67 protein-coding genes (2 of these 67 cut by a window edge) are annotated in these 57002 nt (G+C 41.7%); 61 read left to right on the plus strand and 6 right to left on the minus strand.

What is annotated here, in order from left to right; translation table 11 throughout:
* From feoB to LU279_RS01395, 11 genes are all read left to right on the plus strand, one after another.
* On the plus strand, window positions 1-279 hold the 3' portion of the coding sequence (gene feoB, locus LU279_RS01345) for a ferrous iron transport protein B (protein WP_274420270.1). 1881 nt of this gene lie to the left of the window's left edge; only the last 279 of its 2160 coding nucleotides appear in the window; the start codon falls outside the window, past its left edge; its stop codon occupies window positions 277-279.
* 21 nt (window positions 280-300) lie between these two features.
* Window positions 301-468 (plus strand): FeoB-associated Cys-rich membrane protein, encoded by a 168-nt coding sequence (locus LU279_RS01350; RefSeq protein WP_274420272.1) that lies wholly within the window; start codon window positions 301-303, stop codon window positions 466-468.
* Between the two features lie 125 nt (window positions 469-593).
* Window positions 594-1028 (plus strand): DMT family transporter, encoded by a 435-nt coding sequence (locus tag LU279_RS01355; protein ID WP_274420273.1) that lies wholly within the window; start codon window positions 594-596, stop codon window positions 1026-1028.
* Between the two features lie 155 nt (window positions 1029-1183).
* On the plus strand, window positions 1184-1849 hold the full coding sequence (locus tag LU279_RS01360) for a ComEA family DNA-binding protein (protein WP_274420275.1): 666 nt from the start codon (window positions 1184-1186) through the stop codon (window positions 1847-1849).
* A gap of 11 nt (window positions 1850-1860) precedes the next feature.
* Window positions 1861-2550, plus strand: a complete 690-nt coding sequence (locus tag LU279_RS01365) for a response regulator transcription factor (protein WP_022067899.1) — start codon at window positions 1861-1863, stop codon at window positions 2548-2550.
* Between the two features lie 3 nt (window positions 2551-2553).
* Window positions 2554-3975 (plus strand): sensor histidine kinase, encoded by a 1422-nt coding sequence (locus tag LU279_RS01370; RefSeq protein ID WP_274420280.1) that lies wholly within the window; start codon window positions 2554-2556, stop codon window positions 3973-3975.
* A 10-nt stretch (window positions 3976-3985) separates the two neighbouring features.
* Window positions 3986-4918, plus strand: a complete 933-nt coding sequence (locus LU279_RS01375; RefSeq protein WP_274420282.1) for a GerMN domain-containing protein — start codon at window positions 3986-3988, stop codon at window positions 4916-4918.
* A 50-nt stretch (window positions 4919-4968) separates the two neighbouring features.
* A complete protein-coding gene (locus LU279_RS01380; protein ID WP_442870134.1) occupies window positions 4969-7260 on the plus strand; it encodes a DNA internalization-related competence protein ComEC/Rec2 in 2292 nt (763 codons plus the stop codon).
* A gap of 143 nt (window positions 7261-7403) precedes the next feature.
* Window positions 7404-7787, plus strand: coding sequence for an arsenate reductase family protein (locus LU279_RS01385; RefSeq protein WP_274420285.1), 384 nt, complete (start codon window positions 7404-7406; stop codon window positions 7785-7787).
* Between the two features lie 50 nt (window positions 7788-7837).
* On the plus strand, window positions 7838-9241 hold the full coding sequence (locus LU279_RS01390) for a citrate/2-methylcitrate synthase (protein WP_274420287.1): 1404 nt from the start codon (window positions 7838-7840) through the stop codon (window positions 9239-9241).
* A 128-nt stretch (window positions 9242-9369) separates the two neighbouring features.
* Entirely contained in the window at window positions 9370-9927 is a 558-nt protein-coding gene (locus tag LU279_RS01395; RefSeq protein WP_274420289.1) for a manganese efflux pump MntP, read from the plus strand.
* 188 nt (window positions 9928-10115) lie between these two features.
* Here LU279_RS01395 and LU279_RS01400 read toward each other — a convergent pair whose 3' ends face one another.
* A complete protein-coding gene (locus tag LU279_RS01400) occupies window positions 10116-11669 on the minus strand; it encodes a nitrite/sulfite reductase (RefSeq protein WP_274420292.1) in 1554 nt (517 codons plus the stop codon).
* A gap of 99 nt (window positions 11670-11768) precedes the next feature.
* On the opposite strand from LU279_RS01400, the gene LU279_RS01405 reads away from it, so the two are divergent.
* The 7 genes from LU279_RS01405 (at window position 11769) to LU279_RS01435 (ending at window position 17497) form a co-directional block, all read left to right on the plus strand.
* A complete protein-coding gene (locus LU279_RS01405) occupies window positions 11769-12308 on the plus strand; it encodes a substrate-binding domain-containing protein (protein WP_274420294.1) in 540 nt (179 codons plus the stop codon).
* A 95-nt stretch (window positions 12309-12403) separates the two neighbouring features.
* Window positions 12404-14287: an anaerobic carbon-monoxide dehydrogenase catalytic subunit gene (gene cooS / locus LU279_RS01410; RefSeq protein WP_274420295.1), complete on the plus strand. Its 1884-nt coding sequence runs from the start codon at window positions 12404-12406 to the stop codon at window positions 14285-14287.
* Window positions 14288-14303: 16 nt separating this feature from the next.
* Entirely contained in the window at window positions 14304-14750 is a 447-nt protein-coding gene (locus LU279_RS01415; RefSeq protein WP_274420297.1) for a 4Fe-4S dicluster domain-containing protein, read from the plus strand.
* A 3-nt stretch (window positions 14751-14753) separates the two neighbouring features.
* Window positions 14754-15986 (plus strand): NAD(P)/FAD-dependent oxidoreductase, encoded by a 1233-nt coding sequence (locus LU279_RS01420; RefSeq protein ID WP_274420299.1) that lies wholly within the window; start codon window positions 14754-14756, stop codon window positions 15984-15986.
* 154 nt (window positions 15987-16140) lie between these two features.
* Window positions 16141-16506, plus strand: coding sequence for a BMC domain-containing protein (locus LU279_RS01425; protein ID WP_274420300.1), 366 nt, complete (start codon window positions 16141-16143; stop codon window positions 16504-16506).
* Between the two features lie 11 nt (window positions 16507-16517).
* The gene (locus tag LU279_RS01430) at window positions 16518-16946 is read left to right on the plus strand and encodes a BMC domain-containing protein (protein ID WP_274420302.1); all 429 of its coding nucleotides are present in this window, start codon (window positions 16518-16520) and stop codon (window positions 16944-16946) included.
* A 20-nt stretch (window positions 16947-16966) separates the two neighbouring features.
* Window positions 16967-17497 carry a EutP/PduV family microcompartment system protein gene (locus tag LU279_RS01435; RefSeq protein WP_274420304.1) on the plus strand — a complete coding sequence of 177 codons (531 nt, stop codon included), beginning with the start codon at window positions 16967-16969 and terminating at the stop codon, window positions 17495-17497.
* A gap of 132 nt (window positions 17498-17629) precedes the next feature.
* Here the strand turns inward: LU279_RS01435 and LU279_RS01440 are convergent, their stop codons facing one another.
* Window positions 17630-19582 (minus strand): oleate hydratase, encoded by a 1953-nt coding sequence (locus tag LU279_RS01440; protein ID WP_274420306.1) that lies wholly within the window; start codon window positions 19580-19582, stop codon window positions 17630-17632.
* Between the two features lie 107 nt (window positions 19583-19689).
* The gene (locus LU279_RS01445) at window positions 19690-20253 is read right to left on the minus strand and encodes a TetR/AcrR family transcriptional regulator (RefSeq protein WP_274420307.1); all 564 of its coding nucleotides are present in this window, start codon (window positions 20251-20253) and stop codon (window positions 19690-19692) included.
* A gap of 370 nt (window positions 20254-20623) precedes the next feature.
* On the opposite strand from LU279_RS01445, the gene nagE reads away from it, so the two are divergent.
* The 16 genes from nagE (at window position 20624) to LU279_RS01525 (ending at window position 33085) form a co-directional block, all read left to right on the plus strand.
* The gene (gene nagE / locus LU279_RS01450; RefSeq protein ID WP_274420464.1) at window positions 20624-22090 is read left to right on the plus strand and encodes an N-acetylglucosamine-specific PTS transporter subunit IIBC; all 1467 of its coding nucleotides are present in this window, start codon (window positions 20624-20626) and stop codon (window positions 22088-22090) included.
* A 175-nt stretch (window positions 22091-22265) separates the two neighbouring features.
* Window positions 22266-22751, plus strand: a complete 486-nt coding sequence (locus tag LU279_RS01455; RefSeq protein ID WP_274420309.1) for a PTS sugar transporter subunit IIA — start codon at window positions 22266-22268, stop codon at window positions 22749-22751.
* A gap of 735 nt (window positions 22752-23486) precedes the next feature.
* Window positions 23487-23747: an AtpZ/AtpI family protein gene (locus LU279_RS01460; RefSeq protein WP_274420466.1), complete on the plus strand. Its 261-nt coding sequence runs from the start codon at window positions 23487-23489 to the stop codon at window positions 23745-23747.
* Window positions 23748-23836: 89 nt separating this feature from the next.
* The gene (locus LU279_RS01465) at window positions 23837-24244 is read left to right on the plus strand and encodes a hypothetical protein (protein ID WP_274420311.1); all 408 of its coding nucleotides are present in this window, start codon (window positions 23837-23839) and stop codon (window positions 24242-24244) included.
* Between the two features lie 80 nt (window positions 24245-24324).
* A complete protein-coding gene (locus tag LU279_RS01470) occupies window positions 24325-25083 on the plus strand; it encodes a F0F1 ATP synthase subunit A (RefSeq protein ID WP_274420312.1) in 759 nt (252 codons plus the stop codon).
* Window positions 25084-25121: 38 nt separating this feature from the next.
* Window positions 25122-25403, plus strand: a complete 282-nt coding sequence (atpE, locus tag LU279_RS01475) for an ATP synthase F0 subunit C (protein ID WP_274420467.1) — start codon at window positions 25122-25124, stop codon at window positions 25401-25403.
* Between the two features lie 30 nt (window positions 25404-25433).
* A complete protein-coding gene (atpF, locus tag LU279_RS01480; protein ID WP_022066868.1) occupies window positions 25434-25937 on the plus strand; it encodes a F0F1 ATP synthase subunit B in 504 nt (167 codons plus the stop codon).
* Complete coding sequence (gene atpH / locus LU279_RS01485) at window positions 25934-26473, plus strand: ATP synthase F1 subunit delta (protein WP_274420316.1); 540 nt, start codon at window positions 25934-25936, stop codon at window positions 26471-26473. Before atpF ends, atpH begins: the two co-directional genes overlap by 4 nt.
* A gap of 16 nt (window positions 26474-26489) precedes the next feature.
* Entirely contained in the window at window positions 26490-28022 is a 1533-nt protein-coding gene (atpA, locus tag LU279_RS01490; RefSeq protein ID WP_274420317.1) for a F0F1 ATP synthase subunit alpha, read from the plus strand.
* Window positions 28023-28034: 12 nt separating this feature from the next.
* Window positions 28035-28895 carry an ATP synthase F1 subunit gamma gene (gene atpG, locus LU279_RS01495; protein ID WP_274420319.1) on the plus strand — a complete coding sequence of 287 codons (861 nt, stop codon included), beginning with the start codon at window positions 28035-28037 and terminating at the stop codon, window positions 28893-28895.
* A gap of 92 nt (window positions 28896-28987) precedes the next feature.
* Window positions 28988-30382, plus strand: a complete 1395-nt coding sequence (gene atpD, locus LU279_RS01500) for a F0F1 ATP synthase subunit beta (RefSeq protein ID WP_274420321.1) — start codon at window positions 28988-28990, stop codon at window positions 30380-30382.
* A gap of 12 nt (window positions 30383-30394) precedes the next feature.
* Complete coding sequence (atpC, locus tag LU279_RS01505) at window positions 30395-30796, plus strand: ATP synthase F1 subunit epsilon (protein ID WP_274420323.1); 402 nt, start codon at window positions 30395-30397, stop codon at window positions 30794-30796.
* Window positions 30797-31207: 411 nt separating this feature from the next.
* The gene (rplM, locus tag LU279_RS01510; protein WP_022066862.1) at window positions 31208-31636 is read left to right on the plus strand and encodes a 50S ribosomal protein L13; all 429 of its coding nucleotides are present in this window, start codon (window positions 31208-31210) and stop codon (window positions 31634-31636) included.
* A gap of 17 nt (window positions 31637-31653) precedes the next feature.
* Entirely contained in the window at window positions 31654-32046 is a 393-nt protein-coding gene (gene rpsI, locus LU279_RS01515) for a 30S ribosomal protein S9 (RefSeq protein WP_022066861.1), read from the plus strand.
* A 209-nt stretch (window positions 32047-32255) separates the two neighbouring features.
* Window positions 32256-32678, plus strand: coding sequence for a hypothetical protein (locus LU279_RS01520; protein ID WP_274420327.1), 423 nt, complete (start codon window positions 32256-32258; stop codon window positions 32676-32678).
* 140 nt (window positions 32679-32818) lie between these two features.
* A complete protein-coding gene (locus LU279_RS01525; protein WP_274420329.1) occupies window positions 32819-33085 on the plus strand; it encodes a hypothetical protein in 267 nt (88 codons plus the stop codon).
* A 93-nt stretch (window positions 33086-33178) separates the two neighbouring features.
* On the opposite strand, the gene LU279_RS01530 is transcribed toward LU279_RS01525, so the two are convergent.
* Both LU279_RS01530 and LU279_RS01535 read right to left on the minus strand, forming a co-directional pair.
* Window positions 33179-34354, minus strand: coding sequence for a tyrosine-type recombinase/integrase (locus tag LU279_RS01530; RefSeq protein WP_274420331.1), 1176 nt, complete (start codon window positions 34352-34354; stop codon window positions 33179-33181).
* The gene (locus LU279_RS01535; protein ID WP_274420333.1) at window positions 34355-35059 is read right to left on the minus strand and encodes a helix-turn-helix domain-containing protein; all 705 of its coding nucleotides are present in this window, start codon (window positions 35057-35059) and stop codon (window positions 34355-34357) included.
* 203 nt (window positions 35060-35262) lie between these two features.
* Here LU279_RS01535 and LU279_RS01540 point away from each other — a divergent pair, with 203 nt between their 5' ends.
* From LU279_RS01540 to LU279_RS13585, 12 genes are all read left to right on the plus strand, one after another.
* Complete coding sequence (locus LU279_RS01540) at window positions 35263-35475, plus strand: hypothetical protein (protein WP_274420335.1); 213 nt, start codon at window positions 35263-35265, stop codon at window positions 35473-35475.
* The gene (locus LU279_RS01545) at window positions 35476-35688 is read left to right on the plus strand and encodes a hypothetical protein (RefSeq protein WP_274420337.1); all 213 of its coding nucleotides are present in this window, start codon (window positions 35476-35478) and stop codon (window positions 35686-35688) included.
* A complete protein-coding gene (locus tag LU279_RS01550) occupies window positions 35681-35875 on the plus strand; it encodes a hypothetical protein (protein WP_274420339.1) in 195 nt (64 codons plus the stop codon). Before LU279_RS01545 ends, LU279_RS01550 begins: the two co-directional genes overlap by 8 nt.
* Complete coding sequence (locus tag LU279_RS01555) at window positions 35875-38091, plus strand: VapE domain-containing protein (RefSeq protein ID WP_274420341.1); 2217 nt, start codon at window positions 35875-35877, stop codon at window positions 38089-38091. The genes LU279_RS01550 and LU279_RS01555 overlap by 1 nt, the downstream gene beginning before the upstream one ends.
* A gap of 321 nt (window positions 38092-38412) precedes the next feature.
* A complete protein-coding gene (locus LU279_RS13580; RefSeq protein WP_442870139.1) occupies window positions 38413-38574 on the plus strand; it encodes an HNH endonuclease in 162 nt (53 codons plus the stop codon).
* Window positions 38571-38807: a hypothetical protein gene (locus LU279_RS01560; RefSeq protein ID WP_274420342.1), complete on the plus strand. Its 237-nt coding sequence runs from the start codon at window positions 38571-38573 to the stop codon at window positions 38805-38807. Before LU279_RS13580 ends, LU279_RS01560 begins: the two co-directional genes overlap by 4 nt.
* Window positions 38794-39030 carry a hypothetical protein gene (locus LU279_RS01565; protein WP_274420343.1) on the plus strand — a complete coding sequence of 79 codons (237 nt, stop codon included), beginning with the start codon at window positions 38794-38796 and terminating at the stop codon, window positions 39028-39030. The genes LU279_RS01560 and LU279_RS01565 overlap by 14 nt, the downstream gene beginning before the upstream one ends.
* Before the next feature lie 18 nt (window positions 39031-39048).
* Window positions 39049-39645, plus strand: coding sequence for a hypothetical protein (locus LU279_RS01570; protein WP_274420346.1), 597 nt, complete (start codon window positions 39049-39051; stop codon window positions 39643-39645).
* Between the two features lie 25 nt (window positions 39646-39670).
* A complete protein-coding gene (locus LU279_RS01575) occupies window positions 39671-39943 on the plus strand; it encodes a hypothetical protein (RefSeq protein WP_274420348.1) in 273 nt (90 codons plus the stop codon).
* 160 nt (window positions 39944-40103) lie between these two features.
* Window positions 40104-40466 carry a hypothetical protein gene (locus tag LU279_RS01580; RefSeq protein WP_274420350.1) on the plus strand — a complete coding sequence of 121 codons (363 nt, stop codon included), beginning with the start codon at window positions 40104-40106 and terminating at the stop codon, window positions 40464-40466.
* Between the two features lie 131 nt (window positions 40467-40597).
* The gene (locus tag LU279_RS01585; protein ID WP_274420352.1) at window positions 40598-41242 is read left to right on the plus strand and encodes a recombinase family protein; all 645 of its coding nucleotides are present in this window, start codon (window positions 40598-40600) and stop codon (window positions 41240-41242) included.
* 295 nt (window positions 41243-41537) lie between these two features.
* Entirely contained in the window at window positions 41538-41630 is a 93-nt protein-coding gene (locus LU279_RS13585; protein ID WP_442870135.1) for a putative holin-like toxin, read from the plus strand.
* A gap of 181 nt (window positions 41631-41811) precedes the next feature.
* Here LU279_RS13585 and LU279_RS01590 read toward each other — a convergent pair whose 3' ends face one another.
* On the minus strand, window positions 41812-42012 hold the full coding sequence (locus LU279_RS01590; RefSeq protein WP_274420355.1) for a hypothetical protein: 201 nt from the start codon (window positions 42010-42012) through the stop codon (window positions 41812-41814).
* Window positions 42013-42362: 350 nt separating this feature from the next.
* Between LU279_RS01590 and LU279_RS01595 the strand changes: the two genes are divergently transcribed.
* The 15 genes from LU279_RS01595 to LU279_RS01665 form a co-directional block, all read left to right on the plus strand.
* A complete protein-coding gene (locus LU279_RS01595) occupies window positions 42363-42692 on the plus strand; it encodes a hypothetical protein (RefSeq protein ID WP_274420356.1) in 330 nt (109 codons plus the stop codon).
* Between the two features lie 187 nt (window positions 42693-42879).
* Complete coding sequence (locus tag LU279_RS01600; protein WP_274420358.1) at window positions 42880-43011, plus strand: hypothetical protein; 132 nt, start codon at window positions 42880-42882, stop codon at window positions 43009-43011.
* Window positions 43012-43089: 78 nt separating this feature from the next.
* On the plus strand, window positions 43090-43539 hold the full coding sequence (locus LU279_RS01605) for a hypothetical protein (protein ID WP_274420360.1): 450 nt from the start codon (window positions 43090-43092) through the stop codon (window positions 43537-43539).
* Window positions 43529-43672 carry a hypothetical protein gene (locus tag LU279_RS01610; RefSeq protein WP_274420362.1) on the plus strand — a complete coding sequence of 48 codons (144 nt, stop codon included), beginning with the start codon at window positions 43529-43531 and terminating at the stop codon, window positions 43670-43672. Before LU279_RS01605 ends, LU279_RS01610 begins: the two co-directional genes overlap by 11 nt.
* 430 nt (window positions 43673-44102) lie before the next feature.
* On the plus strand, window positions 44103-44993 hold the full coding sequence (locus tag LU279_RS01615) for a sigma-70 family RNA polymerase sigma factor (protein WP_274420364.1): 891 nt from the start codon (window positions 44103-44105) through the stop codon (window positions 44991-44993).
* Window positions 44994-45396: 403 nt separating this feature from the next.
* Window positions 45397-45975, plus strand: a complete 579-nt coding sequence (locus tag LU279_RS01620; RefSeq protein ID WP_274420366.1) for a type III toxin-antitoxin system ToxN/AbiQ family toxin — start codon at window positions 45397-45399, stop codon at window positions 45973-45975.
* A gap of 471 nt (window positions 45976-46446) precedes the next feature.
* Window positions 46447-47361 carry an ATP-binding cassette domain-containing protein gene (locus LU279_RS01625; RefSeq protein ID WP_274420368.1) on the plus strand — a complete coding sequence of 305 codons (915 nt, stop codon included), beginning with the start codon at window positions 46447-46449 and terminating at the stop codon, window positions 47359-47361.
* Window positions 47339-48058 (plus strand): hypothetical protein, encoded by a 720-nt coding sequence (locus LU279_RS01630; RefSeq protein ID WP_274420370.1) that lies wholly within the window; start codon window positions 47339-47341, stop codon window positions 48056-48058. Before LU279_RS01625 ends, LU279_RS01630 begins: the two co-directional genes overlap by 23 nt.
* Before the next feature lie 12 nt (window positions 48059-48070).
* Window positions 48071-48784 carry an ABC transporter permease gene (locus LU279_RS01635; RefSeq protein ID WP_274420372.1) on the plus strand — a complete coding sequence of 238 codons (714 nt, stop codon included), beginning with the start codon at window positions 48071-48073 and terminating at the stop codon, window positions 48782-48784.
* Window positions 48785-49157: 373 nt separating this feature from the next.
* A complete protein-coding gene (locus LU279_RS01640; RefSeq protein ID WP_274420373.1) occupies window positions 49158-50300 on the plus strand; it encodes a sensor histidine kinase in 1143 nt (380 codons plus the stop codon).
* A complete protein-coding gene (locus tag LU279_RS01645) occupies window positions 50278-50883 on the plus strand; it encodes a response regulator transcription factor (RefSeq protein ID WP_274420375.1) in 606 nt (201 codons plus the stop codon). Before LU279_RS01640 ends, LU279_RS01645 begins: the two co-directional genes overlap by 23 nt.
* Window positions 50884-51463: 580 nt before the next feature.
* A complete protein-coding gene (locus tag LU279_RS01650; RefSeq protein WP_274420377.1) occupies window positions 51464-52654 on the plus strand; it encodes an AraC family transcriptional regulator in 1191 nt (396 codons plus the stop codon).
* A gap of 106 nt (window positions 52655-52760) precedes the next feature.
* On the plus strand, window positions 52761-54680 hold the full coding sequence (baiCD, locus tag LU279_RS01655; RefSeq protein ID WP_274420379.1) for a bile acid Fe-S flavoenzyme BaiCD: 1920 nt from the start codon (window positions 52761-52763) through the stop codon (window positions 54678-54680).
* A gap of 14 nt (window positions 54681-54694) precedes the next feature.
* A complete protein-coding gene (locus tag LU279_RS01660) occupies window positions 54695-56620 on the plus strand; it encodes an FAD-dependent oxidoreductase (protein WP_274420381.1) in 1926 nt (641 codons plus the stop codon).
* A gap of 158 nt (window positions 56621-56778) precedes the next feature.
* On the plus strand, window positions 56779-57002 hold the 5' portion of the coding sequence (locus LU279_RS01665) for a lantibiotic protection ABC transporter ATP-binding protein (RefSeq protein WP_274420383.1). The gene runs 481 nt beyond the window's last position; only the first 224 of its 705 coding nucleotides appear in the window; its start codon is at window positions 56779-56781; the stop codon falls past the right edge of the window.

Here is a 57002-nt window from a genome sequence, read left to right on the forward strand (position 1 = left end):
CTCTGCGCTCCCTGCTTTGCGGCAATGGGCGCTATCAAACGGGAGATGAACAATGCCCGGTGGTTCTGGTTTGCCATTGGATATCAGTGTCTGCTTGCTTATGTGGTTTCTCTGTGTGTGTTCCAGATCGGTACCCTGATCACAGGTGGAAGTTTCGGAATCTTTACTGTAGCAGCGTTTGTGCTGATCCTGGGATTTATTTATCTCCTGTTCAGACCGTACAGAGAGAGCAGAACTTTAGATATGAATGTCAGCGCTGTCAGAGCTGATAAAAACTGACAAAAGTCAGGAGGGATGTTAATGGGAACATTGATTGTACTTGCGGTTCTTGTACTTGCAGTGGGGCTGGTGCTGAGAAGCATGATTCGGGCGAAAAAAGCCGGAAAATCTCTTCAGTGCGGCTGTGACTGCTCAAGCTGTGGAGGACATTGCTGCAGCTCGGCTTTAAAAGAAGATCACGCAAAATAAAAAGTACAGGAAAGTCTGTGAATAAAAAATAAATTTCTGTATATGATGATAGTAACAAAAGGCTGGTTAAAAATACCGGCCTTTTTTCATACCTTTACGTTGGAACATCATATGGAGGGATTGTTATGTGGGGATTTATTGTGGCACTTATTTCAGGCGCGCTTATGAGTATCCAGGGAGTTTTTAACACAGAAGTGACAAAGCAGACAAGTTTGTGGGTATCTACAGGCTGGGTACAGCTTTCTGCCTTTGCGGTCTGTGTGCTGGCATGGCTTTTTACAGGCAGAGAGAGTATATCCGCTTTGTGGCAGGTGGAAAATAAGTATACGCTTCTGGGCGGAGTGATCGGAGCCTTTATTACGGTTACCGTGATTCAGAGTATGGGTGCGCTGGGACCTGCAAAGGCTGCCATGCTGATTGTTGTTTCCCAGCTTCTTGTAGCTTATGTGATCGAGCTTCTGGGACTTTTCGGTGTGGAAAAGGCTGTATTTGAATGGCGGAAGGTTGTGGGAATGGCTGTGGCTATTGCAGGTATCATAATCTTTAAATGGCAAAAATAGTACTTACCTATTGTAAAAGCACCGGGAATTCGTTAAAATAGGGTATGGTCAGGTATGAGGATCGGGGAAAAGATAAGGAGTGACCCGATATCAGAGTACAGAAAACAAATCTAAAATCAGTAAATCTGAGGATCCTGTTTCTTTTTTTCCTTTTTGTGATCAGTCCGGGAATATGTGGATGCGCAGATAAGGAAGCAGAAATTCTTCTGGAAGAAGAGCAGGAGGAACTGTCATCTCAGACTGACGAAACTGTCGATCAGGAACAGGAGAATGACAGCGGTTCCCGGAAGGAAGCTGTCACAGAGAAGCCTGATCCCGAACCCACGCAGCCGCCGGAGGAAATCTATGTGGATGTGTGCGGAGCTGTTACACAGCCGGGAGTGTACGCAATGAAGTCTGACAGCAGAGTATTTCAGGCCATTGAAGCAGCCGGAGGGTTTCTTCCGGAAGCGGCGGGAACAGCGATCAATCAGGCCTGTGCGCTAAGTGACGGACAGCAGATTTATGTACCTACAAAAGAAGAGGCAGAGAAGGGAAAAGCAGGGCAGCCGTCAGGCGGCGCTGCAGATCCGGGTACCGGCGGAGCAGTGACGGAAGCTGCAGGAACAGGGGAAACGCAGGGGTCAGGAACAGTAAACCTGAACACGGCAGATTCTGCAGCGCTTCAGACATTGCCCGGTATCGGTGAGGCTAAGGCTCAGGCCATTCTGGCATATCGTGAGGAAAAGGGAGGCTTTTCCGGTACGGAGGAGCTGATGAATGTGCCTGGGATAAAGGAAAGTACCTTTTCACAGATAAAAGACAAGATTGCAGTAGAATAAGGAGATTGTAAATGAGCAGGAAAGTATTAGTGGTAGATGACGAAAAACTGATCGTAAAGGGCATCCGTTTCAATCTGGAACAGGACGGTATGGAAGTGGACTGCGCTTACGATGGCGAGGAAGCAGTAGAAAAGGCAAAGGAAAAGCATTATGATATCATCCTTCTTGATCTTATGCTTCCCAAGATGGACGGCCTTGAAGTCTGCCAGCAGATCAGGGAGTTTTCCAATGTCCCCATTGTAATGCTTACTGCCAAAGGTGAGGATATGGACAAGATCCTCGGACTGGAATACGGCGCAGACGATTACATTACCAAACCTTTTAATATTCTGGAGGTAAAGGCAAGGATCAAGGCCATCATGCGCCGCGCCCGCTCAGAAAGCGAAGAGAAGGAAAAGGCCAAGACCATTGAAACAGGTGATCTGAAGCTTGACTGCGAGAGCCGCCGTGTGTTTATTGCGGGAAAAGAGATCAATCTGACCGCTAAGGAATTTGATGTGCTTGAGCTTCTTGTGTTTAATCCCAATAAGGTTTACAGCCGAGAAAACCTTCTGAATATTGTCTGGGGTTATGAATATCCGGGCGATGTGAGAACTGTGGATGTACATATCCGCCGGCTTCGTGAAAAAATTGAGGCGAATCCCAGTGAGCCAAAGTACGTGCACACCAAATGGGGTGTAGGCTATTATTTTCAGGCATAAGCCATGAAAAAGAAAAACAGATTTTTTAAGAGTCTGCGTTTCCGGATCCTGATCATTCTGGTGATTCTGGGAATTGTACCCAGTGTGATCGTTACACGGATGATGATCAGCAATTATGAGAAAGAGGCTGTAGAAGTAAGAGCAGGAACGGTAAGTAATCAGTGCAGTATTCTGTGTAATCAGATCATTAAGGAAAACTATCTGAACGATCCAAGCTCCGAGGCTGTAAACGGCAAGCTTGAAATGCTGTCCAATGTGTATGGCGGACGTATCCTGATCGTGAACAGAGATTTTAAGATCGTAAAGGATACTTACCATGTGGACGAGGGCAAAACTCTGGTTTCGCCAAAGATCATCCGCAGTTTTAAGAAAGGGGAAGCTACGGATTATCAGAGAAAGGGGAAGGTCATTGAGTTTGCAGTTCCTGTGAGAAGTGCGGACGTTCCTCAGATTCAGGGAGCCATGCTGGTGACAATCTCCTGCAGCGAGATCACAGCTACCATGATGGAACTGAATTATCAGGGATTTCTTCTGATCGCAGTGATCGTGGTTCTGTCTGTTTTCCTTGGATATATTCTTGCTTCTGTCCTGGTGAAACCTCTTGCCCGTGTAACAAAGTCCATTGAAGATCTTACAGACGGATATCAGAATGATGAGATCTCAGTGCCTGATTATACGGAAACAGAGCTGATCACAGATGCTTTTAATAAGATGCTGGCAAGAATGAAGGTTCTGGATGAATCCAGATCCGAGTTTGTTTCCAATGTGTCCCATGAGCTGAAAACGCCAATGACTTCCATGAAGGTTCTGGCAGATTCCCTGGTTGGACAGCAGGGGGTTCCGGAGGAACTTTATCAGGAGTTCCTTCAGGATATTACTGCTGAGATCGACAGAGAGAACAGGATCATTACAGATCTTCTCAGTCTGGTAAAAATGGACAAAAAGACAGCAGATCTTTCCATACAGCACATGGATATCAACCAGCTTCTTGAGGATATCCTGAAGCGTCTAAGACCTATTGCAGATAAAAGGAGTATTGACCTGATCCTTGACAGCTTCCGTCCGGTGGAGGCAGATGTGGATGAGATCAAGTTTACTTCAGCCATCAGCAATCTGGTAGAAAATGCCATTAAATACAATGTGGATGACGGATGGGTCAGAGTATCCATAGACGCGGACCACAAATATTTTTATGTAACTGTGGCAGACTCCGGAATGGGAATTCCGGAAGAGTCCCTGGAGCGCATCTTTGAGAGATTTTACCGTGTGGATAAATCACATTCCAGAGAAATCGGAGGTACGGGACTGGGTCTTGCCATTACAAGAAGTACCATTGCCATGCATCATGGCGTGATCAAAGTATTCAGCAGAGAAGGCGAGGGAACAACGTTTTCCGTCCGCATTCCGCTGTCATATATTCCGTAGGAGGTGCCGGATGAAGAAATTTTTAAGTGTCCTTCTTCTGGCTGTTTCTGTGTGTATGCTGGCTGCCGGCTGCAGTATTGAAGTAGAAGAACAGACGCCGGATCAATATAGCTTTTATTATCTGAATACAGCAGAAACAACTCTGGAGAGGGAAGCATATGAACCAAAAGAAGAAACAACGGACTTTATGGTCCGTGAGCTGATGCAGAGCATTGGGAACGGAAAGGCTCCGGAGGACGGGATTCCGCTGCTTCCGGATGATGTGGTACTGAATTCCTATGATTTTCAGGATGATGTGCTGGTAATCGATTTCAGCGCACAGTACCATGAAATGAGCAGGGCCAGAGAGGTTCTTACCCGTTTAGGGATTGTAAAGACATTTTTGCAGGTGCCGGATATTGACCGGGTTCGCTTTACTGTAGAAGGACAGGAGCTGACAGATTCCCGGAATAACAGGATCGGGGATATGACAGAAGAAAGCTTTCTGGAGCTTTCCAGTAAAGACAACGATTACAGGTATGATACTTTTACCCTGTATTTTGCAGACGAAAGCGGAAAGAAGCTGGTAAAAGAGGCGAGAAATATTTATTACAGGTCTACCATTCCAAAAGAGAGAGTTGTGCTGGAGCAGCTTGCTCAAGGTCCCATGGTAGAAGGGCATTATGCGGTGATCCCGGAAAAATCCGTGCTCCTCAGCGCCACGATTGCAGACAGAATCTGTTATATCAATATGAACAGAGCTTTTCAGGAGGAAACTCCGGATGTTTCAGAAAGTGTTCAGATTTATTCTGTGGCAAATTCTCTCCTGGACTCCTGTGAGGCGGATAAGGTTCAGATTTCTGTGGAAGGCAGTATGGACGGAAATCTGAGAAGCAGTATGCCGCTGTATACATTTTACGAAAAAAATGATCAGTTGGTGGTTCATGAAAAAGAGGAATCCTGATAACTGTCATTTATATCTTTTTACATGATCTTATATGGAAAGGAAGGCATATGACAAGACGTCCCATCTGTCTTGTTTGCCTGCTCCTGATGCTGGGTATGTGTCTGGCTGATCTGGCGGGATTTCCGATGATACGCGGAAATCCTCTGCCGGAAACAGTACAGACCTATATAAAAAAGCATCCGGACTCTGTGATCTGCGGGGAGGTACAGAGATGCCAGGCAACAGAATTTTCCTTTTCTGTCTATCTGAAACAAGTCTTTCTGATCTGTCGGTCAGAAAAAATTCCCATTGAAAATGTAAGAGTATTTTTAAAAACAGAAGAAAAGCTTCCGGCAGGCACCGCTGTGTGTATTTCGGGGAAACTGGAACAGGTGGAAGCACCGAGAAATCCCGGTGAATTTGATTCCAGACAATACTATGCCTGTCAGCATATTTATTATCTTATGAAAAATGGAATCATAAGAAGAAAAAGCAGAGCTTATTCAGGATATCAGCAGTTTTTGCTCGATCTGAAAGACAGGATACATACGGTGCTGAAACTTTCTGCAGGCAGGGATGCGCCGGTTTTTGAGGCAATGCTTCTTGGAGAAAAAAGCGAACTGGATCAGAATCTGAAGCTTCGGTATCAGATGGCGGGAATGGTACATATTCTTGCTATATCAGGTCTGCATATCAGTATTCTGGGAATGGGCCTTTTCTCTCTTTTAAAAAGAATCGGGCTGGGGAATGCAGGAGCCGGTATTCTTGCTCTGTGTGTGATGCTTCAATATGGAATGCTTACAGGAGGAAGCGTGTCTGCCATGAGGGCAGTGTGTATGTTTGTTCTGAATGTAGGAGCTAGGATTATGGGACGAACCTATGATCTTCTGACTGCGCTTGCTCTTTCCGCGATTTTTCTTCTGCTGGATTCTTCTGCATATCTTTACAGCAGCAGCTTCCTTTTATCTTTCGGGGCAGTAGTAGGTCTGGGGACGGTATCGCCGTATCTTATCAGAATTACAGGCGTAGAGGGAAAAGTGGGGAAAGCCCTGATTTCTTCTCTTTCTGTTCAGGTGGCCACCCTTCCGGTAATGCTGGTGTTTTTCGGGGAGGTGTCTGTGATCGGAATTCTTTTGAACCTGTTTGTGCTTCCTACGGTGGGCGGGGTTCTCATAAGCGGACTGTGCTGCTCTGTGCTTGGGCTTTTCAGTGTAAACGCAGGAGCTGCGGCAGCGGTTCCGGGAAGGCTGCTTTTGTGGCTTTATGAAAAAATCTGTATGTTTGCCGGGAAACTACCTTTTTGTACCTGGATTGGTGGACTGCCGGAACTATGGCAGAGTATCAGCTATTATCTGATTCTGGCAGCAGGAATCATTCTGGCGTATGTTATGATATCCAGAATACAAAATAAAGAAGAAATCCGGTTATCTGTTGGAAAAAACGTGTCCGGGGATTCGGACAGAGTGCTTAGTCTGCTCAAAAGGCTCAGGAGGCAGGCGTGTCCTACCGGGATTTTTCTTCTGGCAGCTGTGCTGGGAATCTTTGTACTTTCCTGGAAACCTGAACAGGAACTTAGGATCACCTGTCTGGATATCGGACAGGGTGATGGCATCGTGTTGGAAATCCTGGAGGGAGGCGTTTTTCTTATGGACTGCGGAAGCAGTAATAAGAAAAATACGGCTCAGTACCAGCTTCTGCCATATCTGAAAAGCAGGGGGATTTCCCATATAAATGGAATTATGATCTCCCATACAGATAAGGATCATATCAGCGGGATTATGGAGCTTCTTGAATTTATGGGGCAGGGTCTGACCTCTGTGAAAGCTGACATGCTGATACTGCCTGACTGGGAAAAGCCGCCGGAAGTGTATCATACTCTGATTCAGCTTGCCAAAAATGCAGGAATGAAGGTACTTCGGGTGGAAAGAGGAAATAATTTTCGCATGGGCGAAGCCGGTTTTTATATTCTTTCTCCTGCAAAAGATGCTATGGGAGAAGACGTCAATGAGGAAGGAATGGTCGTGGAACTGAACTACAGATCATTTCGTGGACTTTTTACCGGAGATGCAGGAGAACCTACGGAAAAAGAAATCCTGGATAAGCTGAAGAATGTGGATTTTTTGAAGGTGGGGCATCATGGTTCCCGTTATTCCTCCTGTCAGGAGTTTCTGGATCAGGTGAAGGCAGAAGTTGCAGTGATTTCATGTTCAGATTCCAATACCTACGGACATCCATCGCCGGAAACAACGCTCCGTCTGAAGAAATCAGGGGCAAAGACAGAATTTACCATGAAAAGCGGAGCTGTGACAGTCTGTACAGACGGAAAGAGGATGCGGATACAGAGATTTTTGGAAGAATAAATCTATGAATTTATAAAAAAACTTGATTTTTCTTTAACTCTTTTATATGATAAAACGTAAAAGGGAAAAATCAGAAAATGTTTATCGGAATCTGACAGAATGAAGCAGAAAGCTGTCAGTCCATATATTTTTGCTGGAAACAGATGAAAAAGACGAGAAATAAAGGAGGATATAAAGTGAAAGTTTTAGTTTACAGAAAATGCAGTACCTGTCAGAAAGCTCTGAAATGGCTGGATGCACATGGCATCAGTTTTGAAGAAAGAGCAATGGTAGAGGAGCATCCAACATTTGAAGAACTGAAGGAATGGTATGAAAAGAGCGGACTGCCTCTTAAAAAATTCTTTAATACAAGTGGAAACCTTTATAAACAGATGAATCTGAAAGATAAATTAAAAGAAATGTCAGAGGAAGAGCAGCTGAAACTTCTTGCTACAGACGGAATGTTGGTAAAAAGACCTCTTGTAGTTGGCGAGGATTTTGTTCTGACAGGATTCCGCGAAAAAGAATGGGAAGAAAAAATGCTTTAAGATCCAGACAGTATAATTAAGTTTCGGGGAAAGGAAACGGAGGAATAAAAATGTCAGATCATGAAATGATCAATCTGGACGAAATGGGAAGTCTGAAGTCCAGTATGGAAACTTTGCAGGAAACACTTCTGAATAATCACCGGATTGATCCAAATCTTTATATCGAATATGATGTAAAAAGAGGACTGAGAGATTCAGCAGGAAAGGGTGTTCTTACCGGACTTACAGAAATTTCGGACGTAAATGCCTATGACCTTGTGAATGGAAGAAGGATTCCGGCAGAGGGAAGTCTGTATTACCAGGGATATAATATTTATGATCTTGTAAACGGACTGGAAGGACATAAATTTGGATTTGAGGAAACCATTTATCTTCTGCTTTTTGGGCGCCTGCCTTCAGAAAAGGAACTGGAAATGTTCAAAGAGGTAATGGCGCAGTTTGAAACTCTGTCAGGACGGTTTGTGCGGGATGTGGTTATGAAGGCGTCTAATGCGGACATTATGAATTCTATGCAGAGATGTATTCTTACTTTATATACCTATGATTCCAGACCGGAGGATATTTCAGCGGAAAACGTTCTGCGCCAGAGTATTGAACTGATTGCCAAACTGCCGTTGATCGCAGTTTATTCTTATCATTCTTACCGCCACTTCCGCAAGGATGAAACGTTATTTATCCGGAATCCCCAGAAGGGACTTTCTCTTGCAGAAAATATTCTTCTGATGCTGAGACCGGACAGCACTTACACAGAGCTGGAAGCCAAGGTTCTGGATATTGCGCTGATGCTTCATGCAGAGCATGGAGGAGGAAACAACTCTACATTTACCACTCATGTGGTAACTTCATCAGGAACAGATACATATTCTTCTGTGGCGGCCTCTATTGGTTCCCTGAAAGGTCCAAGGCACGGCGGAGCAAATCTGAAGGTGCAGGATATGTTCGCTGATATCAAAGCCAATGTAAAAAACTGGACAGATGAGGCAGAAGTGGAGGCGTATCTCTGTAAGATCCTGAACAAAGAAGCATTTGACCATTCCGGACTGATCTACGGAATGGGCCATGCAGTATACACCCTGTCAGACCCCCGTGAGGTGATTCTGAAGAAGTTTGCCCGCAAGCTTGCCCAGGAAAAGGGAATGATGGAGGAATTTGCTCTTTATGAGCTGGTGGAACGACTGGGAAGCCGTCTTATTATGGAACAGAGGAAAATGTTTAAAAACGTGTGCGCCAATGTGGATTTCTACAGTGGATTCGTATATACTATGCTGGGTATCCCAAAAGAACTGTTCACACCTATTTTTGCCATTGCCCGAATTCCAGGATGGAGCGCTCATCGTCTGGAGGAAATCCTTAATGCAGGAAAGATCATCCGTCCGGCTTATAAATATGTGGGACATCATCAGGAGTTTATTTCCATGCCGGACAGGGATTCTCACATGGATGAGGAAGAATGATCCTATGAGAATACTTTTGAAACAGCAATTTTTCCGGGACAGAGCAGCTCAGATATAAACAAGGATTGAAAAATAGATCGTCTGTACCTGCTGCTTCTCTGATAAAACTTACATTGGAGGAAAAACAAATGGGATTATGGGAACTTTTGGTACTTGCAGTGGGACTTTCCATGGATGCGTTTTCCGTGGCGGTCTGTAAGGGGCTTTCTGTCTGTCAGATCAGGAAAAAACAGGTTTTGACAGTGGGATTGTATTTTGGATTTTTTCAGGGATTTATGCCTTTGGTGGGATATCTTCTGGGAACAGGCTTCCGGGAGAACATCCAGAGCGTTGATCACTGGATCGCATTTATCCTTCTGTCTTTGATCGGTATCAATATGATCCGGGAATCCGGAGGAGAAACAGAAAATCTGGACACCTGTTTTACATTTAAGGCAATGCTGCCGCTGGCTATAGCTACCAGTATTGATGCTCTGGCAGTGGGGGTGACGTTTGCATTTCTGAAGGTTCAGATCATTCCGGCAGTCTGTTTTATCGGAATTATCACTTTTGTGCTTTCCTGTGCAGGAGTTATGATCGGAAACCGGTTCGGGGCAAAATATAAATCAAAAGCAGAAATTGCCGGTGGTATTGTCCTGATCCTTATGGGAATTAAAATTCTTGTGGAGCATACCATTCTGGCCTGAAAAAATCCTGATGGAAATATATATTTAATTTTTGCAGAAAAAAGAATGCCGCAGAACTGCTTTCGGACGCTGGTGGGTATTAAGATACACAACCAGGGAGACCGGGCAGATCTGCGGCGTTTTCAGTACCATAAAGGTGTAGATATCAGAACGACAATCACTCTGATATCTGCATTTGTTTTATTTTTTTATGCAATAAGATAGTCGGCTGCAATTTGTTCTATTCCTTCCGGATTGGCAGTTTTCCATGTCTGGAAATCCTGTCCGGATCTGGCGACTGTTTTGCCAAGTGCGACAAGAAATTCAGGGATATCTTTCTGAAGAATGGTTCCAAGTTCTTTTCCCATGGATTCGTTTCCCTGTGTCTGACAGCCATTGATATAAAGTACAAAGGCCGGCTGAACTTTTCCGTCTACGGATTTGGCAGCGCCACGGAAACCGATCGTTCCGGTCTGATGGGTTCCGCAGGAGGACGGGCAACCGGAAATATGAATCTGTGGAAGCGCGCCGTCCGGAATTTTTGCGTCACGGACAGCCTTTACACAGGAAAGCAGAAGTTCCTGAGAATCACGAAGACCGACCTGACAGACAGAGGCTCCGATGCAGCTTACAGAAGTTTCAAAAAGAGAGGAAGCTCCGTCCTCTGTAAGCTCCAGGACTTTTTCTGCTTCTTTTCCCGTAAGATTTACAATATATGCGCTTTCATCCGGAGAAATGCGGATTTCGGCCTCACTGACATCGGCAAGATATTCTGCAAGCTTACAGAAGGTTTCAGCAGAAGGCTGACCGCCAAGAGGATGCCACATAACAGTATAAAGTCCAGATTGCTTCTGGGAAAATACCCGGGAACTTTCCGGAGCGTTGCCGTCCGGCTGTTTGGATACAGAGGAAGTATTTACCGTAATATCCAGATCTTCTCCGGAAGCAAACACCTCATCCAGTTTTTCCAGGTATGCTTTTTTATAATTTTCCGCACCGCCCAGAGAATCCTGCATATAACGGGTTCTGGCTTTTGCGCGGCTTTCATAATTTCCGTATGCGCAGAAAGTCAGCCACATGGCTTTAATATAGTAGAGAACCTTTGTGGGCGGAACAGCTTCAGCAACTTTGACACCGAAACGGGGATTGTTTCCAAGTCCTCCGGCGCTGTATACGTCAAAGCTTCCGCCTTTATTTGCCGCAAAGCCCAGGTCACGGTAGGTGGCATGGGTAAGGTTGGCAGGAGAATTTGAAAATCCCACTTTTAATTTACGGGGCATTTTAGGCGATTTGATAAAAGTCATGAGATATTCTCCCGCAGCTTCTGCATAAGGTAAAACATCAAAATATTCGTCTGCCTCCACGCCGGAAAGCGGAGAACACATGACATTGCGGGGGAAGTCACCGCCGCCGCCCATTGTGACAATGCCTGCAGAAAGCGCCTCTTCTGCCAGAGTGCAGATGGTATCAGGCTGGAGGTCATGAAGCTGGACCGTCTGACAGGTAGTAAAATGAATCCGTCTGATCTGGTGTTCCTGAATTGCTTTTGCTGTAAAAGCAAGCTTTTCTTTTGTAATTCTTCCGGCAGTCATTCTGAGACGGAGCATTCCCTGCTTACCGCCCTTTTGCGCATAGCTTCCGTACAGCCCGGAAAAACTTTTGTATTCTTTTTTTGTTATTTCGCCATTATAAAAAGCGTTTGTCTTTTCTCTGAAAGCAGTCATCTCCTGTTTCCAGGACTGTGGATCAATTGTGTAGGTCATTTTCAGTACCTCCGTTTGAGTGAAGTTGCAGAAAAATTCTGCACTGAAGTTGTCAGTTAAATATCAGGAGTTTTCTGTCCGGACAAAAAACTTTCTGAGATGGTTTATATTATAAAAGTGTACCGGAAGAAAGTCAAAACAAATTGTGGTGTCCGTGCTTTTGGGAATGGTGATCACAATTCCGGGAAACAGGGAAGGACAGCCAGTGAGAGAATGAAAGGATACTTCAGGGCAATGGAGGATTACGGGATCCCTGTAAGGCCGGAATACATTGTTCAGGGAAATTATACATATCAGGGAGGATACAGGGGGATTCATGAACTGTGGAAGCTCACTGAAAAACCAACCGCTGTTTTTGTGACAAATTATGATATGAGTATGGGCGCTATGGAAGCAATCTACGATCTGGGGATCAGAATTCCAAAGCAGCTGTCTGTTGTTGCTTTTGACGATTTTGAACTGTCTGTTATGGTAAATCCTAAATTGACATCAGTGCGTCAGCCGCTTGTGGAACTGGCAGACGCCGCCTGTGAGCTTTTGCTGCGAAGGATGAATGGAGATGAAAGTGATTACCCGAAAAGGATCAGGATGAAGCCATTCTGTGTTTATCGGGATTCTGTTCAGAACCTTAATAAGTAGTAAAAAACAGGAGAGAAATTTGTTGAATAAAATAGTTGACTATTTTTGTCCAGAATGATAAAATATTGTCAATTTGAAAAATGGAGGGTACAATTATGAACCAGTGTTTTGGATGCTCTACCTGCAAAAGTGCAGATAAGCCGTTGGAAGGATTTATTGCAGATCTGCCTATGGAAACTTCCCATCACAGAGTAGAAGGACAGAGTGCAAAGTGTGGATTTGGTCTTCAGGGTGTCTGTTGCAGACTCTGCTCTAACGGACCATGCCGTATCACACCAAAGGCGCCAAGAGGAATCTGCGGAGCAACTGCAGATGTTATTGTAACAAGAAACTTTTTAAGAGCAGTAGCATCAGGCTCCGGCTGTTATATTCATATTGTGGAAAATACAGCTCTGAATGTACTGAAAACAGCACAGGCAAAAGGTGAGCTGAAAGGCCTGAACGCGTTAAACTATCTGGCAGATGAAATGGGTATTGTATGTGATGATATTTATGAAAAGGCAGAAAAAGTTGCGCGCAAGGTTCTGGATGATCTGTACAAGCCGGAATATGAAAAGATGGAGCTGGTAGAAAAGCTTGCCTATGCGCCTCGTTTCCAGAGATGGAAAGAGCTGGGGATTCTGCCGGGAGGTGCAAAAGGAGAGGTATTCCACGGAGTGGTAAAATGTTCTACAAACCTGAATTCCGATCCGGTAGATATGCTGACAGACTGTCTGAAACTTGGAATTTCCACAGGACTTTACGGCCTGACACTGACAAATCTTCTGAACGATATTCTGCTGGGCGAGCCTGAGATCCGCATGGCTCCGGTAGGACTTCGTGTAATTGACCCTGAGTACATAAATATTATGATCACCGGACATCAGCACACAATTTTTGTTGATCTTCAGGAAAAACTGAAAAGTCCGGAAGCAGTTGCAAAAGCACAGGCAGCAGGCGCAAAAGGCTTTAAGCTTGTAGGCTGTACCTGCGTAGGCCAGGATCTTCAGCTTCGCGGCGCTCATTACACAGAGGTATTTGAAGGACACGCAGGAAACAACTATACAAGTGAGGCTGTTCTTGCTACAGGTGGAATTGATGCAGTTCTTTCTGAATTCAACTGTACTCTTCCCGGAATTGAGCCGATCTGTGATGAACTGAAGATCAGACAGATCTGTCTGGATGATGTGGCAAAGAAGGCAAACGCAAAAATGATGCCCTTTGACTTTGACAGACGTGAAGAGCAGAGTATGGAGATCATTGACGAGATCGTGGAAGCGTATAAAGCTCGCAGAGGCAGCGTTCCTATGAACCTGTTCCCGGAACATGGAAATGATGATACCTTAACAGGTGTAAGTGAAGTATCTCTGAAAAAATTCCTGGGAGATACCTGGAAGCCTCTGATCGATCTGATCGTATCCGGAGATATCAAGGGCATTGCCGGAGTGGTAGGATGTTCCAATCTGACAGCAGGCGGACACGACGTTCTTTCAGTAGAACTTACAAAAGAGCTGATCGCAAAGGATATTCTTGTTCTGACAGCAGGATGTTCTTCAGGCGGTCTGGAGAATTGCGGCCTTATGGAGCCGTCCGCAGCGAAACTGGCAGGTCCGAAGCTTCGTGCAGTCTGTGAAAAACTTGGAATTCCGCCTGTATTAAACTTTGGCCCGTGTCTGGCGATTGGTCGTCTGGAGATTGTTGCAACAGAGCTGGCAAAAGAAATCGGTGTAGACCTTCCTCAGCTTCCGCTGGTACTTTCTGCCGCACAGTGGCTGGAAGAGCAGGCGCTTGCAGACGGATGCTTCGGTCTGGCTCTGGGATTACCGCTTCATCTTGGACTTCCGCCATTTGTAACCGGAAGCAAGCTGGTAACAAAGGTTCTGACAGAGGATATGAAACAGCTTACAGGTGGTCAGGTAATCATTAACGGAGATGCAAAAGAAAGTGCAGATATTCTGGAAAAGATTATTATGGAAAAACGTTCTGGCCTGAATATTTAAAAAGGAGGCTGCTTATATGAAAAGAATTATCATAGAGGCTGAAAAATGTGACGGATGCAAAAACTGCAGCCTTGCCTGTATGCAGGCGCACAGAAAGGATTCCGGAGATATTTACACACTGGATCTTAACGATATCGAAAATGAAAGCCGTAACTTTATCTATAAACAGCCAGACGGTACTTATCGTCCGATATTCTGCCGTCACTGTGACCAGCCGGAGTGCGTGCTCTCCTGTATGAGCGGCGCCCTTACCAAGAATCCGGAGGACGGACATGTTTATTACGACAAAGAAAAATGCGGCTCCTGCTTTATGTGCGTAATGAATTGCCCTTACGGAGTCCTGAAACCGGATGACGCCACAAAATCTGTGGTTATCAAATGTGATTTCTGCAAAGATCTTGGCGGAGAGCCAAGCTGTGTAAAAGCCTGTCCAAAACAGGCAATTCACGTAGAGGAGGTATAGCATATGAAATATGTGATAATTGGAATAGGCGCAGCAGGTATGACTGCAGCCAAAACTCTTCGTGAACTGGCCCCGCAGGATGAAATCACAATGATTTCTGTGGATGAAAAACCACATTCCAGATGTATGCTCCATAAATATCTGAGTCATGAAAGAAATGAGGACGAATTGAATTTTGTGCCTTTCGATTTCTTTGAAAAGAACAGGATCACACAGGCTACAGGACAGCGGGTGGAAAAGCTGGATACAGAAAAGAAACAGGTGATCTGCGATAAAGGCTTTGTATGTTCTTATGACAAACTTCTGATCGCTACCGGAGCTGAAAGCTTTATTCCTCCTGTGGGAGCTCTTCGTACTGCGCCAAACGTGTTTGGACTGCGTCATTTAAGTGATGCCAAAGCAATTGACAAATGTGCAGAAAACGCTCAGAAAGTTGTGATAATCGGATCTGGACTGGTAGGTCTGGATGCGGCTTATGGGCTTCTGGAGCAGAAAAAGGATATTGTGATTGTTGAAATGGCTGACAGAATCCTTCCTATTCAGATGGATGAAACAGGAGCAGCCCAGTATCAGAAGCTTTTTGAACAGGCAGGATGTCAGTTCCGCCTTGGAAGAAGAGGCGCAGATACTATCTGTAATGATGCCGGTGAAGTTACCCATGTGGTCCTGGATGACGGAGAGAAGCTTCCCTGCGATCTGGTGATCGTGGCAGCCGGAGTGAGAAGCGCTGTGGCAGGATTTGAGGACAGCGGTCTGATCATAGACCGCGGAATCCAGGTAAACGATTATCTGGAAACAAGCGTACATGATGTCTATGCGGCAGGTGATGTGACCGGTCTTTCCGGAATTTGGCCCAATGCACAGAAACAGGGCAAAATTGCAGCTCAGAATATGGTTCTGGGTAATAAGTATCAGTACGAAGACCGATTTGCAGCAAAGAACACCATTAACTTCTTCGGGCTGGTTTCCCTGTGTGTGGGAAAACTGAATCCGGAAGATGGAGATGAAGTTATTGCCAAAGAGGCATCCAATCAGTATCAGAGAGCGATCTTTACAGACAATAAACTGGCAGGCTTTCTTCAGCAGGGCGATATCTCTCATGACGGAATTTACCAGTACCTGATCAAGAATCAGATTGATCTCAGTGATAAAAAAGATAGAATCTTCAGCTTGAGCTTCGGTGATTTTTACGGAGTAAAAGAAAACGGAGAATATAGCTGGATGGATTCCCTTTGATTTTTCGTCCCCTTTTATATCATGGATGGTATAAAAGGGGGCATTTTTTTAACGGTTTAAAAAAAGAAATCAACTTGACAGGGGATTTTCCTGATAGTATGATTTATAAAGAAAAATTATGTCGGAAACTTTCTGAAAGAGAGGAACAGATAAAATGGCAAACGATCATGGAGAACAGATTAGAATTGTACAGGAAACGGTAGCCGGTAAGGAAATTACTTTTGCCCATGTAATGGGTGGTCCGGCTCCGATCATATATCAGAAACTGGGGCTGAACCCACAGGTGGATTACAGATCTTCCGCTATCGGGATTATGAATATGACACCGCCGGAATCTGCGGTGATCGCCTCTGACATTGCAGTAAAAAGCGGAAATGTATATCTGGGATTTGCAGACCGTTTTACAGGAACGCTGATCATTACAGGAGAAATTTCAGATGTTATGTCAGCGCTTACAGAGGTTGTGGATTATTTCCGTGACTCACTGGGATATGTTGTCTGCGACATTACAAAGAGATAGGAAGTACAGTTATGGCTCGGATAAAAAGAGAGGAACTGCTGGAAAAGCTGTTTCAGGATGACTACGAACACCTGAAAGGAAAACGGCTGCGTCTGACCCGTGTGCGTGTTCCGGGCAAGGAAGTATGTCTGGCGCATGTGATCAGCCCGTCGGAGGCATGTATTTATGAAAATCTGGGACTTCATATCGGCGTCCATCAGGGAGAGGACCACAGAGGAGAAGCTGTTGGAATGATCCGTTTTACTCCATGGGAGGCAGTTGTAGTTGCGGCAGATGTGGCGATCAAGGCAGCAGACGTTCAGATTGGATTTATGGACAGGTTTTGCGGAACTCTGATCCTTACCGGAGGGCTGAGTCAGGTTCAGACTGCGGTGGAGGAAGTTGTCAGGTTCTTTGACCAGGTGCTTGGATTTAAAACCTGTGAAGTCCATAAAAGCTGAAAAACAGGATAAGGCAAAAAATGAAAAAATTATTTTTAATGGGAAGAAGTGAAGCGGGAAAGACCTCTCTGACACAGGCTCTGAAGGGCGAAACGCTTCACTACGAAAAAACTCAATATACCAACACAGAAGATAATACCATTGATTCTCCGGGAGAGTATGCGGAATCCAAGCATTTCAGCGTGGGTCTGGCGTGTTTTTCCTTTGAAGCGGATGTGGTTGCCATGGTTCAGGCAGCAGACGAGCCTTTCAGCCTTTTTGGTCCGGGAGGCAAAAATTTTATTCTTCGTCCGCTGATCGGGGTAATTACCAAGATCCATTCGCCTCATGCCAATATTCCCATGGTTCGCCAGTGGCTGGAAAATGTGGGATGCGAGCGTATTTTTCTGGTGGATAACGCCACAAGAGAGGGAATAGATGAACTTCTGGAATACTTGAAAGATGATCTGGAACCCCTTACTCTGGAACAGGCAAAGTTTAAGCAGAGTATAGGATTAAACGAATGGGATCCTCTTCCTGAGGGCGTGGAATATCCGGAAAATATCCGATGAAAGAATAAAACAGTGAGTATAACAGAATAACGGAACTTATAAAACTAAAAATACCAGGGTGCATGATCTTTTGATCGCGCACCCTGGTATTTTTGTCAGGCTCATGTATGGTGAGATATTTTTATGAGAACCTTACATTCCGTTTTTTAATACTCCGCAATCTCTCAGAAGCTTTTCGATCACAGTGCCTTTAACAAAACGCAGAGCAGGCTTTTTCAGAGCGTTCAGTGGACCGGGAAGTTCGATTTCCAGCGGGGATTTTCCGTCCATAAGCTTTACGGTACTGCTGAGAAGTTCACGGATATCGTATACGCTTCCCCACACTTCAGGAACACCTCTGTCAACGCCAAGAAGTCCATACACGGCCTCCATTGCTGTTCTCACAGAATATTCTGTGGTAAATACGGTATCTCTTGGTGTGTCTGCAAACTGTCCAAGGAAAGCAAAGTTTATGCAGCCGTCCGGAATAACATCCGGTCTGTCGCCTTTTGTTCTTGGCATGAAGAATGCTGTAATATAAGGCATCATAGTAGGAACGCAGACAGCGCTTTTTTCTGCCAGCTCAGGAATCTGTCCAGTGGGAACACCCAGATGATACAGCCATTCTTCTGTAATCTCTTTACCGGTACATTCTTTCATTGGTTTTTTTACATAATCGCCGGGAACATCAGTAAACAGTCCGTATACCCATACGCACACTTTATCAGGATCCTGCTCTTTAAACTGTCCCTGACGGTTAATGGTCCAGCTTAACAGCCATTTGGAATCCTTGCAGCTTACGATACCGCCGGTAACAACCTTTCCGGTACGAGGATCACGTTTACAGATATTGGTAATATAAGGAATGATTTTTTCATCCAGTGTTGTGATGGTTGCAGATTCCCAGTTGGTCTTATTAATATTGGAACAGAATTTTTCCGGATGTCCAAAGCTGGGATCCTGTTTTGCAATATTTTTCCAGAGATTCCAGCAGCCGCTTGTACGGACCTCCGCATCTCCGTTGGGGGCATGGTTCTGATCTCCGTAAATGGTTCCTTCCGTACAGCTTCCGTTTGTGACAAAAACAAGATCGTTTTCTGTAAGGACGATTCCCCTTTCTACACCCTTTACTCTGCACTCAATGGCAGAAGCGATTTTTTTACCGTCTTTAAAGTCAAAAAGCACGTTTGTAACTTCTGTGCCGAACTGGAAATCAACACCTGCAGCTTCAAGGTATTTCTGCATAGGAAGAATCAGGGATTCATACTGGTTATATCTGGTGAATTTCAGGGCGCTGAAATCAGGAAGTCCTGCAATATGGTGGATAAATCTCTGGAAGTAAAGCTTCATTTCCAGCGCACTGTGCCAGTTTTCGAAGGCAAACATGGTCCTCCAGTACAGCCAGAAAGTGGAATTGAACACTTCATCATCAAAGACGTCTTCGATTTTTTTATCATAAAGATCTTCATCTTTTGTCATAAAAAGTTTCATGATCTCCATGCAGCCCTTCTGGCTTAAATTAAATCTGCCGTCTGTATGGGCGTCCTGTCCTCGATTGACTGTGGCGCGGCAAAGAGAATAGTTGGGATCGTGTTTGTTCAGCCAGTAATATTCATCCAGAACAGATGCGCCTGGTGTTTCCAGTGAAGGAATGCTCCGGAAAAGATCCCACAGACATTCAAAATGGTTTTCCATTTCACGGCCGCCTCTCATGATATAGCCGCGGCTGGGATCAAAGATACCGTCACAGGCTCCGCCGGCAATATCCATTGCCTCAAGAATATGGATATGAGAGCCGGGCATCTGGCCGTCACGCACCAGAAAGCAGGCGGCAGCGAGAGAGGCAAGACCGCTTCCTACAATGTAGGCATTTTTGTGATCAACGCCTTCCGGCTTTTCCGGACGGGCAAAGGCTTCATAGTTTCCGTTGCTGTAGTAGATGCCCTTACTGTTTTTTTCATATTTTCCACGCTCTGTATTCCGGTAATCACTGTGTGATGCCGGAGCAGCTGTTTTATGTTCTTTTGCTGTTGTTTTTGCCAGTACAGCTGCGGCGCCTGCGCCTGCGGCCAGAGCAAGACCGATTTTCATACCTTTTTTTGCCATTAAAAAACCACCTTTCTGAAAACAGATGTACTTTTGTTGTGATATTATAGTATTGCCCTTTTATGTGTGGTTCAATTTACAAAAAAAGAGAAATGATAAAAAGTTTATCATTTCTCCTGAACTGTATAATTATGAATGGAATTTGCAATACATCCGTGAAGAGTGGTACAGATATTGTCTGTGATCGCCTGGTAGTCGCCTTTTAGTCCCTGGCTGATCCAGTCAAGAAGGATACCCACAAGGCTGTATTTGTAAAAATCAGCAATAAAGCTTTTTTGTTCTTCTGTAATAGAAAGACCTGCGGACTGTTCCTGCACCACTCCCATGATCAGATCATGAGTGAGCTTAAAAAGATAATTCTCGATTTTTTCTCTTCCAATGGCATGACAGGCATTCTGTACAAGAATTTTATTTTCGTAAACAGCCTCAAAAATCTGTACAAGACCCTCCTGCCAGGTATCATATGTCTTTTTGCCCTGGAGAGCTTTTCTGGATTCCTCCAGACAGGTCCATTCTGCCAGATCATAGATATCTCTGAAATGATAATAAAAAGTCATGCGGCTGATTCCGCAGTCTGAGGTCAGATCATTGATGGTGATCCGATCCAGGGATTTTTTGAGAAGAAGTCGCTTCAGGGATTCCTTCAGGGCATATTTTGTCATATTCTGCAAAATATCATCCTCCATTTCCAATCCGGGATAAAAGTCTGAAAATTCTTGAAAAATATAAGGTTATTATAGCTGTAGATATTCCGGAAATCAAGAGGTTCGGAAAGCGTTTTGCAGCAAGGTACATAAAAATTTTTTTGACCGACTGAATAATATATAAAAAAACTAAAAAATTTATAAACTAATCATAAAAAAATATATTGACTTAGGGAATATTATCTGTTAAAGTAAACACGAATTAACGTAATTGTGAAAAATGTACAAAGTTTATCGGCGCTAAACCGAATGCTATTGGAAAAATGTCGAAAAATAGCACAAAAAGATAAATTTTGTCATAAATCACAAGCGAAAAAGAAGGAGGATTCTCATTATGATGAAATGGCTTCAAAAACTTGGAAAAGCCCTGATGCTTCCAGTTGCATGTCTGCCGATCTGCGGTATCCTTATGGGTATTGGATATCTGATGTGTCCGGCAACTATGCAGGGTGGTGAGATCACTGGTCTTATCCCTACAATCGGTCTGTTTCTCGTAAAGGCAGGCGGAGCCCTCATCGATAACATGGCAATTCTGTTTGCAATCGGTGTTGGTGTAGGTATGTCTGACGATCATGACGGAACTGCTGGTCTTGCAGCACTGGCATCCTGGCTGATGATGACAACTCTTCTCAGCGAAGCAGTTGTTACAATTATCAGACCTGGCGTTGCTGAAAATGCAACACAGCTTCTGGCTTACCAGAAAATCGCAAACCCGTTTATCGGTATCATTGCCGGTGTGATCGGTTCCACATGCTACAATAAGTTTAAAAACACAAAACTTCCGAACTGGCTGGCATTCTTCAGCGGAAAACGCTGCGTAGCTATGGTTGCAGGTGTTGTTTCCATTATCGTTGCTGCAATTCTTCTGTTTATCTGGCCTCTGATCTTCGGCGGACTGGTAGCATTAGGCGAAGGTATTGCAAACATGGGCGCTCTTGGTGCTGGTATCTATGCATTCCTGAACAGACTTCTGATCCCGACAGGTCTGCATCATGCTCTGAACAACGTATTCTGGTTTGATACTATCGGACTTGGCGACCTTACTAATTTCTGGGCTGGAAAGACATCTGCAGATGTTTCATGGAGCCTTGGTATGTACATGTCCGGATTCTTCCCATGTATGATGTTTGGTATTCCGGGTGCAGCTCTTGCTATGATCCATACAGCAAAAGACAACAAGAAAAAAATCGCTATCGGTCTTGTAGCTTCCGCAGCAGTATGTTCCTTCATCTGCGGTGTTACAGAGCCGTTTGAATTTGGATTTATGTTCCTTGCTCCTGTACTGTATGTAATCTATGCTCTGCTTTATGGTATCTTTACATTTATTACAGTAGCTCTTGGATTCCGTGCAGGATTTTCTTTCTCCGCAGGTGCTACAGACCTTCTGTTCTCCGCATCTCTGCCGGCTGCACAGAAAACATGGCTGATCATTCCTCTTGGAATCGCTGCATTTATCGTATTCTACGTGGTATTCCGTTTCGCAATCACCAAGTTTAATCTTAAAACTCCGGGACGTGAAGACGACGATGAAGATGAAACAAAAGTAGTTCTTGCAAACAACGACTTTACAACAGTTGCAAAGATCATCCTTGAGGGTGTTGGAGGACCGCAGAACGTGTCCACAATCGACAACTGCATCACAAGACTTCGTCTTGAGATCAAAGACTACACTCAGGTTGATGAGAAAAAGATCAAATCAGCTGGCGTAGCAGGCGTTATCCGTCCGAGCAAAACAAATGTACAGGTTATTATCGGTACACAGGTTCAGTTCGTAGCGGACGAGTTCAAAAAATTATGTAAATAATATACATAACAGGTGGGGAGGGTGCTGCGGCATCCTCCTTTCTGCTGTGAGGAACAGAGAGGACAGTTTCAGTTTTGTCAAAACCCGGGACAAAACATTTTTACAGTCACAGATTGTATTGAAAAAACAGGGGAAAATGTGTTAGGATAGGAAAAAAGAAAGAGAGGATACGATCATGTTTAAAGGGTTATTTGGTAAAAAAGAAAAAAACAATAAGCTTTATGCGCCGTTAAAGGGCGAGGCAGTACTGCTGGAAAATATTGAGGATCCGATGTTTGCTCAGAAGATTCTGGGCGATGGAATTGCTATTGAGCCGTCTGAAGGCAAGGTTTACAGCCCGGCAGACGGAACAGTATCCATGATCGCTGATACAAAACATGCAATCGGTGTAAACACACAGGATGGTCTGGAGCTTCTGATCCATATCGGAATGGATACAGTTGCCCTGAAGGGAGAGGGATATACTCCAAAGGTAGAAGCCGGAGCTTCTGTAAAAAAAGGAGATCTTCTGATGGAATTTGATATGGATTTCATTAAAGAAAAAGGCTATAGCTGTGTAACTCCTATGATCATCACAAACATGGACGATATAAAAGGTGTAACCCCTCACGCAGGTGCTGCAGTACCAGGGGAAACCGTTGTTGTAGAATACGAAAAATAAGAAGAATCTGTGTTTATAAAATTCAGCACACAGGAAAGAATCCCGGAAAGTCTATCAGACAGAGTTTCCGGGATTTTTTTATGCAAAAACGGATCGGGATATCTGAATGTGCAGGAGAGTATGCAGAAATGCAGAGTGAGGATTGAGAGAAAGAAGGAGTAGGGGGATTGTCAGAAGATTGTTGTAGCTTTCTGAAATACAGGCAGGAATTGTCGGAAGTCCGGCGCGGGGGATTGAGAGAAAGCAGGAGTAGGGGGATTGCCAGAAGATTGTTGGAACTTTCTGGAATACAGGCAGGAATTGTGGAAGTCCGGAGCGGAGGATTGAGAGAAAGAAGGAATGGGGATTTATAGAAGTTTTGATGCGTGGATTGGCAAAAGCTTGGAGGAATTGTCGGATGATCAGAACGGAGAATTTCAGCCATAAAATCCAGGAGAAGTGGATGATAAAGTACGGGGAGGTATAGAAATGGGTGGGAATGGTATTTGCCAAAATCAATGTGAAATATCAATACAGTTAAATAAGAATATTGATGTGATATTTTTATAGGAAATGCGGAGAAAAAACGACAAAAAGTTTAAAATATTTACATATTTTTTCTTTTTGTAGAATAAAAAGTCGTTAATATATACAATAAAAAGTTGTATTTTTTATACAATTATGATAAAATATCCACAACGTTACTGGCGGAGGTGTATAGATGAATGCAATGAGGAGAATGCAGTTGTGAAAAATATGGCTGATATGCTGAAAAATATTACCATGCTGACACAGTTTGGACTGTCTTTTGTGACACCCATATTCCTATGTCTGGCTTTGTGCTGGTGGCTTAACATTCATGCAGGTGTGGGAGCATGGGTTTATATTCCGGGGTTCTTTTTTGGACTGGGAGGTTCATTTATGGTAGCCTATAAACTTTATCTGAAGATCATGGAAGACCAGAAAAAAGAAGAAAAGAAAAAACATAAAAAAGTATCTTTTAACAGGCATATGTAGATTCGGATAATCCGGAAAAGAATACGAAGCAGGAAAAGATACATTTAACTGTGAAAGTATGTATTTAATAACAGAAGGGAAGAGATAATATGTTTGGTGAAATTCAGCCGGCAGTAAAAAAAGAAACAAAAAAGGTGATCCTTTATACACTGGCAGGAGTTGTCCTTATGTGGGTCGTATTTGCAGTTCTTCACGGGGCAATTCCGGAAAAGATACCCTTTGATTACACAGTGATCCTTGGCGGACTGGGAGGCGGAGCAGTGGCTGTACTGAACTTTTTTCTTATGGGACTTACCGTACAGAAGGCTGCATCCTGTGAGGACGAGGGGGCTGCGCGTATGAGACTGAAAGCCAGCTATTCTCAGAGAATGCTTCTTCAGGTGGGCTGGGGAATCGCCGCTATTATTGCGCCCTGCTTTCAGTTTGCAGCAGGGCTTTTGCCACTTCTGTTCCCGTCTATGGGAATCAAGCTGAATGCGATTTTTAAGAAAAAATAGGATGAATACTGACTGTAAATAATGGACAGCAGTTTTCCATAATATTTTATAAATAAAAAAGACAGGAGGTGGAAGCGTACATGGAACTGGACATATCCGGAGCGAAAGTCTATTTTACCATTCCAACGGAAATTCCCATTCTGGGAGATCTGCAGATCAGTGAAACAATGATCGTAAGCTGGATCGTTATGAGTCTGATCACAGGACTTTGTATCTGGCTGACCCATGATCTGAAGGTGGAGAATATTTCCAAGAGGCAGGCGCTGGCAGAAATGATCGTGGAACAGGCAAATAAATTCGTGGTTGGGAACATGGGAGAAAAATTCCGCCATCTGATTCCCTTTGTAGCGGCTTTGTTTGCCACAAGTATTGTATCCAATCTGATCAGTCTGATCGGTCTGCGAAGCCCTACGGCAGATCTGTCTACGGAGGCTGCCTGGGCGGTTGTGGTATTTATCATGATCACTGCTCAGAAGATTAAGACAGGCGGCGTGGGCGGATATCTGAAAGGCTTTACAACACCGATTGCCATTATGACGCCCTTTAACGTTCTTTCTGAACTGGCTACGCCTATCAGTATGGCATGCCGACATTTTGGAAACATTCTTTCCGGTGTGGTTATCAACGGACTGATCTACGGAGCACTGGCAGTTGCCAGCTCGGCACTTCTGGGACTTCTTCCAGGTATTGTAGGAGATGTCCTGGCAAAAATCCCCATTCTTGACGTGGGTATTCCTGCAGTTCTGTCTGTTTACTTTGACTGGTTCTCAGGCTTTATGCAGGCATTTATATTCTGTATGCTGACGGTTATGTACATTGCCAATGCAGCAGAAGAATAAGAAGAACAACAAAAAATCAAAATAACAGGAGGGTTTGTATTATGGATTTTCAGATTTTAGCAAAAGGTATTGCGCTGGCAGGATGTGCGATTGGAGCAGGATGTGCGCTTATTTCCGGTATCGGACCTGGTATCGGTGAAGGTAACGCTGTGGCAAAGGCGCTTGAGGCTATCGGACGTCAGCCGGAATGTAAAGGAGAAGTAACTTCTACTATGCTTCTTGGCTGTGCCATTGCAGAGACAACCGGTATTTATGGTTTTGTTACAGGTCTGTTGCTGATCTTTGTAGCGCCTGGCATGTTCATGAAGTTCCTGGGATAACAGTCGGGTATAAGAACAGGAGGTTAAATTATGCAGGTACAGGAATTAGTTGGAATTGTGCCCTGGACCTTTATTGCACAGATCTGCAATCTTTTTTTACAGGTGTATCTGATCAAAAGGTTTTTGTTTAAACCGATCAATAATATGCTGGCAAAACGTAAAGAACTGGCAGACGCTCAGATTCAGGAGGCGGTAAAAGCAAAAGAAGAGGCCGAAACTATGAAATCTGAGTATGAGCAGGGCATACGGGATGCCAGAAACAAAGCCAATGAGATCGTGGCAGCAGCCCAGAAGACAGCGGCGGTTCAGAGCGAGGAGCTTCTGAAGGAGGCGGCAAGTCAGGCGGCAGCCATGAAAGCCAAGGCAGAATCAGATATTGCACAGGAAAAACGAAAAGCGGTCAATGAGATCAAGGATGAAATTGGCGGCATGGCAATGGAGATAGCAGGTAAAGTGATCGAGAGAGAAATTTCTGAAGAAGATCATGCGAAACTCATTGATGATTTTATTGCGAATGTGGGTGAGACATCATGACACAGACTGCCAGAACGTACGGCGGCAGCCTGTATGAGCTTGCTGTCGAAGAACAGCTTGTGGAAGCCATAGGCGGACAGATGGAAGAAATCCGGCAGATTTTTCATGAAAATGCGGATTACATGAAGCTTTTAAGCGAACCGTCGATTCCCTGGGAGGAGAGGACGAAGCTTATAGACGAAGCCTTTGGCTCACAGGCACAGAAATATTTGGTGAATTTTATAAAGCTTTTATGTGAGCGGAATATTCTTAGAGAATATGGAAGCTGCTGTGAAGAATTCAGAAGGCGTTATAACGCGGATCATGGAATTGCCGAGGCAGTGGTGACAGGCGCAGTGGCTTTAAGTGACGCTCAGATAGAGGCATTGAAACAGAAACTGGAAAAGATCAGCGGCAAAAAAGTATCTTTAGTTCAGAAGAAAGATACTTCCGTAGTGGCAGGACTTCGCGTAGAGCTGGAAGGAAAGCTTCTGGATGGTACAGTCCAGAGCCGTTTGTCCGGTCTTTCCAGAAAACTTGACGAAATAATTGTTTAAAGGATGGTATGGAAACATGCAATTAAAACCTGAAGAGATATCCAGGGTCATCCGCAGTCAGATCAAATATTACGAAAACACCATCAAACAGGATGAAACAGGTACAGTTCTGCTGGTAGGTGACGGAATTGCCAGAGCCAGCGGACTTGTGAACTGTATGGCAGGAGAGCTTCTGGAATTTGAAGACGGAAGCTACGGCATGGCGCAGAACCTGGAAGAAAACAGTGTGTCTATTGTATTATTTGGTTCCGGTGAGAATATTGGTGAAGGCCAGACAGTGAAACGTACCGGAAAGGTAGTGTCAGTTCCGGTGGGAGAAGCTATGATCGGCCGTGTTGTCAATGCTCTGGGACAGCCTATTGACGGAGCGGGGCCTGTTGTAACAGAAGAATTCAGGGCTATTGAAAGCCCGGCGCCGGGAATCTGCGAAAGACGTTCAGTACACGAGCCTTTGCAGACAGGGATTAAGGCAATCGATTCCATGATCCCTATTGGAAGAGGACAGAGAGAGCTGATCATCGGTGACCGTCAGACCGGAAAAACAACGCTGGCAGTGGATACGATCATTAACCAGAAAGGAAAGGATATGATCTGTATCTATGTTGCCATTGGACAGAAGAGATCCACAGTTGCCTCTCTGGTAGAAACACTTACCAGAAACGGAGCCATGGAATATACCATGGTAGTAGCTGCTACTGCTTCCGAGGCAAGTCCGTTACAGTATATTGTGCCGTATTCGGGATGTACAATGGGCGAATACTTTATGAACAAAGGAAAGCACGTGCTGATCATTTATGATGATCTGAGTAAACATGCGGTTGCATACCGTGCGCTTTCTCTTCTGATACGTCGTCCTCCGGGACGTGAGGCTTATCCGGGAGATGTATTTTATCTTCATTCCAGACTTCTGGAGCGTGCGGCCAAGCTGGATGACGAGCATGGCGGAGGTTCTCTGACTGCGCTTCCTATTATTGAAACACAGGCCGGAGACGTATCAGCTTATATTCCGACTAATGTGATCTCTATTACAGACGGTCAGATATTCCTGGAAACAGAACTTTTCCATTCCGGCGTTATGCCGGCTGTAAACCCGGGTATTTCCGTGTCCCGAGTTGGTGGAAATGCGCAGATAAAGGCAATGAAAAAAGTTGCCGGAACTTTGAAGCTGATTTATTCGCAGTACCGTGAGCTGCAGAGTTTTGCACAGTTTGGCTCTGATCTGGATGCGGATACAAAGGCTCGTCTGGAGCAGGGAGCGCGTATTGTAGAAGTATTGAAGCAGGATCAGAATGAGCCGGTTCCGGTGGAAAAACAGGTGGCGATCCTGTATGCGGTGATCAATGGAGTCCTGAAAGATATAAAAACCGAGGACGTGCGCCGGTACGAGAAAAACTTGTACAGTTTTCTGGATTCTGATGCAGACGGAGCGGCAGCTATGCAGGAAATCCGCAGTACAGGAAAACTGGAAAAAGAAACAGAGGAAAAATTAAAAAAAGCTCTGGAAAATTTTACAGGGGATTTTCTGGAAATGGAAGCTGCAAAACAGTAAGGAGGAGACCGTATGGCTGCAAACATGAAAGCGGTAAAGCTGCGTATTAAAAGTGTACAGAGTACCATGCAGATTACCAAGGCAATGGAACTTGTAGCATCCTCCAAGCTGCGTAAGGCAAAAGAGCGGGCTGAGGTCTGCCGGCCTTATTTCCACACTCTGCACAATACACTGAAGGACATTGCTGTGAATAATACAGATTTCAGCTCTGTGTATGCGGCAGAGGCCGGAAGTGAAAAATTCTGTTATGTAGTGATTGCCGGTGACCGAGGCCTGGCCGGAGGTTATAATGCCAATCTGTTCAAATGTATGGAAGAGGACTGTGCCGGACGGGATTATGTGGTTCTGCCTGTAGGAAAAAAGGCTGTGGAATATTGCAGCCGAAGGAAAATTGAGATGGTTACAGAAGAATTCGGGGAAATCGCAGATATTTCTGTGGGGGACTGTTTTGCAATTGCAGATATTCTCTGCAGAAAATTCCGGGAAGGAGAATTCGGACATATTGAACTTTGCTACACCAGCTTTGTGTCCATGCTTTCGCAGCAGCCGGATGTTTTTTCCGTACTTCCTCTGACAGATCTGAAAAACAGTTCAGAAACAGAAAAATCTACAGTCAGAAATCTGATCCTTTATGAGCCGGGCAGCACAGAAGTGTTTGATGCCATTGTCCCGGAATACCTGGCAGGGCTGATCTACGGCGGTGTATGTGACAGTCTGGCAAGTGAACTGGCAGCCAGACGTACAGCCATGGATGCAGCCACAAAAAATGCAGGAGAGATGATCGATCAGCTGAACCTGTTTTATAACCGGGCCCGTCAGGCAAGCATCACTCAGGAGATTACAGAGATCGTTGCAGGTGCGGAGGGGCTGTAAAGCTGACTGCGGGCAGCAAGTTATTGTGAACGGAGTGAACAGTAACGACAGCAATGCTTCGGATGATAACAAAAAATAGAGGAGATTCATAAATGAGCGAGAAACACGTTGGCGAAGTTGTGCAGGTCATCGGTCCGGTTCTGGACATCCGCTTTGCGCACGATGAACTGCCGGCACTTCTCAATGCCATTGAAGTTGATAATAAAGGCGCAAAGCTGATCGTGGAGGTGGCTCAGCAGATAGGTGATAATACAGTCCGCTGTATTGCCATGAGCTCCACAGACGGTCTGGTGCGGGGCATGAAGGCAGTAGATACCGGAGGCCCCATTACGGTTCCGGTAGGTGAAGAGTGTCTGGGCCGTGTTTTTAATCTTCTGGGTGAACCGGTGGATAACCGCCCGGAGCCGGAAATCAAGGAACGCTGGGCAATCCATCGTCCGGCGCCGTCCTACGAGGAACAGACTCCGGCGACAGAAATCCTGGAAACAGGAATCAAGGTCGTTGATCTGATCTGCCCTTATGCAAAAGGTGGAAAAATCGGTCTGTTTGGCGGTGCAGGTGTGGGAAAAACAGTTCTGATCATGGAACTTATCCACAATGTTGCCACTGCCCATGGAGGACTTTCTGTATTTACCGGTGTCGGTGAGCGTACCCGTGAGGGAAACGATCTTTATAATGAAATGCAGGAAAGTGGAGTTATTGACAAAACAGCTCTGGTTTACGGTCAGATGAACGAACCGCCGGGAGCCCGTATGCGTGTAGGTCTTTCCGGACTTACCATGGCTGAGTATTTCCGTGATGTGAAAAATCAGGATGTGCTTTTGTTCATTGATAATATTTTCCGCTTTACCCAGGCAGGATCAGAGGTTTCCGCCCTGCTTGGACGTATGCCGTCAGCAGTAGGATATCAGCCTACCCTGGCTACAGAAATGGGCGCTTTGCAGGAACGTATCACATCTACTCGCAAAGGTTCCATTACTTCCGTACAGGCTGTGTATGTGCCTGCGGATGACCTGACAGACCCGGCTCCGGCAACTACGTTCTCTCATCTGGATGCAACTACAGTACTTTCCCGTGATATTGCCAGCCAGGGTATTTACCCGGCTGTAGATCCGCTGGAATCCAGCAGCCGTATTCTTTCTCCGGAAATAGTGGGAACCGAACATTATGAAATTGCCCGCCGTGTGCAGCAGGTACTGCAGCGGTATAAAGAGCTTCAGGATATTATCGCCATCATGGGTATGGATGAGCTTTCCGAGGAAGATAAGCTTTCTGTAAACCGTGCGCGAAAAATCCAGAGATTCCTGTCTCAGAGCTTTTCTGTGGCAGAGCAGTTTACCGGTATGCCTGGACAATATGTTCCGCTGAAGGAAACTCTGAGAGGATTCCGTATGATCCTGGATGGAGAATGTGATGATGTCCCGGAAAGCTGTTTCCTGTTCTCAGGCACTATTGATGAAGTTTTTGAAAAGGCAAAGAAACAGTAAAGGAGGCCGTTTATGAGCACCTTTCCATTGCAGATCGGAACACCGGACGGTCTTCTGTTTGAAGGAAATGTAGCCCGTGTGGTGTGCAGAAGCATTACAGGTGATCTGGCGATTCTTGCCGGTCACTGCAATTTCTGTACAGCTCTTGGCATGGGAGAGGCCCATGTGGTCATGGAGGACGGAACCAGACGGGAGGCAGCCTGCATTGGCGGGATGCTTTCTGTTATAGACGGTAAATGCAGTCTTCTGGCAACCACCTGGGAGTGGAAGGAAGATATTGACAAAGCCAGAGCTGAGGCGGCAAAGAAAAGAGCAGAGGCAGTTCTGGAGCGTACTGGGCTGACCGATCAGGAGTATAAGAATGCAAAAGCAAAACTTCAGAGAGCTCTGGTTCGGCTCAGTGTCAGACAGTAATGAGGAGATCAGGGGAATATCCGGGAGAAAGAAATACAGGTTCTGATAAAAAATTATTTTAAATGACATCATAACAAAATAAAAATGAGGGGGGCTGTGAAAAAACTCAATCCAGTTTTTTCACAGCCCCCTTTTCCTCCTTTTAGGGACTTATTCCATATCCCCTTGTTTGTTTTACATTTTTCTATAAAAATATGGAAAAAAATATTGACAGAACATAAAGCGTATAGTACAATTACCCAATGTGACATAGTGCGATAACTCCTGAGCCAAAGCCCCGGCAAAGGCGTTTTATCAGCGGTTTCGGACATTTCCGCGATTATTTTGCACTGATCACCAGGAATTATTTATTATCGCGGGATACCGCGGTCAGACAAATTAAATCGTTGATAATTAACAGGAGGTAAAACCATGCAGACTTATATGGCTAATCCAGATAAAATCGAGAGAAAATGGTATGTAGTTGACGCAGAAGGCTGCACACTGGGCCGTCTGGCATCTGGTGTTGCAAGTGTATTAAGAGGTAAAAACAAACCTCAGTTTACACCGCATGTAGATACAGGTGATTATGTGATCATCGTAAACGCTGACAAGATCAAAGTAACAGGAAAGAAAATGGATCAGAAGATTTATTATCACCACTCTGATTATGTGGGCGGAATGAAAGAGACCACATTAAAAGAAATGATGGCTAAGAAACCGGAAAAGGTTATTGAGCTGGCTGTTAAAGGTATGCTTCCAAAGGGACCTCTGGGAAGAACCATGTACAAGAAACTTTTCGTTTATGCCGGACCGGAGCACAAACATGAGGCTCAGAAACCGGAAGTCTTAACATTTTAATGAGGAGGTAAGAGACATTGGCTAGCGCAAAATTCTACGGAACAGGAAGAAGAAAAAAATCAATCGCAAGAGTTTACCTTACACCTGGTACAGGCAAAATCACAATCAATAAAAGAGATATCGATGAGTATTTCGGTCTTGAAACACTGAAAGTTATCGTTCGTCAGCCACTGGCTGCTACAGAAACAGAGGGCAAATTCGATGTTCTCGTTAATGTAAAAGGCGGCGGATACACAGGACAGGCTGGTGCTATCAGACACGGCGTTGCAAGAGCACTGCTTCAGGCAGACGCTGAGTACAGACCAGTTCTGAAAGCTGCTGGATTCCTTACACGTGATCCACGTATGAAAGAACGTAAGAAATACGGTCTCAAAGCAGCTCGTAGAGCTCCGCAGTTCTCTAAACGATAATTTTTCTACAATTAAAGAAGTCAGTAAAACCCTTGAAAGTCCAGTGTTTTCAAGGGTTTTCTTTATGCCTGCAATGTTCTTAAATTGCTGAAAATTGTGCGGAAAAGTGGTCTATAGCACTCAATAGCACCCAAAAATGAAATCGTGAAAACTTGTGTCTTATATAAGACTATGATATACTTGAGAAAAGGATTAAAAGGTGGTGCAATATGAACCGTACAGAATACAAGAACAGGCACAGGAAAGAACACTATGATTCTATTTTATTTGTATTCCCAAAAGGCGAAAAGGACAGAATAAAGCAGGCGGCCAGTAAATTGGAGATGTCCGTTAATGAATACCTGTATGCCCTTGTGTGTGATGATCTGGTATCCGGTAAAAGCAGACTGGGAGAGAAACTGAACCAGGAATTTACAGAGGAACAGCAGGCTTTACTTGATAAATGGCAAGTGGCACAAAAATACCGGGATATGATCCAGAGAATGCACGTTGATACCATAAACGGGATGAACAAGCACTATACAATAGAATTAAAAAAGGGATATATAAATGATGTGACGTGCAGCAGACTGATACAGTGCGATAAGACAGCAGAACTTAGAAGGATTATAGTGAAGTCACATAAAAAATGATTGCAATTTAATTTATTATCCTTTACAATACATCTACAAGGCACAGCGCAGGAGTGAATAGCACAGAACACTACAGTATAAAACAAGACAGCATATATCCTACTGAAACTATTGGCTTTCAGATTATGGAGGTATGTATTATGTCAAAGTATTCATTAAAAACAATCAAAAATAAAGCTCGTGCAGCAGGTTACAGAGTAAGTAAAGGTTTTCAGCATTATTTGTGTAGTGGTGCGGTTTGCAGAGATTGCAATGGAGAACCATATACAGGATATATTGTTGAAGATTTAAGCACAGGCTTTCTTGTTTGGGGATGTTATGATTCCAATTATGACCATCTCTGGACTTTGGAAGATGTTGAAGAATTTATCAAGGGCGAGTATGAAAAAGCCGAGATAAAATATTAACACAGATTGTTATTCTGCATAAGTGCATCAAAAAACCGTTACCCAAAGTAGGAGGGTAGCGGTTTTTTATGTCTGTGTCTTTCTTTGTAACGGTCATATTTTATTTACTGCTTCTAACAGGTTGGCCATATCTACATGAGTATAGACAGAACGTGTGACATTTGCACCTTTATGCCCTACAATTTGCTGAATCAGTCGTTCGTCAACTGCTGCCTCTGTCAATAATGAAATACAGGTGTGACGGGTATCATGCGGCGTGTGATCCATCTGGGCAACATCCATGAGAGGCGTCCAATAGCTGTCGTAATAATTTCTGTATTTGAAGCCTGCTCTGTCCGGTGTAGATAACAGATATTCACAGCCATTCAAATGATACCAATATTCAAAGAACGGATATACCTTTTCTGCAATTGGAACTTTGCGAACTCCGGCAGAAGTTTTAGAGGCCGTTACATCAAACCACCGTTCTATGAGATTTACATTTTCTTTTCTTAGTTCGAGAAGCTCTGATATGCGGACACCTGTATAAATCAGTATGAGAATGACCGTATAATAAATATCCGAGTCTTTGAGTGCCCATAGAGTCTCTATTTCTTCAGAAGTAAAGCGTTCCCGTTTTCTGGCATTTGGATTGCCGAAGTTTGAAAGGTCAATATATTTGGATTTATCCTGCTCCGTCTTTACAATATCGTGCATAATAGCAAATTTATAAAGCTGGCCGACAAGAATTTTATAGTCTTTGAGGGTGGGAGCATTCTTCTCTGAGTTGTCTGCTATAGCCTGCCATTCATCCAGATGCACATTAGTAAAAGGCTTTTCCCATATCGGAACAAGAAGATTAAAGGCGGCTCTGTATTTCTTGATTGTGCCGTCTTTTTTGTTCTCAAAATGCTTTGCAGACCAACGCTCATAAACTTCTCTAACAGTAGTTGTCTCTGGGAGTGCCAGAGGATTTATTTTAAATCTGGCAAGGGCTACAACTGCTTCTTCACGAGTTTCATAATATCCTACGGTTTTTCTAATCTGTTTGGACTTGTATGTGACTGGATCAAGTTCAAAACCGAGTGTTGCAACTGCCCGGAATGGCTTATGTGGTCTGCCGGTATTATAAATACTGCCTGCACCGTTGGCGGCTCTGGACGGGCGTTTTTGACGTTTAGAACGTGGCTTTGATGTGGTAACGGTATTCATTGGATAGCCACAATGCGGACAGGTTGGAGCCTTGTCTGAGACGTTCCCGGAACATTCGGGGCATTTTAGGAGTGCCATTTAATCACCGTCCTTTTTATAATCAGGCAAGAAGAAACCATATTTTTTTCCTATTTTTTGATAATTTTCATATTCTTCTTGAGACATTGTCTCCATTAATATATTGGCAGTAACTGTTGCGGTTTTGTTTTTAAAATCTTTTGACTGTGATTCAAAAACAATATTAAAAAATTTTTTATCAGAATGAACAAAATCAAGAAATTTTTGCAAAGTCTCCATAGATAAAAAACGATTGAATTTATACCCCACTTTATCAGATATGTTTTTCCCTGTTTGGTCAAAACGATTCGGGTAATAGTCATATACGGCTGCAATTACATAATGGATAGAGCTGTTTTCAATCAATAGATTCAAAATGGCTTTTTCTACTTGCGAAAAATCCTGTAATTTTCTAATTGCTATTTCAGATATACCGGCAGTTTTAGATGCAAGTGATAAATCCCCTTTTTCGTAACGAGTCTCCGATATACCTAGCAACCAATCAGTAGTAACGCCAAAAAAATCATGATAAGCTAACAGAATTTCTTTCGTTATTTGAACTTCTGAACTGCCAATTTCTAACTTACCAATTTTCTGCCGGGAAATGTAATATCCTATTTTCTCAAATTCTTTTGATAAATCTTCTTGCGTAAAGTTTTGTTTGTGATTTTTGTCTTTTAAATCCTCTTGATATTCTAATCGCAAGGTTTTGAATTTAGTTTCCATGAATACCCTCCCTTTTTTGAAAAATGCTCTATATACGAACAAAATAATGAAATATCGAAAAATGAACAAAATCTATTATTTTTTCTGCGCATTAAGAATTATGTGCTAAGATGTTCTTGTAACGAACAACAACAAATTTGTTCGATTTCATAATAGCATGTGATTTACCTAAAGTCAACAACAATTCAAGAAAGGAGATAATTGTGAGCAATCAGATGTTATTTAGTGATTTTGACAAGCGTAGAGATGCTGTTAAAGAATATTCAAAAAATAAAAATATTCCTTTGTGGAAAATTGCGGCTGATATGGGGATTAACGATGGAAACTTGAGCCGAAAACTTAGAACACTGTCAGCAGAGCAGGAACAAGATATATATAGCAGGATTGACAGACTGTCAGCAGAGGCAGGTGAGTAGATGAAATTTAAAAAAGCGAATTTAAGTGTGTCTGAGGTAGCAGCGGCAATGCACACTGATCCGCAGACAATACGAGTCATGATCCAAAGCGGAGTAGTCTCATGGGGCAAAGCATGGAAGCATCCGGGCAGCAGGCATTATTCTTACTTGATCAGTCCGCAGGGGTTCTATGAAGCTACGGGCGTTGCTCTAGGAGGTGCTGAAGATGACTAAAGCAGAGAAAAAAGCACTTGAACAGAAACAGAAAATCCTTATGCGCCGTTACAAAAAATATGAAGCTATGCAGAGAGATTTCAGTTATGATACAGATTTCTATAGTTATGCTGAAAGCCAAATGCAGCGGTTGAATGATGAAGCCGAACACATTCGAGGCTTGCTTGAAGGGCGGTGGGATGGATAATGACAGCGCAGGAAGAATATCGAGATACAGAAAGATATATTCGCTCAAAAAGTAAAAAGGTTATTCCATATAAAAACGGTATTCGATATTGTTGCCTATATCATGATGATAAAGCGGAAAGTGCATTTCTGACATTAGAAAATGAAAAGGTTCTTCATTATTGCCATGTGTGCGGAAGTATCTATCACAGATGCAAGAAGGCTGCCGGACTATGGATAGATTATCAATCTTCGCAACAAACAGCGAAGAGAGTATCTAAAAAACAGTATTGGCTTGAAAAATATTCACAGGCACGCTATGACTTTCACAATATCAATACACGAAGGTATACTCATACAAAATACAGGATTGCAGACCAAGACGGCAAGAAACAATTCCCACAAGGTCATTATGACAATAATAATGATTGGATTGACGGTTTAAGTGGAGCAGATACATCCCTATCGGTTTTTTGTAACGGTCGCATTAAACAGCTTCAGCAGGCAATCAAGGAAGGAAGCCTGATCTGCTACGCAGAGGGAGAGAAAGACTGTCTCACTTTATGGAGATATGGTTATATTAGTTTCACTTGTGGAGCGGTGCGAACATTCAAACAGGAGATACTTCCTTATTTAAAAGATTCTAACATCATTGTATTTGGAGACAATGATAATCCAGGGCGTGCGGACGCTGACAGAATTGCCGGACTGATAAATACAGTTGGACATGCAAGAGTCATCATACCACCAGATGTGCCAGAAAAGGGCGATATTACAGATTACATGAGCAATCATACAAAAGAGGATTTACAAAGGCTTATAGCAGAAAATACAGTCGTTACAGATATAGCCGCAGGTGGTCCCATACCTAAAAGCATACCCTTAAATTTAGATGATGTCCGTCAAATGCTGATGTACAAGGTCGAATATGACAAAGACGGGAACGAGAAAAGTAGAAAGCTGATCCAGAGTGTAAAGAATTTTGAGATTGTGCTGGACAATGACAGCAGATTTAAGGGCAAGATAAAATTTGATGAATTTTCTCAACAGACTTATTTAATGGGGAGTGCGCCGTGGGAGACTTCAAGAAACAACTATAGAGCCTGGAGTTCCTTTGATGATTCAGCTTTGTTTGCTATCTTGCAATCAGACTATGGGCTAAACAGTAGAAATGATTATTTTGACGCTCTTAAAAATGTAGCAATGCGAAATAGGTTCCATCCGGTTCGGGATATTCTTAATTCTTTAAAATGGGATGGAAAAAATCACATAAGAAAATTACTTCCTGATTATCTGGGATGTGAAAATACAGAGTATGTATACCAAGTTATGCGTTTATGGATGCTTGGAGCGGTAGCAAGGATTTTTCATCCGGGGTGCAAATTCGATTATACAGTTATTTTTCAAGGCAGGCAGGGGTTGGGAAAGTCAACATTTCTTCAACTTATGGCTTTAAATGACGGATGGTTTAATGATTCTCTTGATAGTTTGGATTCAGATAAAGCAGCACAGTCTCTTATGGGTTCATGGATTATTGAGCTTGCAGAGCTTAAGTCACTTGCAAGGACAGCCGGAGGGGTTGATAGTGTGAAACGGTTTTTGACGGCGACACAAGATAAATATCGAGTTCCTTATGAGCGCAGAGCAGACATTTTTCTTCGACAATCAGTTTTTGCAGGAACCACAAATAAAAGCGACTTTCTACAAGATGAAACCGGAAACCGAAGATTCTTAATTGTTCAAACAGGAGTGCATGAGCCTAAGAAGAATTTGTTTAATCCAGAGGCAATGAACGATATTAAAGCGGCATGGGCTGAGGCAGTTCATATTTATAAAACAGAAAAACCGCCTTTACTGCTGCCAGAGTCGTGCAGAAAACAGGCCGAGGAATTACAGGCGGAGAGCATGAGTGATGATGGCAAGATTGGCATTATTCAAGAATATCTGTCAGACAAACATAGGACATGTGCGATCGAGATATGGCAAAAAGCATTAGGGGAGCAGGGGCGTCCGGCAAAATGGCAAGCGTCAGAAATTAGCAATATTATTCTGAGTCTGCCAGAGTGGGAACGCATACCGAACCCTACAAAATTCGGAGAGTTTGGAAGCCAGAGAGGTTTTCAAAGAAAGACTACAAACACGTTACCAGAAAAAGATTGTAGTGGTAAATCGGGAGATTGTAGCAATGATTTTATGAAGATATCGGAATCGGAGCTTTCAGAATTACCGTTTGACTGAGATTGTAGACGAGAATGTAGCATGATTGTAGGCGGCGCAAACCCTTGATTTTCCTATATATTTTACTATTACTACATTCTCTACAATAAAGTAAAAGAGTTATAGGAAATAATAAGGAAAGAGGAATATACAGTTATATAAAAGTCTTTTGGAATGTAGTTGTAGTTTGTAGCCTTTGTAGAAACGGCTTTTCATTGTAACGGTTTTAGGTTGGAGGTGATTAATAAATTGCAGACTGAATTTTATAAAAAGTATATGCGCTCTAAGGAGTGGGAACAGAAGCGACAGCAGCGGTTAGAAATTGACAATCACAAGTGTGCCATGTGCGATAGACCGGAATCAAAGTGCAAGGATGGATTGCAGATGCATCATATTTCATACCGACATTTAGGTGATGAGGATGTACTTAAAGAAATAGTTTCGCTTTGTCCACGTTGTCACAGATTGATTCATAAGTTCTATAACAGGAGGCAAACAGCGTGAATTTTAAAGAATCAACTTATTGGACATTATACGCAGATATTGTGAATTATCATAGAAAGTTTGTAGATGTCAGAGAAGATGATAATTATTGGCAGCGGGTGGTTGATGAAGCTGGCGTGCTTTTCAAAAAATATGAAAATTTCCCGGAAAGCGAATTTGCAAAGCAGTTGGTACTTAATGTCCTGGACGAGCTGGAGAGGATTTATAGGAGGAATCAGAATGAGAAGAAGTAAAACAATTATGCGACAGATATTTGCGCCAGAGGATTTAAAACAGTTTGAGGGATGGGAGATTAGGAAGATTAACACATCGGATTACAAGCCGGGGATTATTATGCAAAATCCAGATAGTGGAGAAAAGAGAAAGTTATTGTTCAAACCGTCTATATTTAATGGGGAGTATTTAAAGGTGATTCGAGGGAAAGGGGCAACCAATGTTCATAATGGCAACACATAAAAAAGAGGTGATATTGACATGAGAGACAACACTACTTTAACTAAAGAAGGTATAGAGGTATATGAAAACGTAATATTCCGCTTTGCTGACGATTTTATTTGTAACGAACTTCAAATGACAAAGGATAATCCAGATTATCAGAAAATAATAAATAAAAATTTTGTACAGATGATATTTTATATAAGAGAAAACATAGAAAAACCTAGTAATGATGATATACAGTTGTTGGATGGTTTGTTTGATATATTCGTGAAGTTATGTGTTAAATACGGACGCTTACCAACACTAGAGTGTTTTAGTTTTTTGGTTGGTATTAATAGGGCAACTTTTACCGATTGGGCAAATAAAGAGTATAGAGCCACTACTGGACACTCTGAAGCTGTAAAAAGGTGGTTAGATACATGCAAAAGTGTCTTGGTTGATGATTTATCCAACTCGAATACAGCTTCAATAAACAAGATGTTTATTGCTAAAGCAGCTTATCAGATGAGAGAAACAGCCCCATTGGCTGAACCGACAAATAACATAGGCATCCCACAGCAGAGCCGAGAAGAGATTGCGGCCAGACACGCCGGATATATTGGAGCAGCAGAGCCAGAGAAACCAGAATTTTAATTTAAGAAAGAGAGGAAATAAATTTATGATGAATTTTAATTATGATGATATTCAAATTACAGAGGTAAGCAGAAGACTCAATAATGTAGTGGCGTGTAAGATTATAGCCGTTGATTCGAAGTCTGGAATCCGGCTTGAAGTCGCAAAGAACCAGACTATTGAACTAATGCCGAAAGATTTTGAAGTGTTTAAGTATGAGCTCGGAATGTGGGTTGACTGTCAACTTCATAAAATAAATGGACAAGTAGTAGGGTGTAGAAGAATTGGCATGACACCAGAAGCATTTATACCACAATAAATGCTGAATAATAAGGCGGTTGGAATCTTTTAAATTAAAGATAGAGTAATGATATTTCAAGGTTCTAGCCGCTTTAATGGCTTACACGATACTTTTGTTGTAACGGTTGTTATTAGTGAAAATAACGTGAAAATAAACACGTAGAGAAAGGATTGAGCAAATGACATTTAATGAAGCTTTGAATAAATTATCAAATAAATATGAAAAGTATGGATTTAGCAAAGAGATGTTATCAGAGCAGTTACAAGATGGAGTTATGAATCAGGGATTTTCTTTAAATATGACATATAACGGTTTGCGGATGGCGCTAGGAAGTGCAACCGGGCAAGAAGAATTATTTTCTGTTGATGATGTAGTAGAAATATCTGGATTATCTAGGGATGAGGTGTTGCAGGAGATAGAGAAGGCAAGAAATGAACTTGTAGCAGCAGGAGAAAACCCGGACGATTATTTTAAACCTGTTGAGCCTAAGAATAAATCTGTTTTCTATTTTCCGGGTGGACTGTCTGATCTTACTTCCTAGAATGGTCTGTAAATGTATAGTTTTTTTAACTTTTAAGATTGACTTTCTGATGTGTTTGTAATACACTATTTTTATATATTTAAAGACGTTTGAATAAAAATAGATATTTCCATACACAGGAGGAAAAGAACATGAAGAAAGTTGGATATATAAGAGTATCAACCAACGGACAGAACCTTGCAAGGCAGAAAGCCGCATTGTTAAAATATTTACCAGAAGATATGATAGTCTCTGATAAAAAGTCTGGTAAGGATTTTGAAAGGGAAGGATATAGCAGCTTGAAAAATGGAATAGGGAAATTAGTAAAAGGTGATGAACTTTATATTACAAGCCTTGATAGATTGGGACGTAATAAAGAGGAAACATTAAAAGAACTACAATACTATAAAGATAATGGTATTCGCTTAAAGGTGCTGGATATTCCAACTACTATGATAGACATAGGCGAAACAGAAAGCCAATCATGGATAATTGAGATGATAAATAATATTCTGATTGAGGTATTAACGTCATTAGCAGAACAGGAGCGCAAGACCATAAAGGAAAGGCAGGCGGAGGGAATAAAGCAGATGCCGATCAATCCAAAGACTGGAAAGCGCAGAAGTCTAAAGACAGGACGTGATGTAGGCAGACCGAGAGCTACGTTTCCGGATAATTGGGATAGTGTTTATACATCATGGAGAGCCGGGGACATTACAGCAGTACAAGCCATGAAAGATACAGGGTTAACGAAACCAACATTTTATAGCTTGGTTAGGAGATATGAAAGTAAATAATTTTAATAATTAGGATGGTGCATTGTGTACCGTCCTTTTTGTATGCCCTTATGGCAGCAGGAGATAGGGCGGCTAGGGGTCTAATATAGGTAAACGGATAGATGATGTAACACCCGGAATCACTCAAAAGATTTAAAAAGGCTCTTTTAAAAAATTCGCTGAAAACAAAAAAGGTTTGTCTGATATAAAAATATGTGGTATATTGTCGATATGGGAAACCAGAGCACATAAAGGCGGCCTACCCTCTGTTTTAAATGGAGGGGCTAACCCTCCAGACGAAAGGAGGGCGATGCCAATGTATATTACATATTCTGACGCAATTCAGATTGGTATATTCATTGTCGCTCTTGTGGGATTGTGTTATACGATCTTCAAGGGAAAGAAATAGCCGCCACTATTCGCAGTAGTGACGGCTGGCTTCATATGAGGTAAGTTGCGTATTGTCGGGTAGGCCGTGTGTCTCTGGCTTTCCCTTTTCTATTCTCAATATAGCACATCTGACAGCAGGACGCAAGCAAAAATTCCGTTACCAGAATAGACGTGTTGATTTTATACGGTTTTTGTAACGGTTATTTGTTAGAATCCCGTTCCATGGTCTCATCTATTGCCCGATTAATAAAAGCAGTCGCACTTTCGCCCATACTGGCAGCGTGTTCCTGTACGGTGGTGCGCTTGTCGGCGGTCATTCTGACTTTAATTTCAACAAAATTTTCCATATATTTTTTTTGCGCTCTGATTTGTGCCTCGGTCTTAGTCTTTTTTTCCGGCATATTCATACCTTCTTTCTTTTTAAAGTAAATTGGGGCGTTAAAAAATAAATACAACTTTTCCATTATGAATATATTATAGCACACTTTTCAATCTACGACCAGATATAAAATATACAAATCTACGACTAGATATTTGTATGGTTTGCCTATTGATATCTACGACTAGATACAATATAATAAGACCATAAGATAAAACAAAGGAACAAGCGAAGGTGGACGGGAGTACCGAAAGGGAAAGCAAGAGTACAACGTAACACCGGGAAACAGGATAAGAGAGATTGAGAAGCCGCAAAAGCCGCTAGATGTTTAAAGCCTGCCGGGGCTTGTTCCAATACAAAGGAGGTCATAAGATGAAGTACAATTTAAGCCTGATAATGAAAAAGGCATGGAAGATTTTCCGTAAAGTACAGGTTACATTTGCAGAAGCACTTCACAGATCATGGTTATCTGTCAAGGCTGAGGAAATCAACCAGAAACGCATTGAGAGAGCCAGATCAGCAGCAGGCGTTACAGAAGAGGTAAATACTTGGAGCGGTTGGAAGGCTTTAGGTTATGAAGTAGTCCACGGATGCAAAGCATTATTCGGAGCAGAGTTAATCTGGGGAAGCAAAGGGGACGGAGTCATATATAAAGCCCGGTTCTTTGGGCGGTCACAGGTGCAGGAGGTGGCTATAGCGTGAGATACCGCATTGAATACGCTGACGGGCGTTGTTGTAACTATGCAAATAGCAGCAAAGACTTGATAGTGTGGTTGAAGTTGCTGAAAGACGAAACTATAACAGATATACGAAAAGTCTATAAATCCGGCGTTTCTGATTCTGTTATGGAGATATACGGAAAATACATACGATAAGGAGAAAGCGAGTTATGCAAAAGTGTATTTGTATTCCTATGGAACAATATGAGTTAATGTTGGCTACTTACGATAAAGTAGTTGAAGAACTGGAATCCATGAAAAAAGCCCTTGAAGAGTTGGCAGACTCAACAAAGGCAGAGTAACCCGGACACCTACACAATAGCCGGATTTGCATTGATTATACGGTTTATCCGGCAGAAAATCAAGGAGGATTTAAGATAATGCACAATGAAACTTCTTTAGCTAGCGAGATTATTAAAGATATTCTGAATGAAAAAAGTACAATTTTGATGGAACTGGAGTGTTTAGATGTTGATTTTGACAAAGCGGCGTTTGTGCTTACTGGGGTTCAAGAAACTATGGAATCTATGCAGGAGCCGAAAACTTTAGATGATGGACTGGTGCAGTATTTCAATATACAAAGTTCGCTTGTATATTTAAGCGTTGTTTTTGACTATATCAAACATATTCAGACGGCTATCTATGACATGAGTATTCGAGAGAGAAAAAAAGACAAGGAAATTCGAGAGGAAGGGGGAAATGATAAAGATTATAAAAAGCTGGCGGTTGAAATGATTCAGAATATGGATAATGAGGATTGTCTTTTCAAGATTTATCATTACATATTGGCAAAGCATAGACGGGAGGAAAAACCGGAAAATGGACAATAAAAAGCGTATTCAAGAAATGCTGGACAAAATTACAGATGAAAAAGCCCTTGAAATTATCAGGGACTTTGTGTTGGTTCCTTATATTAGAGAGAATGAGGGAAAAGAAAATGGATTACAAGAAAATGATTGTTGAATTACTGGACAAGGTGCAAAGCGAATATGCATTAAAGCGAGTTTATAAGCTATTGGAATATTTGTATTTAAGGGAGGGATAACAAACAACAGTACAGCTGGGGCATGGTGCATTTTAAACGGTTCAATTCCGTTTCCCGGTATCGGCTGAAATGCCGAAATAAGGGTCAATATAGTAGGCGTACATGGTGCTTGAAGCTGTTCGATTCAGCTTTACGCCTATATCGCTCATTAGAACATGAGTAAAGGTATAATAAAAGGGTGGAGATCATGGAAGAGAAAAGATAAGATTACAGAGATTTAAAGAATGAGCGGCCATTGTGCCGCTTTTTCTGCTATAATGAAGAAAAGGGAAGCCCTGCTGCCATATGCTAAGACTTCCCATCACGATACATCTACCTATATTATATGGGAAGGTGGATGTTAATGCAATGAGTAACGAGGAACTTGTTGAGCAGATTAAAAACGGTTATCATGTAACGGAAAATATGCAGGTACTTTATGAAAATAATCTTCCTTTAATCAAGAAGTTCATAAAGCCATATGCATATTATGAACCGGAGGAAGATTTATTACAGGAGACATATTTCGGATTGTGGGAGGCAGTCCGACATTATGAGCGCTCTGAGAATGTTTTGTTTATGACCTACGCCCAGTATTGGGTTAAGCAGAGTGTTCAGCGATATTTGGAGAATAGCGGCTCTATACTGCGAATATCAAGTGCATACAGGCAGAAAATAGCACGTTACAAGAAAAACGTACAGGAGTTTGAACAGACATACGGACGCACGCCTACGGATGAGGAAATAGCGGATTATAGCCTGTTGCCTTTATCTGAGATACAGAAGATTAAAATACATATGCAGGAAATTGTTAGTCTGGATGCTCCAATAAAGGCAGATGAAGAATTGTCACTTGCTGATACTGTATCGGATGATTTCAGCCTTGAAGATGATACAGTTGATAAAATATTCAATGAATACCGGAAGAGCGAATTATGGGGCATAGTAGAACGTTATACAGACAATCAACAGGAACGGATTATTAGAAGGTATTATAAAGAGGGTAAGACATTATCCGAGATTGCCAGAGAGTCCGGGATTAGCTTAGAGCGTGTACGTCAGTACCGGGAAGCAGGACTTAGACAACTCAGAAATCGTAAATCATTACGAGAAATCAGAGAGAAATGCGAGATTGCAGAAGCGTCAATATATCGATCTGGATTTAGCGGATTTAAGAAGCATGGAGATTCGATAGTTGAACATATCGCATTGCAACGGGCAGAGTTGGAACAGAGGTATAAAAAGGCTATGAGTGTTTGAAAATAGATAAAAATAGAAATGCGTAACACGGCTATAGCACTCAAAGACTATGAAAAGTGCTTAAATACGTTGTTATAAGTTCACTAAACGATAATCAAACGTTTCGGGATATACAATTTCAAAAGATTTTACAACTCCTCAGGACTTTGGTTCTGGGGAGTTTTTTTGGAAAACGAATTGCTATTTTTAGAAAAAAAGTATATACTATTTATAGATAGGAAATCTATCTTCGGGAGAGTTCCTGCCATATAAGTGGAAGATTTTAAACTCGGGAGAGTTCCTGCCATATAAGTGGAAAATTTTAAACTCGGGAGAGCTCCTGCCATATAAGTGGAGAATTTTAAACTCAAGAGGGAGCGTTAGCTCCCTTATTTTCTCTATAAGAAAAATGAAGGAGATGCGAATGGAAGAATTCAAACTATATAGTGTTTCTGATGAGTATGTGGAATGGCTTCGTAAGGATTTTCCAAACGTATATTCCAATAAAATTAATTCTAGAACACATACAAGAAAATATTTGGGAGTAGTTTTACAGATTGGACAATATAATTATTATGTGCCAATGTCTTCGCCAAAGGATTCGGATTATCAAATAGCTGGAGCTGTTAAAGTAATAAAGAAGAGTATTGTACCTATTATTCGAATAGTTGTAAAAAATTCTGCTGGTGAAAAAGAGTTAAAAGGAACATTAAGAATTAGCCACATGATTCCAGTTCCGGAATCAGAACTTGAATTATATGATTTGGAAAATGAATCAGACGATACATATAAAGATCTTGTACAGAATGAGATGATTTTTATCCGTAAGAGTCGCAAAAAGATTGCTTCTAATGCAAAATTGCTATATAAGCAGAAAGCGACAAATGATACAACAGCGGGATACGTGAAGTCAGCGTTGGATTATCAGGCGTTAGAGGTGCTATGTGATTTGTTTAAGGAATATAAGATGAACGCAGATGTTTATCGTAATTCCAAAGTGTAAAGGCAGTAGTTTCGAGGTGTTCTGAGGAGTAATGAGAAGCCCTGCGTTTGTAACGTGTTTGCAACACCATATTCCAAGAATCCAGTAAAATCAAGCCTTCTCAGTTCTCTAAACGATAATCAAACGTTTCGGGATATACAATTTCAAAAGATTTTACAACTCCTCAGGACTTTGGTTCTGGGGAGTTTTTTTATGAAAAAATATTGGCTTTTTTTATTGTGGTGATGAGGAAAATGTACACCGCATTTGTACGAAAAGACATTTGACAACCATTCATCAAAGTGAAGTTTTCAGATTGAATCTTGTTCCATACAGATTTTGCAAAAGTTATATTATAAATAGATAGTTTGAATATGTGCCATTTTTACTCATGTAAAAGGGCTCATTTTTTTATAATATTATTACCATCCAGGGATTACTTGTATAACGAGTATGAACGAGAATAAAATTTGTGTTGATTGGGAGGTCCACATGGATATTGTATTGGAAAATGTATGCAAACAATATGGAAAGAAAAAAATTATCGATCATCTCAACCTTCATATTCCTTCAGGAAAAATTTATGGGTTTATTGGGTTGAATGGCGCGGGGAAAACAACTACTATGAAAATGCTAACCGGTTTAACCCCGGTATCCTCTGGAACAATAAAATTTTCAGGGAAAACATTACAGGAAATCAGAAAGGATTATCGTGCATTTGGCGCTTTTATCAGTTCTCCCAGTTATTATAAAAATCTAACGGCATATGAGAATTTAGCAATGATTCAAAAGGTATTGGAGCAGCCCGTGTCAGAAGTGGACAGAGTGCTGGATATAGTCGGACTGAGCAATAGTAAGCAAAAAAGAGTCAGTGAGTTTTCTTTTGGAATGAAGCAGAGATTAGGACTTGCATTTGCTTTTTTGAATAATCCAGAGGTATTGATTTTGGATGAGCCTACGAATGGTTTAGATCCGGAAGGGATTGTAGAAATCAGAAATTTATTATATGATTTATCTAAAATAGAGGGAAAGACCATTTTTATTTCCAGCCATAATATTGCGGAGTTAGAACAAATTTCCGATGTTATTGGCATCATACAAAAAGGGAAAATGGTGTTTCAGGGATCTTTGGAAACATTATACAATGAATCAGGGTTAAGTTATTGTGTGGAAGTAGATGATGAGAAAAAAATGAAGCAATTTTTAGAAGAAGCACAGCTCTCATTTGAGGTAGAACGCAATCTTTTTGAAGTAACAATCTCCAAAAAAGACATACCGGATATGCTATGGGAATTACAAAGAAGAAAGATATCTGTTTACGAAATAGCGGCCAACAGAAACTTGGAAAAGATATTTTTAAAAATAGCGAGAGGGGTGGATGCTAATGCTACGGGCAATGCAAGGTGAGTTTCGCAGAGCGAAGAAAAATACAACGCTGCATTTGTGTTTGAGCATCTTGATTTGTATGCAGATTATATTTACAGTGATAGAGATCGAATTTTTTACAGGAAGTGTTAATGGAGTTACTGATCCGTATCTGCTGAAGCTTTTGTGGTTTACCAATACTTCTACCTTATTCTCAATATTATTTTCGATTGTTCTTGATTATCATGTTTTATCAAAAGAGTATCATGATCACACATGGGAGTTACTTTTGCTGACAATGAAAAATAAATACAAAGTCATTTTTGCCAAGTTTTTTGTTGTGAGCATTGTTCAGGGAATCTCTCAGCTGTTATCCTGTATATTATTTGGGACAGTGCTCCATTGTTATTATGGCCTGCAAAATAATATAGCTTTGTCATTTCCGTTTTTTCTTATGTCATGTTTTGGAAACTTTTTTGTCAGTGCCTGTGTGTTTGGGATTTTTTTGATGGTCGAAAATGGAATGTTAGCTATTCTGTGCTCTATACCGTTACTGTTACTGCCTGTCTTTTTTCAGGAATGGATTTCTTTCGGAAAATATATTCCGTTTATGGCAGTTGGATATTTTTTAAATATAAGTATGAATATGGATCTTTTTACCAATATACTTCTCTGTCTGTATAATGTTATTTGTGGTGGGATTCTTGTATGGATTGCCGGTAAGTTTTTTCATTTATAAATGGGAGGCTCTATGATTCATTTATTCAAAGCAGAATTTTTAAAATTTAAGGCGAACAGACTCCTGCATGGTATTTTATTCGTGTGTATGGGAAATGTGCTGCTTCAATCGTATTTTGCCTGGAAAGAGTCCGGGATTCCATCGACGGCGGTATGGATCACAGGACTAGATTTATTCGTTTCAGTTGTGCTGCCAATCATGATTCCGATTTTTGTTACTTTTTCCTGTTATGTGGACCAGGAAAATCATGGAATTAAATTATTTACGCTAAAAGGGATTTCCGGAAAGAAACTTTTTTACTCAAAATGGATATTTTGCATATGGATTATGAATTTTTATTTTTTTCTGGGATTTTTTATCACAATCCCATTTATGCTTTTCAGGGGAGTTGGTATATTCAAGGTGATATTGATAGCTGCTCCATATATACTTAGCAGTAGCGCAGTGATTGTTTTGTTGATCAATATTTCATTTTTGCTTAATGTCATATCAAAAAGTTACCTGATCCCGCCTGTCATTGGTTTGATCGGGGTGATTATGGGGAGCTTTAATGTGGGAAAATGGCTGTCACAGTGGAATCCGTTTTCTTATCTGAGTCGTTTGCTATTTCTAAAAGCAATGAGCAGAGCAGACTTGCTCATAATTTTATCAATGGTTCTACTAAGCTTTTATTTATTAAAAATATCAGAAAAATTATACGTCAGGAATTTAGATTATGAGGAATAAACGCTTTTTTAAAATTTTCTTACTGTATCAAGTACTCTCTTTTGTTTTTTTTATCTGGGCAGTTCGTAATATAGATTTTTTCTTTGAAGAGAGTAATTTCGTATATATAAGCTTATATGCAGGGTTTAAAGCGAGTGAAATTATTTTTCTGAAGAGTTTGCACAGTGTTTCTGATCTTGGAAAAAATATTCTATTAATGTTTTTTCTGTGTGAAGGACATCTGTTGTATCTGATGACGTTTAAGGATCGGTTTCTGTTTATCGGATATTTGATAGCAATTGTAATCTTGCAAAAATTTGTGAAAATATGCATTCAGTTATTTTGTCAGGAGGAAATTGATAAAAAATTAGATACGATATATAGGATATATGTTTTGGCAGGAATCCTGGCCGCTTTTGCAGTATTTAAAATTCATATCATACCTGTTATTTTTAATTTGTACATTTTGATATCGCTGCTTGTGATTGTCAGCTGTATGATGATGTTTGCAAAAAAAATCGTGTTTATTTTCAAAGGAAATTATACCTTCCTGATTTTTTTGAGCATGGGATTATTTGTTGTCAATATGGCGATTCCCATATGGGGATGGATTCATTATGATTTGTTTTCTGTGGGATGGATCGTGATTTTGTTCAATATTCTGCTTACTTTGTCAGGAGTATTGTTTTTCCGCAACAAACAGGTAAAAAGAGATATCAATGTGTTATTAAGTATTGTGTTGTTACTTTTGGTAACGGTTATTGTTTTTCTTCTGATATTAAAAATATCCATGATGCATTTCTTGATTTATGGAACAATCTTTTTTGAAATGCTTTATATTTTCAGCATCATTTTTCAATTATATGAAGGGAATACTTCAAAAGCAAAGATGCTTGGACTGGGAATTGCTCAGATTCTCAGAGAAGAAAAAATCTATAAAGAATTTTCCAATTTTTTACATGATGACGTTCTTCAGGATCTGAATGCGGTCAATCAGTTACTGCAATTAAACGATCAGGAAGAAGCGAAGGGGATTATGGAAAAAACAATTCAGCATTTGAACCAACGGATTCGAGAGAAGATGAACCAATATGATCCTAAGCTGGTAACATCCTGCTCCTTATATGAGAATTATTATTTGCTATTGAATATGATCAAGGCGAAATATCCGGGGCAGGACATTTTTTGTAGCTTGGATATGAGCAGAGATACTGTATTAATTGCTCCATATGACACGATTGTATATCGTTGGATAAGAGAAATTGTAAATAATGCATTTAAATACTCAAAAGCAAAAAATGTAGAAATAGTTCTGAAAAATCAAGCAGGACAGGTGGAGCTGATTCTGAAAGATGATGGGATTTTTTTGATGGGATCAGACTGGAAAAAAGGAAAAGGGCTGGAAACAATTGAAAATCAAGTGGAATCGCTGAATGGAACAATCTGTTTTTCAGAAAATGTTCCATCTGGTCTGGTCATTCATATTGCGTTTCAAATGAAGGGAGAGGATACGATTGAATCTTTTGTTAATCGATGATCATTGTTTATTTGCAGAAAGTTTATCTTTGACTTTGAAACAATCGATGAAAATTGATTGCCTGAAAATTGCAGGAAGCGAAAAAGAATATGGCGAATTTGTGCATCGCTGGGGAATTGATTTTTTTGATATTATCTTGTTAGACGTTAATCTGAGCAATGGTTTTTCTGTTGATGGATTTGAATTAGCGAAAAGAATACTGGCAGATGTACCCAAAGCCAAAATTCTTTTACTGACAGGATATGATCTTCCGGTATATCAATATGAAGCGAAGAAAATTGGAATAAAAGGATTTGCCAATAAAAATATTGATGCACGTTCTTTAACAAAGATTATTGAAAAAATTTATAATGGCGAAGAATATTTTTCACAGACATTGGTATTTGTTGATGTATTGACTGAGCGCGAAAAAGAAATTCTTTCTTTCCTGGGACAAGGAATGAAGAGAAAAGAAATTACAAGTATTCTATACATATCTGAAAGAACGTTGACAAATCATATTCAGAATATATTAGAGAAACTGGAGGTTGATTCGACAATAAAAGCAATTATAAAAGCTCAAAAATTGGGGTATATCAGATGATCAGATGAATGATTGATTCGTTGTTGAAAAAGTGAAAGGAGCATCAAAATGAAATTGCTAAAAATAATTTTTTTCCTGATAGGAGTTTTTTTTCTTGCAAGTGCTGTTTATGGGTATATTTCTACAAAATCCTTGTATCTTGCAGACGTATTATTGGGTTTGACTTCTTTTCTTATTTTTGTAGTTCTTATTTTAAAAAAGAAGGCGAACTGAAAGTAGAATTTTAAATGATTCTGATTTATAGTAAGTAAAAGGCTTAAATGTACATTATATAAGGATTTATAACACCACATTCCAAGAATCCAGTAAATCAAGCCTTCCAAGTTACCTAAACGATAATCAAACGTTTCGGGACGTACAATTTCAAAAGATTTTACAACTCCTCAGGACTTTGGTTCTGGGGAGTTTTTTGTATGTATTTTGACACAGGATAATGGTATACTCTATGATATCCAAGATAAAAATGGCAGAAGAACGACATTAAAACAGAAATTATTTATATTTCCCAGAAGCAGCAAAGCTGATCTTGGGTATGTCGATTTTTATTATAAATGCCGGGTTGTTGTAATGAGGTGGAAGAATGTGGTATCAAAAGGATTGGTTTACCGGAAGTGATTATTATAATTTAAAAGAAAAACAGATTCATGTAGAGGAACTTGAAATAAAGAAAAACGTCGAGCAGAAATTTCATGAAATGACAGAAATTTATTATGTTAAAAATGGAGATGCAGATATCCGTATCAACGGAGAAAAATATCAGATCCAGGAGGGAAGTTTTTTCTGCCTTTATATGCATCATTTTTATCAAATTGAACATATTAGAAAACCTTTGCAGTGTGTAAAGGTTTCTTTTCATATAGGATTATTTATGCTGTTGTGTTTTGAACAACATAAGGCAAATGAAAATGAGATGTTAATTTATGGGGTTCCTCCGTTGTTTACTCTGACTCCAAAAGAAAAACAAAGAGTTCTTCGGATTTTAGATGACCTGTTGGTAGAAGAACAAGAAGAAAAATTTTTGCTGCACAATATGAACATTTACCTTGCCATGCAGCTTCATGCACTGTATTGCAGATATGCTATGGAAAGGAAGAAAAAAGATAATTCGGAAAAGGATCAGGTGTGGGACATTATCCACAGAGTGGTACTGGATACAAGTAAAACCGTACCTCTGGAAGAGTATGCAAAAGCTGTGGGAATGACTGCAGTTACATTAAATCGTAAAATTGTAAAACGATGTGGTTATACTTTTTTTCAGCTTCAGAAAATGGGAAAAGTATTTAATGCCTGTGCGCTGCTGCATTTTCCGGATCTGAATATTCAATACATCAGTGATTACCTTGGATTTACTAATGTTGAAGATTTTTACAGAGTATTTAAACGCTACATGAATGTAAGTGTGAGAGAGTATCAGACAAAAAATATCAGAAACGGTGTGCAAATGCATTCGGAAGAAGAGGCTCTGCAGATTTTAATTTATCTTATACTTAATTTTCATCATCATTTCCAGATGAAAGAAATGGAAACAGAGCTGAAGAAAAATTCATATTTGATTGAGAGAAGGACAAAAGAAGCTTTTGGAGGCAGTGTTTCGGAATTGCTGGAGGAAATTCGGATTCATATGGCCTGCAGTTATCTTGTTGCTACAGACCGGACTGTTACACAGATTAGCAGTGACGTAGGCTTTGGAAGTATTTCTTCTTTTCAGCGTAGTTTCTTTAAATATATGAATCAGACGCCAAGTCAATTCAGAACATATATAAAAAAGTAAATAATTGATAATGATTATAGGAAATATGAATATCAATTTTGACCCTTAAGACTTATAATTAAAAGCAAAATACCGAATAAAATCAAAATCAGGAGGTAACAGGAAAATGTTTGAACATGTATTTTCTCCAATCAAAATTCGTGATATGGAGCTGAAAAACAGAATTATCATGCCGGCTATGGGGACCAGAATGGCGGATGAAAACGGCGCTGTAACAGATAAACTGATCGCTTATCATGCAGCCAGAGCAAAAGGCGGATGTGCGCTGAATATTGTGGAAGTGGCAGCTGTACATACTCCAAGTGCACCGGCTCATTTTGTGTCTATTAGTGAGGATCACCTGATCGAAGGGCATAAAAAGCTGACAGACGCAATCCATGAAAATGGTGGAAAAGCAGGCGTTCAGCTCTGGCAGGGCTCTATTGCGGCAAGGATGGATCCAAAAGCGCAGATACTGGTTGTTTCTGATATGAATTTTGGCAATTATACAATTAAGGCAATTACAAAAGAACAGATCCAGGAAGTGGTTGCATGTTACGGAAAAGCTGCTGCAAGAGCAGTAGAGGCCGGATATGACTGTCTGGAATTTCATCTTGCGCACAACTATCTGCCGCATTCATTCCTGAGCGCCGGATTTAACCACAGAGAGGATGAATATGGCGGAAGCTTTGAAAACAGATGCAGATTTCCATTAGAAGTAATTGATGAAATCCGCAGAAATATGCCGGAAGGAATGCCATTATTTATTCGTATCGATGCTCAGGATGATATGCTGGAAAATGGTCTTACTATTGAAGAGGTTATTCGTTTCTGTAAGATCGCAAAAGAACATGGTGTTGATGTTCTGGATGTGTCACGTGGTAATATTATCACAGCGGCATCTTTGTATGAGGTTCCTCCGATCGATGTACCAAATGGATTTAACATCGATAATGCAGCAAGAATTCGAAAAGAAACAGGAATGCTGACTGTTGGAGTAGGAAGAATCAATACAGCAGCTTTGGCAGAAGATATTTTATCTCAGGATAAAGTGGATATGATCGCAATGGGAAGAGCCCAGCTGGCAGATCCGGAATTTGCTGATAAAGCATGTGAAGGACACGTTGATGAAATTGTGCATTGTGTTGGATGTAATCAGGGATGTTATGATGGATTTACTGACATTGTAAACCGTCCTCATATTACCTGTCTGAGAAATCCGATGATCGGCCATGAGGCAGAGTATGTTCTGGATAAAGCAGAAAAATCAAAGAAAGTGTGGATCATCGGCGGAGGCGTTGCAGGAATGGAGGCTGCAAAGATTCTGCACGAAAGAGGACATGAAGTTACATTATTTGAAGCTACGGATACATTGGGCGGAGAATTCCTTCTTGCAGGCGAAGCGCCGGGGAAAGCTGAGATGAAATCAGCAGCGCTTGAGATGGCAAAACAGACAGAAAAACTTGTCACTGTTCATAAGAATACCAAAGTAGATGCACAGATGTTAAAAGAAGCAGACGTAGATGCTGTTATTCTGGCAATTGGTTCTTCTCCGATTAAAATCAAGCTGGAAGGAATGGATAAATTACAGCATGTTTCTGCTACAGAAGTACTGAGACAGGAGGTTTCTCCAAAGGGAAAAGTGGCAGTGATCGGCGGAGGTCTGGTAGGACTTGAAACAGCGGACAGACTTGCAACAGACGGCTGTGATGTAACGATCCTGGAAATGAAGGATGCAATTGGAAGCGATCTTGGAAGTCTTCGTAAAATTGCCGTTATGATGAAAATGCAGCAGCTGCAGGTAAAAATGCTTCCAAACAGTAAGGTGTGCAAATTTACAGAGGAAGGGATCATGTTAGAAGACGGTACTCTGATCCCATGTGACTGCGCAGTATTTGCAGTTGGATTTTCTGCAAATGATTCTCATTCACTGGTGGAAGAATGTGAAAAGAGACAGATTCCATGTCATGTAATCGGAGATGCAAAATCTGCCAGACGCGCACTGGATGCAATTGCAGAAGGATTTGAAGTAGCAAGAACAATGTAGGAGGATCAAGCTGTATGAGAACCATGTTTACACCGCTTAAGATTGCGGGTATGGAAGTAAAAAACAGAACTTTTATGGCTCCGATGTCATTGGGATACGAAAGCCAGGATGGTACTGTAAATGAGAAGATGGAAGCCTATTGGTTAAGACGTGCAAAGGGCGGAGTAGGATGTATCATTGTAGATGCTACAAGCGTTGACCCCAATGTTCCATACCTTGGTAATACACTTTGCTTCCGAAATGAGGAGAGCACCAGAAAATACAAAAGTTTTACAGACCGGATCCATGAGTATGGCTGTAAGATCATTCCACAGATCACACACCCGGGTCCGGAAAGTGTCAGTGCTTTTTATGGAGTTGCGCCGCTGGCAAGCAGCGCGTACCCGAACGCTATGGGACAGATGACCAGGGAACTGGCAAAACAGGAATTACCGGGTATTATTGATCTTTATGCAAAAGCAAGTAAAAATGCAAAAGATGCCGGGTTTGATGGAATTGAACTGCACTGTGCTCATGCATATATGTTACTGGGATCATTTTTATCACCGTTACGCAATAAACGTACAGATGAATATGGCGGAAGTCTGTTAAACCGTGCCCGTTTGTTGTTTGAGGTTCTGGATGCGATCAAAGAAAAATGCGGAAAAGATTTTCCGATCATCTTAAGAATGTCCGGAAGTGAAAGAGATCCACAGGGAAATACGGTAGAGGATATGAAGCGCTTGATCCCCTATCTGGAAAAACATGGAGTTGACTGCTTCGAGATCAGCGGCGGAACACAGTATGAGCGCTGTAATAAGATTATCCCATGTCACGGAGAAGAAGAATTTATCAACTTAAAAGAAGCGCGTGCGCTTAAAGAAGTAGCAACAAAGCCGGTGATCACTGTTGGAAAGATTTTGGATGCACAGCTGGCAGAAGATATCCTTGAAGCAGATGAAGTGGACGGTGTTGTACTTGGACGTGCTCTTTTGGCAGATCCGGATTTCGTAGAAAAAGCAGAAGAAAAACGCTACGACGAAATTGCTCCCTGTGCAGCCTGTGGAGTTGGATGTGTAGGAGAGCAGACAAAGAGACGTCCTGCATCCTGTGTTATCAATCCACTGGCAGGACGAGAGCTGGAATTTGAAGAAAAAACCGCATCGGAAGCAAAAAGCATTGTGGTTGTCGGAGCGGGGATCGGAGGACTTGCAGCAGCTAGAATCCTTGCAAAGCGCGGACATCATGTAACCGTATTTGAAAAAGAGAAAAAAGCAGGCGGTCAGCTGAATCTGGCATGCAGAGCTCCATTTAAACAGGAAATTTCAAAATGGATCATATATCTTTTACAGGAATGTAACAGATATGGAGTGGAAATACACTACGATACAGAAGCCAATTCAGAGGTGATCAAGTCGGAGAATCCTGATATTGTGATCCTTGCAACCGGCGCCGAGCCGATCGTGCTTCCGGTAGAAGGCAGGGAAACGATGATCCAGGCCAATGATATATTAAGCGGAAAAGTTCCGGTTTCCGGTGGAAAAGTGGCAGTTATCGGAGGTGGAATGGTTGGAATTGAGACAGCGGAATATATACTCCATCATAGCAGAGGCGCAGCAGGCGTAACTCTTATTGAGATGGCAGATTGCGTTGGTCAGGGAATGGTGCCAAATAATCTGGTTCCAACTATGGTGCGTCTGAAACAGGATCGTGTGCAGATGATAACCGGAGCAAAGGTAAAGAAGGTAGATTCAGGAACGATTACTGTAGATACAAAGCAGGGCGAAATGGAATATCCGGGATTTACCCATGTAGTATGTGCGGTTGGTTCCAAAGCATGGAATCCACTGTATGAAGAAATAAAAGATACATTCGAAACATATGCCATTGGAGATGCAAAAGAAGTTGCACAGGCACTTGAAGCAGTGCGTGCCGCATATGAATTAGGATATCAGTTGTAATGATCGGGGAGGCGGCAGCAGTCGTCTCCTTTTAATATATTTTCCTTATAAATTCCTTATAATTATCTTTTATCCTGTAGGTACAAAAGAAAAACGGGTAAAATCAGACTGGAAAATCCCGGGATTCTCAAAAATGTTTTACTTACAGGAGGGAAAAGATGAGTCAGAATATCATTGAAATCAAAAATCTTGAAAAGTCTTTCAAAAAACAGCAGGTTTTAAAAAATATTACATTGTCAATACCGGAAAATTGTGTGTACGGGCTTCTGGGGCCAAACGGAGCAGGAAAATCCACTCTGTTAAAAATGATGACGGGGATTTTGCGTCCGGATTCCGGACAGATTGTTTTTCAGGGGCATCCCTGGATCCGGACAGATCTGAA

It is taken from the genome of Blautia sp. XA-2221 (assembly GCF_028767025.1).
GTDB lineage: Bacteria > Bacillota > Clostridia > Lachnospirales > Lachnospiraceae > Blautia_A.

Excerpts from the sequence above, each read along its gene's own strand:
- atpG (WP_274420319.1), top strand. The coding sequence starts at position 28,035 with ATGGCTGCAAACATGAAAGCGGTAAAGCTGCGTATTAAAAGTGTACAG.
- LU279_RS01550 (WP_274420339.1), top strand. The coding sequence starts at position 35,681 with ATGACTAAAGCAGAGAAAAAAGCACTTGAACAGAAACAGAAAATCCTT.
- LU279_RS01555 (WP_274420341.1), top strand. The coding sequence starts at position 35,875 with ATGACAGCGCAGGAAGAATATCGAGATACAGAAAGATATATTCGCTCA.
- atpH (WP_274420316.1), top strand. The coding sequence starts at position 25,934 with ATGACACAGACTGCCAGAACGTACGGCGGCAGCCTGTATGAGCTTGCT.
- LU279_RS01350 (WP_274420272.1), top strand. The coding sequence starts at position 301 with ATGGGAACATTGATTGTACTTGCGGTTCTTGTACTTGCAGTGGGGCTG.
- LU279_RS01580 (WP_274420350.1), top strand. The coding sequence starts at position 40,104 with ATGACATTTAATGAAGCTTTGAATAAATTATCAAATAAATATGAAAAG.
- LU279_RS01415 (WP_274420297.1), top strand. The coding sequence starts at position 14,304 with ATGAAAAGAATTATCATAGAGGCTGAAAAATGTGACGGATGCAAAAAC.
- LU279_RS01650 (WP_274420377.1), top strand. The coding sequence starts at position 51,464 with ATGTGGTATCAAAAGGATTGGTTTACCGGAAGTGATTATTATAATTTA.
- baiCD (WP_274420379.1), top strand. The coding sequence starts at position 52,761 with ATGTTTGAACATGTATTTTCTCCAATCAAAATTCGTGATATGGAGCTG.
- LU279_RS01595 (WP_274420356.1), top strand. The coding sequence starts at position 42,363 with ATGAAGTACAATTTAAGCCTGATAATGAAAAAGGCATGGAAGATTTTC.
- LU279_RS01460 (WP_274420466.1), top strand. The coding sequence starts at position 23,487 with ATGGCTGATATGCTGAAAAATATTACCATGCTGACACAGTTTGGACTG.
- LU279_RS01630 (WP_274420370.1), top strand. The coding sequence starts at position 47,339 with ATGCTACGGGCAATGCAAGGTGAGTTTCGCAGAGCGAAGAAAAATACA.
- LU279_RS01425 (WP_274420300.1), top strand. The coding sequence starts at position 16,141 with ATGGCAAACGATCATGGAGAACAGATTAGAATTGTACAGGAAACGGTA.
- LU279_RS01355 (WP_274420273.1), top strand. The coding sequence starts at position 594 with ATGTGGGGATTTATTGTGGCACTTATTTCAGGCGCGCTTATGAGTATC.
- LU279_RS01465 (WP_274420311.1), top strand. The coding sequence starts at position 23,837 with ATGTTTGGTGAAATTCAGCCGGCAGTAAAAAAAGAAACAAAAAAGGTG.
- LU279_RS01390 (WP_274420287.1), top strand. The coding sequence starts at position 7,838 with ATGTCAGATCATGAAATGATCAATCTGGACGAAATGGGAAGTCTGAAG.
- LU279_RS01420 (WP_274420299.1), top strand. The coding sequence starts at position 14,754 with ATGAAATATGTGATAATTGGAATAGGCGCAGCAGGTATGACTGCAGCC.
- LU279_RS01375 (WP_274420282.1), top strand. The coding sequence starts at position 3,986 with ATGAAGAAATTTTTAAGTGTCCTTCTTCTGGCTGTTTCTGTGTGTATG.
- LU279_RS01660 (WP_274420381.1), top strand. The coding sequence starts at position 54,695 with ATGAGAACCATGTTTACACCGCTTAAGATTGCGGGTATGGAAGTAAAA.
- atpF (WP_022066868.1), top strand. The coding sequence starts at position 25,434 with ATGCAGGTACAGGAATTAGTTGGAATTGTGCCCTGGACCTTTATTGCA.
- LU279_RS01525 (WP_274420329.1), top strand. The coding sequence starts at position 32,819 with ATGTCAAAGTATTCATTAAAAACAATCAAAAATAAAGCTCGTGCAGCA.
- atpC (WP_274420323.1), top strand. The coding sequence starts at position 30,395 with ATGAGCACCTTTCCATTGCAGATCGGAACACCGGACGGTCTTCTGTTT.
- LU279_RS13585 (WP_442870135.1), top strand. The coding sequence starts at position 41,538 with ATGTATATTACATATTCTGACGCAATTCAGATTGGTATATTCATTGTC.
- LU279_RS01565 (WP_274420343.1), top strand. The coding sequence starts at position 38,794 with ATGAGAAGAAGTAAAACAATTATGCGACAGATATTTGCGCCAGAGGAT.
- LU279_RS01455 (WP_274420309.1), top strand. The coding sequence starts at position 22,266 with ATGTTTAAAGGGTTATTTGGTAAAAAAGAAAAAAACAATAAGCTTTAT.
- LU279_RS01620 (WP_274420366.1), top strand. The coding sequence starts at position 45,397 with ATGGAAGAATTCAAACTATATAGTGTTTCTGATGAGTATGTGGAATGG.
- nagE (WP_274420464.1), top strand. The coding sequence starts at position 20,624 with ATGAAATGGCTTCAAAAACTTGGAAAAGCCCTGATGCTTCCAGTTGCA.
- LU279_RS01395 (WP_274420289.1), top strand. The coding sequence starts at position 9,370 with ATGGGATTATGGGAACTTTTGGTACTTGCAGTGGGACTTTCCATGGAT.
- LU279_RS01470 (WP_274420312.1), top strand. The coding sequence starts at position 24,325 with ATGGAACTGGACATATCCGGAGCGAAAGTCTATTTTACCATTCCAACG.
- LU279_RS13580 (WP_442870139.1), top strand. The coding sequence starts at position 38,413 with ATGTGCGATAGACCGGAATCAAAGTGCAAGGATGGATTGCAGATGCAT.
- LU279_RS01635 (WP_274420372.1), top strand. The coding sequence starts at position 48,071 with ATGATTCATTTATTCAAAGCAGAATTTTTAAAATTTAAGGCGAACAGA.
- LU279_RS01615 (WP_274420364.1), top strand. The coding sequence starts at position 44,103 with ATGAGTAACGAGGAACTTGTTGAGCAGATTAAAAACGGTTATCATGTA.
- LU279_RS01380 (WP_442870134.1), top strand. The coding sequence starts at position 4,969 with ATGACAAGACGTCCCATCTGTCTTGTTTGCCTGCTCCTGATGCTGGGT.
- LU279_RS01400 (WP_274420292.1), bottom strand. The coding sequence starts at position 11,669 with ATGACCTACACAATTGATCCACAGTCCTGGAAACAGGAGATGACTGCT.
- LU279_RS01605 (WP_274420360.1), top strand. The coding sequence starts at position 43,090 with ATGCACAATGAAACTTCTTTAGCTAGCGAGATTATTAAAGATATTCTG.
- LU279_RS01575 (WP_274420348.1), top strand. The coding sequence starts at position 39,671 with ATGATGAATTTTAATTATGATGATATTCAAATTACAGAGGTAAGCAGA.
- LU279_RS01365 (WP_022067899.1), top strand. The coding sequence starts at position 1,861 with ATGAGCAGGAAAGTATTAGTGGTAGATGACGAAAAACTGATCGTAAAG.
- rplM (WP_022066862.1), top strand. The coding sequence starts at position 31,208 with ATGCAGACTTATATGGCTAATCCAGATAAAATCGAGAGAAAATGGTAT.
- LU279_RS01370 (WP_274420280.1), top strand. The coding sequence starts at position 2,554 with ATGAAAAAGAAAAACAGATTTTTTAAGAGTCTGCGTTTCCGGATCCTG.
- cooS (WP_274420295.1), top strand. The coding sequence starts at position 12,404 with ATGAACCAGTGTTTTGGATGCTCTACCTGCAAAAGTGCAGATAAGCCG.
- LU279_RS01520 (WP_274420327.1), top strand. The coding sequence starts at position 32,256 with ATGAACCGTACAGAATACAAGAACAGGCACAGGAAAGAACACTATGAT.
- LU279_RS01590 (WP_274420355.1), bottom strand. The coding sequence starts at position 42,012 with ATGCCGGAAAAAAAGACTAAGACCGAGGCACAAATCAGAGCGCAAAAA.
- LU279_RS01530 (WP_274420331.1), bottom strand. The coding sequence starts at position 34,354 with ATGGCACTCCTAAAATGCCCCGAATGTTCCGGGAACGTCTCAGACAAG.
- LU279_RS01435 (WP_274420304.1), top strand. The coding sequence starts at position 16,967 with ATGAAAAAATTATTTTTAATGGGAAGAAGTGAAGCGGGAAAGACCTCT.
- LU279_RS01570 (WP_274420346.1), top strand. The coding sequence starts at position 39,049 with ATGAGAGACAACACTACTTTAACTAAAGAAGGTATAGAGGTATATGAA.
- LU279_RS01405 (WP_274420294.1), top strand. The coding sequence starts at position 11,769 with ATGGTTTATATTATAAAAGTGTACCGGAAGAAAGTCAAAACAAATTGT.
- LU279_RS01535 (WP_274420333.1), bottom strand. The coding sequence starts at position 35,059 with ATGGAAACTAAATTCAAAACCTTGCGATTAGAATATCAAGAGGATTTA.
- atpA (WP_274420317.1), top strand. The coding sequence starts at position 26,490 with ATGCAATTAAAACCTGAAGAGATATCCAGGGTCATCCGCAGTCAGATC.
- LU279_RS01610 (WP_274420362.1), top strand. The coding sequence starts at position 43,529 with ATGGACAATAAAAAGCGTATTCAAGAAATGCTGGACAAAATTACAGAT.
- LU279_RS01385 (WP_274420285.1), top strand. The coding sequence starts at position 7,404 with ATGAAAAAGACGAGAAATAAAGGAGGATATAAAGTGAAAGTTTTAGTT.
- LU279_RS01430 (WP_274420302.1), top strand. The coding sequence starts at position 16,518 with ATGGCTCGGATAAAAAGAGAGGAACTGCTGGAAAAGCTGTTTCAGGAT.
- LU279_RS01625 (WP_274420368.1), top strand. The coding sequence starts at position 46,447 with ATGGATATTGTATTGGAAAATGTATGCAAACAATATGGAAAGAAAAAA.
- atpD (WP_274420321.1), top strand. The coding sequence starts at position 28,988 with ATGAGCGAGAAACACGTTGGCGAAGTTGTGCAGGTCATCGGTCCGGTT.
- LU279_RS01585 (WP_274420352.1), top strand. The coding sequence starts at position 40,598 with ATGAAGAAAGTTGGATATATAAGAGTATCAACCAACGGACAGAACCTT.
- LU279_RS01600 (WP_274420358.1), top strand. The coding sequence starts at position 42,880 with ATGCAAAAGTGTATTTGTATTCCTATGGAACAATATGAGTTAATGTTG.
- LU279_RS01440 (WP_274420306.1), bottom strand. The coding sequence starts at position 19,582 with ATGGCAAAAAAAGGTATGAAAATCGGTCTTGCTCTGGCCGCAGGCGCA.
- LU279_RS01545 (WP_274420337.1), top strand. The coding sequence starts at position 35,476 with ATGAAATTTAAAAAAGCGAATTTAAGTGTGTCTGAGGTAGCAGCGGCA.